The organism is Sphingobacterium sp. B16(2022) (assembly GCF_012030425.1).
Taxonomy (GTDB): Bacteria; Bacteroidota; Bacteroidia; order Sphingobacteriales; family Sphingobacteriaceae; genus Sphingobacterium; species Sphingobacterium anhuiense.
In genome coordinates, this window is the sequence record NZ_JAAUVN010000008.1 from 1 (window position 1) to 57,671 (window position 57,671).

At 35.4% G+C, this 57,671-nt stretch carries 47 protein-coding genes and 3 tRNA genes (1 of these 50 running past the window's edge); 29 read left to right on the forward strand and 21 right to left on the reverse strand.

Annotated elements, in window-relative coordinates:
* From HCX49_RS25485 to HCX49_RS24930, 7 genes are all read left to right on the forward strand, one after another.
* Nucleotides 1-190, forward strand: a 190-nt coding sequence (locus HCX49_RS25485; protein WP_206368718.1) for a hypothetical protein, incomplete at its 5' end; no start/stop codon positions are given.
* Nucleotides 191-1,021: 831 nt separating this feature from the next.
* Nucleotides 1,022-3,160, forward strand: coding sequence for a cytochrome-c oxidase, cbb3-type subunit I (ccoN, locus tag HCX49_RS24905; protein WP_168128458.1), 2,139 nt, complete (start codon nt 1,022-1,024; stop codon nt 3,158-3,160).
* An 11-nt stretch (nt 3,161-3,171) separates the two neighbouring features.
* Nucleotides 3,172-3,363 carry a hypothetical protein gene (locus tag HCX49_RS24910; protein WP_021188306.1) on the forward strand — a complete coding sequence of 64 codons (192 nt, stop codon included), beginning with the start codon at nt 3,172-3,174 and terminating at the stop codon, nt 3,361-3,363.
* Between the two features lie 2 nt (nt 3,364-3,365).
* Nucleotides 3,366-4,235, forward strand: a complete 870-nt coding sequence (locus HCX49_RS24915) for a cbb3-type cytochrome c oxidase N-terminal domain-containing protein (RefSeq protein WP_021188307.1) — start codon at nt 3,366-3,368, stop codon at nt 4,233-4,235.
* An 11-nt stretch (nt 4,236-4,246) separates the two neighbouring features.
* Nucleotides 4,247-5,629, forward strand: a complete 1,383-nt coding sequence (ccoG, locus tag HCX49_RS24920; RefSeq protein WP_031287216.1) for a cytochrome c oxidase accessory protein CcoG — start codon at nt 4,247-4,249, stop codon at nt 5,627-5,629.
* Between the two features lie 33 nt (nt 5,630-5,662).
* A complete protein-coding gene (locus tag HCX49_RS24925; RefSeq protein ID WP_168128459.1) occupies nt 5,663-6,085 on the forward strand; it encodes a FixH family protein in 423 nt (140 codons plus the stop codon).
* Nucleotide 6,086: 1 nt separating this feature from the next.
* Nucleotides 6,087-6,785 (forward strand): sulfite exporter TauE/SafE family protein, encoded by a 699-nt coding sequence (locus HCX49_RS24930; protein ID WP_132844106.1) that lies wholly within the window; start codon nt 6,087-6,089, stop codon nt 6,783-6,785.
* On the opposite strand, the gene HCX49_RS24935 is transcribed toward HCX49_RS24930, so the two are convergent.
* Genes HCX49_RS24935 through HCX49_RS24945 form a run of 3 tightly spaced genes read right to left on the reverse strand, consistent with a single transcriptional unit; the run spans nt 6,778 to nt 12,594 of the window.
* Nucleotides 6,778-8,232 (reverse strand): efflux transporter outer membrane subunit, encoded by a 1,455-nt coding sequence (locus tag HCX49_RS24935; RefSeq protein ID WP_168128460.1) that lies wholly within the window; start codon nt 8,230-8,232, stop codon nt 6,778-6,780. The genes HCX49_RS24930 and HCX49_RS24935 overlap by 8 nt on opposite strands.
* Before the next feature lie 10 nt (nt 8,233-8,242).
* Entirely contained in the window at nt 8,243-11,398 is a 3,156-nt protein-coding gene (locus HCX49_RS24940) for an efflux RND transporter permease subunit (protein ID WP_132772065.1), read from the reverse strand.
* 35 nt (nt 11,399-11,433) lie between these two features.
* Nucleotides 11,434-12,594: an efflux RND transporter periplasmic adaptor subunit gene (locus HCX49_RS24945; RefSeq protein ID WP_132772064.1), complete on the reverse strand. Its 1,161-nt coding sequence runs from the start codon at nt 12,592-12,594 to the stop codon at nt 11,434-11,436.
* Nucleotides 12,595-12,833: 239 nt separating this feature from the next.
* Here HCX49_RS24945 and cls point away from each other — a divergent pair, with 239 nt between their 5' ends.
* Together cls and HCX49_RS24955 are read left to right on the forward strand one after the other, a co-directional pair.
* Nucleotides 12,834-14,321 (forward strand): cardiolipin synthase, encoded by a 1,488-nt coding sequence (cls, locus tag HCX49_RS24950; protein WP_021188698.1) that lies wholly within the window; start codon nt 12,834-12,836, stop codon nt 14,319-14,321.
* 91 nt (nt 14,322-14,412) lie between these two features.
* On the forward strand, nt 14,413-17,139 hold the full coding sequence (locus HCX49_RS24955) for a carboxypeptidase regulatory-like domain-containing protein (RefSeq protein WP_168128461.1): 2,727 nt from the start codon (nt 14,413-14,415) through the stop codon (nt 17,137-17,139).
* A 57-nt stretch (nt 17,140-17,196) separates the two neighbouring features.
* Here HCX49_RS24955 and HCX49_RS24960 read toward each other — a convergent pair whose 3' ends face one another.
* Nucleotides 17,197-18,198 (reverse strand): YihY/virulence factor BrkB family protein, encoded by a 1,002-nt coding sequence (locus HCX49_RS24960; RefSeq protein ID WP_021188696.1) that lies wholly within the window; start codon nt 18,196-18,198, stop codon nt 17,197-17,199.
* A 69-nt stretch (nt 18,199-18,267) separates the two neighbouring features.
* A complete protein-coding gene (locus tag HCX49_RS24965; protein WP_168128462.1) occupies nt 18,268-20,034 on the reverse strand; it encodes an AMP-dependent synthetase/ligase in 1,767 nt (588 codons plus the stop codon).
* Between the two features lie 190 nt (nt 20,035-20,224).
* On the opposite strand from HCX49_RS24965, the gene HCX49_RS24970 reads away from it, so the two are divergent.
* Nucleotides 20,225-20,725 (forward strand): hypothetical protein, encoded by a 501-nt coding sequence (locus tag HCX49_RS24970; protein WP_132844099.1) that lies wholly within the window; start codon nt 20,225-20,227, stop codon nt 20,723-20,725.
* A 56-nt stretch (nt 20,726-20,781) separates the two neighbouring features.
* Here HCX49_RS24970 and HCX49_RS24975 read toward each other — a convergent pair whose 3' ends face one another.
* The gene (locus HCX49_RS24975) at nt 20,782-22,515 is read right to left on the reverse strand and encodes a M61 family metallopeptidase (RefSeq protein ID WP_168128463.1); all 1,734 of its coding nucleotides are present in this window, start codon (nt 22,513-22,515) and stop codon (nt 20,782-20,784) included.
* Nucleotides 22,516-22,722: 207 nt separating this feature from the next.
* Between HCX49_RS24975 and HCX49_RS24980 the strand changes: the two genes are divergently transcribed.
* Both HCX49_RS24980 and HCX49_RS24985 read left to right on the forward strand, forming a co-directional pair.
* Nucleotides 22,723-23,589 (forward strand): N-acetylglucosamine kinase, encoded by an 867-nt coding sequence (locus tag HCX49_RS24980; RefSeq protein WP_132772058.1) that lies wholly within the window; start codon nt 22,723-22,725, stop codon nt 23,587-23,589.
* 9 nt (nt 23,590-23,598) lie between these two features.
* A complete protein-coding gene (locus tag HCX49_RS24985) occupies nt 23,599-24,117 on the forward strand; it encodes a glutathione peroxidase (protein ID WP_132772090.1) in 519 nt (172 codons plus the stop codon).
* Nucleotides 24,118-24,329: 212 nt separating this feature from the next.
* Here HCX49_RS24985 and HCX49_RS24990 read toward each other — a convergent pair whose 3' ends face one another.
* Complete coding sequence (locus HCX49_RS24990; RefSeq protein WP_168128464.1) at nt 24,330-24,914, reverse strand: thymidine kinase; 585 nt, start codon at nt 24,912-24,914, stop codon at nt 24,330-24,332.
* Nucleotides 24,915-25,153: 239 nt separating this feature from the next.
* Here HCX49_RS24990 and HCX49_RS24995 point away from each other — a divergent pair, with 239 nt between their 5' ends.
* Nucleotides 25,154-26,197 carry a hypothetical protein gene (locus tag HCX49_RS24995; protein WP_168128465.1) on the forward strand — a complete coding sequence of 348 codons (1,044 nt, stop codon included), beginning with the start codon at nt 25,154-25,156 and terminating at the stop codon, nt 26,195-26,197.
* Between the two features lie 31 nt (nt 26,198-26,228).
* Here the strand turns inward: HCX49_RS24995 and HCX49_RS25000 are convergent, their stop codons facing one another.
* Complete coding sequence (locus HCX49_RS25000; protein WP_168128466.1) at nt 26,229-26,855, reverse strand: hypothetical protein; 627 nt, start codon at nt 26,853-26,855, stop codon at nt 26,229-26,231.
* A gap of 125 nt (nt 26,856-26,980) precedes the next feature.
* On the opposite strand from HCX49_RS25000, the gene HCX49_RS25005 reads away from it, so the two are divergent.
* Together HCX49_RS25005 and HCX49_RS25010 are read left to right on the forward strand one after the other, a co-directional pair.
* On the forward strand, nt 26,981-27,286 hold the full coding sequence (locus HCX49_RS25005) for a YbaB/EbfC family nucleoid-associated protein (RefSeq protein ID WP_045756141.1): 306 nt from the start codon (nt 26,981-26,983) through the stop codon (nt 27,284-27,286).
* Between the two features lie 4 nt (nt 27,287-27,290).
* A complete protein-coding gene (locus HCX49_RS25010; RefSeq protein WP_132772054.1) occupies nt 27,291-27,974 on the forward strand; it encodes a metal-dependent hydrolase in 684 nt (227 codons plus the stop codon).
* 32 nt (nt 27,975-28,006) lie between these two features.
* Here HCX49_RS25010 and HCX49_RS25015 read toward each other — a convergent pair whose 3' ends face one another.
* The 3 genes from HCX49_RS25015 to HCX49_RS25025 form a co-directional block, all read right to left on the reverse strand.
* Complete coding sequence (locus HCX49_RS25015; protein WP_021188686.1) at nt 28,007-28,825, reverse strand: UDP-2,3-diacylglucosamine diphosphatase; 819 nt, start codon at nt 28,823-28,825, stop codon at nt 28,007-28,009.
* Between the two features lie 132 nt (nt 28,826-28,957).
* On the reverse strand, nt 28,958-29,812 hold the full coding sequence (locus HCX49_RS25020; RefSeq protein WP_021188685.1) for an N-acetylglucosamine kinase: 855 nt from the start codon (nt 29,810-29,812) through the stop codon (nt 28,958-28,960).
* A gap of 246 nt (nt 29,813-30,058) precedes the next feature.
* A complete protein-coding gene (locus HCX49_RS25025; RefSeq protein ID WP_132772053.1) occupies nt 30,059-31,786 on the reverse strand; it encodes an MFS transporter in 1,728 nt (575 codons plus the stop codon).
* Nucleotides 31,787-32,118: 332 nt separating this feature from the next.
* Here HCX49_RS25025 and rho point away from each other — a divergent pair, with 332 nt between their 5' ends.
* Nucleotides 32,119-33,600 (forward strand): transcription termination factor Rho, encoded by a 1,482-nt coding sequence (gene rho / locus HCX49_RS25030; protein WP_021188684.1) that lies wholly within the window; start codon nt 32,119-32,121, stop codon nt 33,598-33,600.
* 68 nt (nt 33,601-33,668) lie between these two features.
* Nucleotides 33,669-34,346, forward strand: a complete 678-nt coding sequence (locus HCX49_RS25035; protein ID WP_168128467.1) for a CDP-alcohol phosphatidyltransferase family protein — start codon at nt 33,669-33,671, stop codon at nt 34,344-34,346.
* 3 nt (nt 34,347-34,349) lie between these two features.
* Here the strand turns inward: HCX49_RS25035 and HCX49_RS25040 are convergent, their stop codons facing one another.
* Both HCX49_RS25040 and folK read right to left on the reverse strand, forming a co-directional pair.
* Entirely contained in the window at nt 34,350-34,697 is a 348-nt protein-coding gene (locus HCX49_RS25040) for an Hpt domain-containing protein (RefSeq protein ID WP_237682893.1), read from the reverse strand.
* The gene (folK, locus tag HCX49_RS25045) at nt 34,690-35,181 is read right to left on the reverse strand and encodes a 2-amino-4-hydroxy-6-hydroxymethyldihydropteridine diphosphokinase (protein ID WP_168128468.1); all 492 of its coding nucleotides are present in this window, start codon (nt 35,179-35,181) and stop codon (nt 34,690-34,692) included. The genes HCX49_RS25040 and folK overlap by 8 nt, the downstream gene beginning before the upstream one ends.
* A gap of 111 nt (nt 35,182-35,292) precedes the next feature.
* On the opposite strand from folK, the gene sppA reads away from it, so the two are divergent.
* Nucleotides 35,293-37,056: a signal peptide peptidase SppA gene (gene sppA / locus HCX49_RS25050; RefSeq protein WP_168128469.1), complete on the forward strand. Its 1,764-nt coding sequence runs from the start codon at nt 35,293-35,295 to the stop codon at nt 37,054-37,056.
* A gap of 114 nt (nt 37,057-37,170) precedes the next feature.
* Nucleotides 37,171-38,361 (forward strand): phosphoglycerate kinase, encoded by a 1,191-nt coding sequence (locus HCX49_RS25055; protein ID WP_021188681.1) that lies wholly within the window; start codon nt 37,171-37,173, stop codon nt 38,359-38,361.
* Nucleotides 38,362-38,421: 60 nt separating this feature from the next.
* Here the strand turns inward: HCX49_RS25055 and HCX49_RS25060 are convergent, their stop codons facing one another.
* Entirely contained in the window at nt 38,422-41,235 is a 2,814-nt protein-coding gene (locus HCX49_RS25060) for a DUF2268 domain-containing protein (RefSeq protein ID WP_168128470.1), read from the reverse strand.
* A 556-nt stretch (nt 41,236-41,791) separates the two neighbouring features.
* Here HCX49_RS25060 and mgtE point away from each other — a divergent pair.
* From mgtE to HCX49_RS25075, 3 genes are all read left to right on the forward strand, one after another.
* The gene (gene mgtE / locus HCX49_RS25065; RefSeq protein WP_132772046.1) at nt 41,792-43,174 is read left to right on the forward strand and encodes a magnesium transporter; all 1,383 of its coding nucleotides are present in this window, start codon (nt 41,792-41,794) and stop codon (nt 43,172-43,174) included.
* Between the two features lie 133 nt (nt 43,175-43,307).
* A tRNA-Asn gene (locus HCX49_RS25070) sits at nt 43,308-43,381 on the forward strand.
* 121 nt (nt 43,382-43,502) lie between these two features.
* Nucleotides 43,503-43,576, forward strand: a tRNA-Asn gene (locus tag HCX49_RS25075).
* Between the two features lie 39 nt (nt 43,577-43,615).
* On the opposite strand, the gene HCX49_RS25080 is transcribed toward HCX49_RS25075, so the two are convergent.
* Nucleotides 43,616-45,196 carry a S41 family peptidase gene (locus tag HCX49_RS25080; protein ID WP_168128471.1) on the reverse strand — a complete coding sequence of 527 codons (1,581 nt, stop codon included), beginning with the start codon at nt 45,194-45,196 and terminating at the stop codon, nt 43,616-43,618.
* Nucleotides 45,197-45,405: 209 nt separating this feature from the next.
* On the opposite strand from HCX49_RS25080, the gene HCX49_RS25085 reads away from it, so the two are divergent.
* Nucleotides 45,406-45,479: transfer RNA gene (locus HCX49_RS25085), tRNA-Asn, on the forward strand.
* A gap of 62 nt (nt 45,480-45,541) precedes the next feature.
* Nucleotides 45,542-46,456 carry a PfkB family carbohydrate kinase gene (locus HCX49_RS25090; protein ID WP_031288945.1) on the forward strand — a complete coding sequence of 305 codons (915 nt, stop codon included), beginning with the start codon at nt 45,542-45,544 and terminating at the stop codon, nt 46,454-46,456.
* Here the strand turns inward: HCX49_RS25090 and HCX49_RS25095 are convergent, their stop codons facing one another.
* The 3 genes from HCX49_RS25095 to murB all read right to left on the reverse strand — a co-directional run bounded on the left by HCX49_RS25095 (nt 46,457) and on the right by murB (nt 48,516).
* A complete protein-coding gene (locus HCX49_RS25095) occupies nt 46,457-46,702 on the reverse strand; it encodes a cytochrome b5 domain-containing protein (protein WP_021191075.1) in 246 nt (81 codons plus the stop codon). It abuts the gene before it with no gap.
* A gap of 20 nt (nt 46,703-46,722) precedes the next feature.
* A complete protein-coding gene (locus HCX49_RS25100) occupies nt 46,723-47,235 on the reverse strand; it encodes an RNA polymerase sigma factor (RefSeq protein WP_021191074.1) in 513 nt (170 codons plus the stop codon).
* A gap of 264 nt (nt 47,236-47,499) precedes the next feature.
* Complete coding sequence (gene murB, locus HCX49_RS25105; protein WP_168128472.1) at nt 47,500-48,516, reverse strand: UDP-N-acetylmuramate dehydrogenase; 1,017 nt, start codon at nt 48,514-48,516, stop codon at nt 47,500-47,502.
* Between the two features lie 104 nt (nt 48,517-48,620).
* Here murB and HCX49_RS25110 point away from each other — a divergent pair, with 104 nt between their 5' ends.
* Nucleotides 48,621-49,226 carry a TetR/AcrR family transcriptional regulator gene (locus HCX49_RS25110; RefSeq protein WP_021191073.1) on the forward strand — a complete coding sequence of 202 codons (606 nt, stop codon included), beginning with the start codon at nt 48,621-48,623 and terminating at the stop codon, nt 49,224-49,226.
* A gap of 1 nt (nt 49,227) precedes the next feature.
* Here the strand turns inward: HCX49_RS25110 and HCX49_RS25115 are convergent, their stop codons facing one another.
* The 3 genes from HCX49_RS25115 to HCX49_RS25125 form a co-directional block, all read right to left on the reverse strand.
* Nucleotides 49,228-50,208 (reverse strand): YpdA family putative bacillithiol disulfide reductase, encoded by a 981-nt coding sequence (locus HCX49_RS25115; RefSeq protein WP_132772041.1) that lies wholly within the window; start codon nt 50,206-50,208, stop codon nt 49,228-49,230.
* Between the two features lie 20 nt (nt 50,209-50,228).
* On the reverse strand, nt 50,229-52,424 hold the full coding sequence (locus tag HCX49_RS25120; RefSeq protein ID WP_206368720.1) for an FUSC family protein: 2,196 nt from the start codon (nt 52,422-52,424) through the stop codon (nt 50,229-50,231).
* A gap of 93 nt (nt 52,425-52,517) precedes the next feature.
* On the reverse strand, nt 52,518-52,928 hold the full coding sequence (locus tag HCX49_RS25125; RefSeq protein WP_132772040.1) for an organic hydroperoxide resistance protein: 411 nt from the start codon (nt 52,926-52,928) through the stop codon (nt 52,518-52,520).
* A gap of 195 nt (nt 52,929-53,123) precedes the next feature.
* Here HCX49_RS25125 and HCX49_RS25130 point away from each other — a divergent pair, with 195 nt between their 5' ends.
* The 4 genes from HCX49_RS25130 to HCX49_RS25145 form a co-directional block, all read left to right on the forward strand.
* Nucleotides 53,124-55,700 (forward strand): phosphoenolpyruvate carboxylase, encoded by a 2,577-nt coding sequence (locus HCX49_RS25130; protein WP_132772039.1) that lies wholly within the window; start codon nt 53,124-53,126, stop codon nt 55,698-55,700.
* A gap of 73 nt (nt 55,701-55,773) precedes the next feature.
* Nucleotides 55,774-56,325 (forward strand): hypothetical protein, encoded by a 552-nt coding sequence (locus tag HCX49_RS25135; protein ID WP_132772038.1) that lies wholly within the window; start codon nt 55,774-55,776, stop codon nt 56,323-56,325.
* Between the two features lie 16 nt (nt 56,326-56,341).
* Nucleotides 56,342-57,352, forward strand: coding sequence for a Gfo/Idh/MocA family oxidoreductase (locus HCX49_RS25140; protein ID WP_132772037.1), 1,011 nt, complete (start codon nt 56,342-56,344; stop codon nt 57,350-57,352).
* A gap of 174 nt (nt 57,353-57,526) precedes the next feature.
* Nucleotides 57,527-57,671: the start of an exopolyphosphatase gene (locus tag HCX49_RS25145; RefSeq protein WP_132772036.1), read on the forward strand. The gene runs 734 nt beyond the window's last position; 145 of the gene's 879 nt are visible here — the first part of the coding sequence; the start codon lies at nt 57,527-57,529; the stop codon falls past the right edge of the window.

Below are 57,671 nucleotides of genomic sequence, written 5' to 3' on the forward strand. Positions count from 1 at the left end.
CAGAGAAGTCAAGCCCGCCAGAGCCGATGGTATTGCCGTAACAGGTGGGAGAGTAGGTCGGTGCCTTTTTTTATACAGAAGCCTTTGCTATACAGCAGAGGCTTTTTTGTGTTTAGACCTTTTTTATGCTGAGAGCATAGCTATTCCTGTTCTTTCGGCAGCTTTATATGACACCGCACTTTTTCATTGATTATTGCATAAATATTATCTGTTGCTCAGTTATTGGATTTTTCATTTCTGCTATGGGCTATTAGCTGCTTTGTATTAGGTTCAGTACTTTTTGTCCATATTGACACTTGCTGGTCATGACATTGAGGCCCTAGTTTATAATAGTTGTACTCTTAAATCTAGTTTATCTCACGTTATAAGAATACTGGTATTAAACCATTTCTTCTTTTTTTATTATAGATCGGTAATCCTCGACGTCTACTTATATAAACACTTTCCTTACTTTACAAAATAGTGTACAGTATTTATATTAAATCGCTGTAAAAGATATTATATTTTTTAAAAATTTGGATATGGCCACTCATTCAGTTTGCTTATTTATCAATATTATTTTATTAAACTAATTGTTTGAAATAAGCAAAACTGGTCTGTAATTACTATTTCATTAATAAGAGAAGTGGTTTTGGCTTATCAGGCCTATCCTAATTATATCTTTGATATTTTCAGTGTTACTAATTATAGGTAAATATAAAGTAGTATTTGATGTGTTTTATAGTAAGGAGAAATTTTTGTTATGTGACCTAATGAAACAAGTATCTTGATGGTAGCCATTTTTTTGCCATAAACTCTTTATTATTAGTAATTTTTCGAAACAACTTCACCTATTTTTTATACTAAATAACCATACAAGCTGCATTACTATTTGTAAAAAGTAGTTGAAACTCATCATTTATGTTAAAACATTATTAATGTGATATAAATGTGTGACGAATGTTATTTTTTTTGGTTATCGCCATCATTCTAATGTCATAAAACAAGCTCTACTTTTGGTAAGGAAATCAATATTATAAGTATGCAGTTAGAGCAGTTTAATTATGACAATAAGATTGTCAGAAATTTCGGTATCGCTACCATTATTTGGGGGATAGTTGGTATGTCCATAGGACTACTTGTAGCTACTCAACTGGTGTGGCCTGCGATGAATTTTGGGATTCAATTTTCCACTTTTGGTCGGATCAGACCTGTACATACAAATGCAATAATCTTTGCATTTGTCGGAAATGCAATTTTTATGGGTGTTTATTATTCGCTACAACGTGTTTTAAGAGCGCGGATGTTCAGTGATATGCTCAGTAAAATTCATTTTTGGGGTTGGCAATTAGTGATTGTTGCGTCGGCAATTACATTACCACTTGGATTGACGACAAGCCATGAATATGCTGAGATGGAGTGGCCCATTGACCTTGGTATCACCTTAATTTGGGTGGTCTTTGGTATTAATATGTTTGGAACAATTATAAAACGTAGAGAGCGACATATGTATGTAGCAGTTTGGTTTTATATTGCAACGTTTGTTACCGTAGCAGTTCTCCATATTGTAAATTCTGTTCAATTACCGGTATCAGGTTGGAAAAGTTACTATGTTTACTCTGGTGTACAAGATGCTTTAGTACAATGGTGGTATGGTCATAATGCAGTTGCATTTTTCTTAACTACACCATTTTTAGGTATGATGTATTATTTCTTACCTAAAATGGCAAATCGCCCGGTATATTCTTATAAATTGAGTATTCTTCACTTCTGGTCATTGATCTTCATATATATCTGGGCTGGCCCGCATCACTTACTTTATACTGCTCTTCCAGGATGGGTTCAATCATTGGGTGTTGCATTTTCAATTATGTTAATTGCTCCAAGCTGGGGTGGTATGATCAATGGTCTGCTTACGCTACGTGGTGCATGGGATAAAGTACGAACAGAACCTGTATTGAAATTTATGGTTGTTGCCTTGACTTGTTATGGTATGGCGACATTTGAAGGATCAATGCTATCGCTGAAACAAGTAAACGCAATTGCCCATTTTACGGATTGGATAGTGGCTCACGTACACGTTGGTGCTCTAGGATGGAATGGCTTTATGACTTTCGCTATTCTTTATTGGTTGATTCCTCGCATTTATAGAACTGAATTGTACTCTAAAAAAATGGCATCTGCTCACTTTTGGATCGGTACATTAGGAATTTTATTTTATGCAATTCCGATGTATTGGGCAGCTGTTGTGCAAGGGTTAATGTGGAAAGAATTTACACCAGAAGGTGTTTTGAAATATCCTAACTTCCTTGCGACTACGTTGGAAATTATTCCAATGCATATGATGCGTGCTGTCGGTGGTGCTCTTTATTTAAGTGGTGCTATTTTGATGACATATAATTTGGTAAAAACAATGCGTCAAGGTAAGTTATTGGCTAATGAGCCCGCGCAAGCACCTGCATTATTGCCTGTAACGACCAATGAGCAATCTACACATAGACGTTTAGAACGTAAACCTATTATGTTTATGGTGCTGGCGTTAATTGCTATTTTGATCGGTGGAATCGTGGAAATGATTCCAACATTTACAATATCTTCTAATATTCCAACAATTGCAAGTGTTAAGCCATATACTGCATTGGAATTACAAGGACGTGATCTGTATATCCGTGAAGGCTGTGTGAATTGTCATACGCAATCGATACGTCCTTTCCGCTCGGAGACTGCACGCTACGGGGAATATAGTAAAGCCGGTGAATATGTGTATGATCATCCATTCTTATGGGGCTCTAAACGAACAGGTCCTGACTTGCATCGTATAGGCGGGAAGTATCCTAATAAGTGGCATTTTGACCATTTACTCGATCCTACAATAACATCTCCTGGTAGTATTATGCCTACGTATCCTTGGCTAATTGATCAAGAATTGGATAATTCTTTATTAACCGCAAAATTGGAAGCAATGAAAACATTGGGTGTCCCTTATACGGATAAGGACATTGCACAAGCACAGGCTTCTTTGGATAAGCAAGCGCAAGAGATTGCGGCGGATTTGAAAAAGAACCAAGTTCATGTTTTACCAAACCGTGAAATCATAGCCATGATTGCTTATCTACAGCGATTGGGTACGGATATTAAAGCTGAACCAAAAGCTAAGGAAATAGTTGATGAACTAAATTAAAATAGAAGATTATGTTCAAACAAATAACAAATTTAAATGGTAGCGAGCTGTATTTGATCGCTTCATTATGGATATTTTTAGTATTCTTCATTATCGTAGGAATTATGTTGTTCAGAATGAATAAAGAACATATTACCTATATGAAGGAGCTTCCATTTCAAGAGGATGATATTAACAAAGGTGAATCATCAGATAGTCTATAAATATGAGTTTATTTTTAAATACAACAGTTGTAAATGCAGAAACTTGGAGCATAAGTTCTGGTAATATATATCAGAATATTTTAATCATCGTACTCGTTGTAGTCATGCTTGCTTTATTGGCTTCGGCATTGATGGTGAACAAGGCGATGCGCTCAATTTTGCGTATCACGATGCCTGAGATTTTAAAAGAGGAGCAAGTTACTAAAATTAGAAAAAAAGAGTCACGTAAGGCTTCCTGGAATAAATTGCTAGGGCTACGTCCTATTTCGGAAGAGAAGGATTTAATCATTGATCACGAATATGACGGTATTAAGGAATTAGATAATCCAATTCCAATTTGGTTCAATGCTTTATTCTATTCGACAATGACTTTTGCGGTTGTTTATATCTTAATTTATCATGTTTTTGGCTGGGGTCTAAATCAAAATCAAGAATATGCTCAGGAGATGGAGAAGGCTGAAATCGCAAAACAAGAATACCTAGCGCAAGCGGCTAATTTGATCGATGAATCCAGTGTGGTATACGATGAATCAAAAGTTGCAGCCGGTCATGCTGTTTTTCAAGCAAATTGTGTTGCATGTCATGGTGGAGCTGGTGAAGGCGGAATAGGTCCTAATTTGGCTGATAGATTCTGGTTACATGGTGGGGAGATCAAGGATATTTTTAAAACGGTTAAGTATGGTGTTCCTGATAAGGGGATGGTGCCTTGGGAACAGACTTTGACTCCGGGACAGATTGCGGAGGTGAGTAGCTACATTATTTCGATCCGTGATACTAAGCCTGCAAATCCTAAAGAACCTCAAGGTACTGAGGTTACATATGCAACGGCTGATGCTAAAGCAACAACCGCCGATTCTACAAAAGTTCAATAAAAAAAGTATTTATGAAAGCAGTAGCAACAAATCTTCCTGACAACCAGAGTAATAAAACAAAACGAGCCTGGATATATGCAAAGAAACCTTCGGGGCAATTGTATGCAATAAGGCAATGGGTCGGGTATGGGTTGCTGCTGTTTTTATTCGGAGCTCCTTTTATTAAAATTGGAGGTGAGCCATTATTGATGTTTAATATTCTTGAGCGAAAATTCAGTATTTTGGGAAGTATTTTTTATCCTCAAGATTTGCACATTTTTGTTTTCGGAATGCTTATCGTGATGGTTTGTGTCGTTCTATTTACAGTTGTTTTTGGTCGCATCTGGTGTGGCTGGACTTGTCCACAGACAATTTTTATGGAACTGATATTTCGTAAAATAGAATACTGGATTGAGGGGGACTGGCAACAGCAGAGAAAATTGAATGAAGGACCTAATACGGATGATAAAAAGTTAAAAAAGGTATTAAAGCATAGTATATTTCTATTGATTTCATTTTTAATATCTAATATTTTTTTATCTTATATAATTGGTGTTGATGCACTTTATAAAATTGTAACCGACCCGATTGACCAACATTTAGGGGGGCTTTTAGCCATTACGATATTTACATTTGTTTTCTACGCAGTGTTTGCACATATCAGAGAAATAGTCTGTACAACAATATGTCCGTATGGACGGTTGCAAGGGGTATTGTTAGATGATCAAAGCATAACAGTTGCTTACGATCACCGCCGTGGTGAGCCACGGGGAAAACAGAAAAAAGATGTAGAACAAGTAAAAGGAGATTGTATTGATTGCCAGTTATGTGTCCATGTCTGCCCTACAGGGATAGATATTCGAAATGGTCTGCAGATGGAGTGTGTCAGCTGTACTGCTTGTGTTGATGCTTGTGATGCCGTGATGGACAAAATAGGTAAGCCGAAAAAACTTATTGGTTTTTATACCATGGGTGAGATTCAAGGAACTATAACCAAAAGAAGCAATACTCGAGCTATTGCGTATTCTGTTGTATTGGTTGCATTAGTTTCTGTCTTTGTTTCGCTTATATTGATGCGATCTGATGTAGGTGCAACTTTGTTAAGGGCCAAAGGAAGTTCTTATCAATTACGAGATGATCATACAATCAGTAATTTGTATTCATTGGAGTTAGTGAATAAAAGTAGTGCTGAAATGCCTTTTACACTCGTGCCTCAAGATGAAAAACTAAAAATACAAGTTGTAAATCCGATCAAATCGTTGACAAAAGGAGGATCGGCTTCTTTAAGCTTTTTTCTCATCATCAATAAAGATGATGTAAAACGCTATAAAGAAGATGTGAAAGTTGATGTATATTCGGGAGATCGAAAAATAGAAACCTTAAAAACGACCTTCATTGCTCCTCCGGGGATGTGATAAAGGAAGGGTTAAATTATAAAGAGATAAAGGATGAATTGGGGTACTAAAATATTTTTAAGCTTGGGTATATTTATGCTCTGTATCATAGGTGCTGGGATTTATATGATCAGTCATGATACAGATACATTAGAAGATACAGATTATTATGAGCAAGGTCTAAATTATGATCAGGTTTATAATAAGAAATCAAATGTTGCCAAGCATAAAGCTGAACCTGTTATTAAAATTAATCATGATACTTTGTATATTCAGTTTGCCACTGTTGCAAATAGCGGTAATCTGATCTTTAAACGTCCTTCGGATCGCAGTATCGATTTGCAGTTACCATTTGAAACAAATACAGGTGTATATCAGTTACCGATTTCTACTTTAAAAAAAGGAGCGTGGAATCTGGAAATTGTTTGGAAGAGTGAAGGTTTAGAGTTTTTGACAGATCAGCAACTGCATTTATAAGATGAGTTACCAATATTTTGCTTTTTTTATGGGTTTGTTTGGCAGTGTACACTGTGCGGTGATGTGTGGTCCTTTGCTTTTTGCTGTGCAGGGTAATCATGAACTGACCTGGAAAATAGCGTTCAATAAGATATTATATCAGATAGGGCGGATATTGACCTATGGTGTTTATGGTCTTGCGCTCGGTATGATTGGTAGAATTGCATCGATCCAGGGATGGCAAATGGGATTGAGCATTTTAACGGGATTGATACTACTTGTTATAGGTTTAGTGCAATTATTTAAATTTAAAAACCAGGATTTTATAAAATTGCAGACACGTTTGGTTCAACCGATAGCTAAACTTATGGGACGTTGGTTATACCGTCCAGGTGGAAGTTTTTTTGCGGGTGTATTGAATGGTATTTTACCTTGTGGCATGTTGTATATGGCCGCAGCTGCAGCAATGAATACAGAATCAAGTTTAACAAGTTTCTATTTTATGGTCATGTTCGGTTTGGGAACATTGCCACTGTTATTAATCTTCTCTTTTTTAGGCAACTTTATTCGGACATATTTTAAAATGAATTTTTCGAAATGGTTACCTTTTCTCTATATCTTAATGGGAATCTGGTTTCTGTTGCGTGGAGCAAATTTAGATATTCCTTATTTAAGTCCATTGCTCCATGTCGACGGAGCAATGAACTGTCATATTATTTAGTTTCTGCCCATCCACCTCCTAGGGATTTGTATAGTTCAACGAATGAATCCAGCTGGGATTGCTTTATGGAAACGAGGTTAAGTTCGGATGTCAAGGCATTGGATTGCGCTGTAATAACTTCGAGATAGGTTGCATATCCAGATTTAAACAATAAACTAGCATTTTTTACTGCCAAATGAGAATTTGCGACTCGGGCTTCTGCGAGTACCAATTGCTCTTTTAATTTCGCAAGTGATGTGAAGCTATTGGATACTTCGTTGACCGAACGTAATACTGTTTTCTGTAAGTTGATCTCTGCTTTTTCACGTTCTAATTTTGACACTTCAAAAGCTGTCTTTAGTTTTTTGTTTTTAAATATGGGAGTTGTAATATTTCCCAATGCGGAACCTAGCAATGATCCGGGAATATTAAACCAATTTTCAGGTAACATGGAGTTTAGACCCAGTGTACCTCCGAGCGTCAATGAAGGGTAGCGTAAAGCTTGATTAATATTAACTTGTGCATTTGATGCGATTAAACTTAATTCTGCTTCACGGATATCTGGTCTGTTGCGGATCAGATCTATAGGAGATCCCATTGAGATCTTAGATTCATCAATTAAATACTGTAGACTTTTGCCCCGTTCAATTTTATCGGGCATTCTACCGGTCAATTCTAAAAGTGAATTTTCTTGAATCTGTATTTCTTGTTCCAACTGCGGAACTAGTGATGCTGCGAGCAATCTTTGGGATTGCGTTTGCTGAATGGCTAATGAGGTGATTTCTCCGGCATCAAACTGTAATTGAATCATACGTAAAGTGCTATCATTGAGTTGTACATTACGTAAGGCCACTTCAATCTGAGCATCTAGCTTTAAAAGATTGAAATAACCCTTAGCAATATTTGCAATCAGACTAGTTTGAATCGCTTTTTTTGCTTCTGCAGTACCTAAATAGTTAGCGAGTGCTTCTTCTTTCTGGGCAGATATTTTACCCCAGATATCAATTTCCCAACTGAGGTTTAATTCCGTTAAATACTGAGATTGGGTTCTAAAAAGATTATTTTTTGCTTCTTTACCATTATAGATTTTGGAAGCAGGTCCTGCGTAATAATTTTTGGAACGCCATTCTTGGCCTACACCTGCAATCGTTGCATCCAATTCTGGCAGATAACCTGCTTTAGCCTGCGTTAATTGACGATTTGCGATTTGAATATTCAAGATAGCGCTACGCATATCATAGTTATTTGCCAATCCGGCATCAATTAGTTTTATCAGGCTTGAATCTCTAAAGAAATCGCGCCAATTGACATAGGCGAGTGTCCCTACACTATCTTGATAGGTCGAATCCGCACGGTATTGATCTGGAAGATTATATTTTGGAGCAGTATAGCGTTGTCCAACTTTACAGGAAGAGAACAGAAGTAAGATAGCCCCGAATAGGAAGATATGGCGATTGATAAGATTCATATATATCGGACTAATTTGATTTGAATTTAATTTTTAAACGTTCATCTAAGGTTTTGAAGATGATATAAAGTACTGGGATAATAAAGATCCCGAGCAATACACCGAAAAGCATACCACCAGCGGCACCAAAACTAATGGAATGATTTCCTTTTGCTGATGGTCCTGATGACCACATAAGGGGTATTAATCCTGCTACAAATGCAAATGACGTCATTAGGATAGGACGCAGACGTAATTTGGCTCCTGCAATAGCAGAGTCGTAAATGCTCAAACCTTTGTTTCTTTCCTGTACGGCAAATTCAATAATCAGAATGGCATTTTTGGCAAGCAACCCAATCAGCATGATGACACCAACCTGTACGTAAATGTTATTTTCTAATCCTACGAGTAAGATTGTGGCATAAACGCCTACTAACCCAACTGGAATGGATAACAGAACGGCCCAAGGTAAGATGTAGCTTTCATATTGTGCCGATAATAGGAAGTATACAAAAACAATACTCATGATGAAAATCAGTATGGTTTGGGAACCTGATTCCGATTCTTCTAAGCTCATACCTGTCCATTCATAACTATAGTTTCCAGGTAATTTTTCCAAAGCTAATTTCTCTATCGCCTTCATGGCATCACCTGTACTGTACCCTTCATTTGGATTGGCATTAATGGTAATTGCATTGTACAGATTATAACGAGTGATGGTTTCCGGTCCCACTACCTTTTTTAAGGTAAGTAATGTACTGATGGGGACCATCTCGTTGTTTTTGTTTCTGACAAAAATGGATTTAAAGGATTCGGGATCTGTTCGGTAATCGTAATCTGCCTGAATGTATACACGATATTGTCTGCCGAAACGACTAAAATCGCCGGCCTGTACACGGCCGTAGTAAGCTCGTATGGTAGACATCAAGGATTTAATATCGACTCCCAATGATTTTGCTTTAACAGCATCGATATCCACTTCATATTGTGGGAAGTTTGCTTTAAAGGAAGTGTATGCACTTTTAACTTCTGGTAATTGATTGATTTCATTGATGAAGTTGTCTGCAATACTGCTAAAATCCAAGATCTCTCCACCTAATTTATCTTCTAAAACCAGCTGTATACCTGCGAAATCCCCAAAACCTTGAACAGTGGGACGAGGAAAGACATTGAAAGTGGCTTCATTGATTACTGATAAGTCCTGACGGATCGAATCCATAAAGGCTTCAATATCTTTAATTTTTTCTCTTTTATCGTAGCTTTTTAGGTTAATGTAACCAACTGCATATGCAGGACTTGTACTTCCATCTAATGCATTAAATCCTGAGATGGTGGTCATTCCTGCAATATCTGGATTTCTTTTTTGAAGAATACTATCTGCTTGTTTTAAAACTTCTGTAGTTCTTGCTAGTGAAGCACCTGGTTGCATGGCCAGCGAATAGGTCACAAAACTATCGTCTTCCGTAGGGATAAAACTTTTGGGTGCTAAAAGTAATAAGGTAAATCCGATTGCTGAAATACCGATCAATCCTGTAATGGCAATCTTCTTATTTCGGATCAGATATTTAACACCGACAATGTAGCGTGAGGTTAAGCTATCAAATGAGGTGTTAAAGGCCGTGAAGAAGCGCTTTTTATATGCGGTAAATTTATTTTTTTCTTTCTGATCCGTCTGATCTTCATGTTCGGGTGCTTTTAGAATCAAGGCACATAAGGCCGGACTTAAAGTCAAGGCGGTTAGAGCAGAAATCAAAATTGCTGTTGCCAGGGTATAAGCAAATTGACGATAGAATATACCTGCTGGTCCCTCCATAAAACCGACCGGAATAAATACGGCCGCCATGACTAAGGTAATGGATACAATGGCTCCGGAGATCTCGGACATTGTAGAAAGCGTTGCCTCCCTGGCTTTCATACCTGTCTCATGCATTTTTAAGTGAATGGCTTCGACGACGACAATGGCATCATCAACAACAATACCTATCGATAGTACCAATGCAAACATGGTGAGCACATTGAGTGAGAAACCGAATAGATTGAGGAAGAAAAAGGTACCTATGAGGGAGACCGGAATTGCAATCGCTGGAATTATGGTTGATCTAAAATCCTGTAAAAAGATAAAAACAATAATAAATACCAAAATAAATGCTTCAAATAAAGTATGTTTTACTTGAGAGATCGATGCGTCAATCTGATCTCTTACAGAGTAGGAAACTTCATATTTAATGCCTTCTGGAAAAGTTTTGGATAACTCTTCCAATACTTTACGCACTTCGATATCAATATCGTGGGCATTGGAACCTGATGTCTGTGTGATATTTAAGGTTAATCCGGGTTTTCCATTTACTTTATTGTCCGAACCTAAGTTAGAAGAGCCAAACTCTATACGGGCTAAGTCTCGTAAATATAATACGGAACCATCTTCATTTGTTTTTATAACAATGTTTTCAAATTCCTCGGGTTGACTGAATCGTCCTTTATGCTTAATTACGGTTTCAAATACCTCATCGGATGTTTCACCAAATTTTCCGGGAGCAATTTCGAAATTCTGATCTTTAATGGCTGTTATGACATCGTCAGGAACTAGATTAAACAAAGCTAGCTTTTCAGGATTCAACCACATACGCATGGAGTAATCACGTGCTCCAACACGAGAAACTTGGGCAATGCCATCAACACGAAGTAATGGCCGGATGATATTGATTTGGGAATAGGCTTGAAGAAAAGTTTCATCAAACATACTTTCTTTGGAATCTGCAAAGAGGTTGATGGTCATGATTACCCCAGATTGACGAGGCATTACCGTTATACCGGCTTCATTGACTTCTGAAGGAATAGAACCTATTGCTTTCGATATTCTGGTTTGGACATTTACAGAAGCTATATCTGGATTAATACCTGTTTTAAAGAACACCTGAACAGATCCTGAGCCGGAATTACTGGCCGTTGAACGGATGTAAGTCATATCTTCTACACCATTTACGGCTTCTTCAATTGGAAGGAGAACAGATTTAGCAACGGTTTCTGCATTCGCGCCAGGGTAACTTAATGAAACGACCACAGACGGAGGAGCTATTTCTGGGAAACGGGATACAGGTAACATCTTTAGCCCCACAGCTCCTAATACTACTAAGAGCATGGAGACAACGGTAGCCAATACGGGTTTATTAACAAATGTTTTTAGCATTTATAGTGCGTTTAATTAAAAATTGGAAAAGTATTTTATTGGGTCTTGTTGATCGGAATGATGGTAGCTCCTTCCGAAATCTTGTCGAAACCGGACATTAAAATTCTGTCTCCTACAGCTAACCCTTCTGAGATAATATAGTTCGAATTGGATTTACCCTCAATTTTGATAGACCTGCGGTGAACCGTATTTTTGTTATCAACAACGTATACAAAGGTTTTATCTTGTAGCTCCGATGTTGATACTTGTGGGATTTGTATCACTCCTTTTTGCGTTTCCACAAATTTTAATGTACCGGTACTACCTGTACGTAATATATTGTCAGTATTTGGGAAAGTGGCACGTAAAGAAATTGCACCAGTGGTTCTATTTACTTGACCATTTACGGCATCAACTCTTCCTTTTTGACTGTAGGCTTCTCCGTCTGCAAGTACCAATGATACTTCTGGAAAAGCAAGTTTTCGGATTTTTCCATCCGATTTATAGGATTCATCTTGCTGGTCTTGTTTTGCTTGTTTCTTTGTGAAATATAAGAAATCGGATTCGCTCATCGAAAAATATACATAGACTTCTTGCACATCGGATAGTACGGTAAGAGACTGGGAATCATTTTTAGTCACTAAATTTCCTACGCGTTTGGGAATACGACCTATATAACCTGAAACAGGTGCTTTGATTGTTGTAAACTGTTTGTCAATATCGGCTGAACGTACCGCCGCGGATGCCTGCTGTAAGGATGCTTTTGCGACATCATATTCTGATTGCGCAGATTTTAAGCGTACTTCTGAAATGACCTCATTTTCTACTAAAGGACGGAGACGCTCTACTTCTAAACGTGCATTCTGTAATTTTGCTTTGGCTACATTTTCTGTCGCGACCATATTATTTAATATCTCATCATAGGCTGAGGCATTAATTTTAAATAATTTTTGATCAGCTTTCACAAAATCACCCTCATCGACATATATTTCTTCTAAAATCCCTTCAACTTGTGGGCGGATCTCAACATTGACTTTTCCTTCAATCGTACCAATATAATCTTTTATTGTATTCGCAGAACTTGTATCAATTGAGTATATTGGTAGTGCAATAGCGTTGTTTTTTTTGTCTAATTCTTTGGTTTTACCCGAGTTACAGCTAAAAAAGAGTACTCCGGTCGAGGCAAGGGCTAGGGTAAAAAGTGCGATTTTATTCATAAATATTATTTAGAGTTAATTGTTAATTAACTTTTGACTTTTAGATTATTATACATTAATACATAAATGTTGCCAATAAGTTCTGTATAGTATGATTTAACATTTGTTAACAAAATAAATTAATCAGATTTGACTTCATTTAGAGATACTTTATTTCCAAATGTATCTGATATGTTACAAATGTTAACGTTTGATAGGGCTATTTGTTACTTATAAGATTAAAATAAGTTGATTTTTATATGCAAAACTTCTTTAATGAGATTGAAATAGATTGGAACCAATTGTGGCAATGGCTATTAAATTGGTATTGGCTTCCCTTATTTGTGTTATATTTTGGGGTAATAAGTACAATACTGATTGAAAATAGGAATCCAACGAAGACGATTTCATGGGTAATGGTTATTGTATTTCTTCCAGGTATTGGATTGGTTCTATATTATCTATTCGGACAAAAATTTAGAAAAGTTAGGCGACTGCAACATATTAATCGCGAGCAGAACACAAAACTGTTAGCAGCATGGCAGGAAAGTTTAATACGAATGGACGAGCAACTGGAAACAATTCATGAAAAAATAGGAACTTTATCCCGCGTTTTTGACTATCTGAAAAACCAAAAATTATCTTTTTTCTCTTTAAATAATAGGGTCGAATTGTTTATCAATGGCGAGGAGAAATTTCCAGTTTTATTAAAAAGACTTCGAGAAGCAAAACATTCCATACACTTGGAATATTATATTTTTGAATTGGACAATATTGGTCGTCAGGTGCTTGAAATTTTGGAAGAAAAGGCAAAAGCGGGGGTAAAAGTGCGACTAATACTGGATAGTTTTGGTTCTCCTGATGTGATCAAATATTTAGTTAAAAATCCACCTGGTTATCCTTTTGTTGCATTTTTACCAGTCAATTTTACTTCTTTAGCAAATAGTAATTATCGAAATCACAGAAAGATTGTAGTGATTGATTGTCAATATGGTTTTGTGGGGGGAATTAATATTTCTGATCGATATATCAATACTCCGGATCAGATTGATTATTGGAGAGATACTGCAATGGCTGTAGAAGGAATAGCAGTTAATAATCTGCAGATCCAATTTTGGAACAGTTGGAATCAAACTGAAGGTGAACCCTTTTTATTGACTGATGAATATTTAAATTTTAGTGTACCGCACATTCCCGAGCGTGCCGCTGTTGCATTTTCTTCTAGTGATCCGGGCTCCCTTGGTCCTTTTAATATGGAAGCTATCATATTGGCGATCAATGATGCCAAGGAAAGCATTCAATTGTGTACGCCTTATTTTATACCGAGTGAGCAATTATCTACGGCTTTGGAGATAGCTGTTTCCTCTGGGGTAAGAGTGGAGCTGATGCTCCCAGAGAAAGCCGATTCTTATATTGTACAACATGCTTCTTTTTCCTTTTTGAAGCCTCTTTTGCAACGTGGTGTGCAGGTTTATCTGTATAAGAAAGGTTTTATCCATGCTAAGACAGTATGTATTGATGGTCAATTGGCTTTCGTAGGGACTGTAAACCTTGATATGCGGAGTTTCTACATCAATTATGAAATAGCAAGTATTGTTTCTGATGAGGCTTATTGTAAACGTCTTGAAAATCAATTTGAAATCGATAAGGAGGCGTCTGATCTGATTACTTTGTACATCTGGGCACATCGAAAAAAATGGAAAAGGGGTATTGATTCTTTATGCCGGCTTTTGGCACCTTTATTATAGCCTAAAAAATGTTAAAAACTTGTGATACTTCCGATATCTAATTAAAATTGAATATATTTATCTATTCTATTTTAATTACCAATAGTATTAGATGAAGTATATAAAATTATTGACGCTTACGATGGGGGTTTGTGGAGTAAAGCATGCCGTTGCCCAGACAACCGAAGCTACACTACCTATCAATACAATAGTCGAAAGAGTACAAAAGTTATTTCAAGTATTTCCTGTTGAAAAAGTGCATCTTCACTTTGATAAACCATATTATGCGGTAGGTGATACGTTGTGGTTTAACAGTTACTTATCACGCAATCTTGCGGAGTATGAACCGAGTAAGGTTACATATGTTGAGATTCTTAATAGCAGAGATTCGCTGATTCAAACGTTAAGGATTCCGTTGGATAAGGGAGTGGGAGATGGTTATCTTGTTTTGGATCCGCAGTACCTGGCGCAGGACAATTATCGATTTCGAGCGTACACGAAATGGATGAGTAACTTTTCATCGGATTATTTTTATAATAAAGTGGTTCCTATTGGAGATGCTATTAGTAAAAAACTAATCACTGATATTACATTTGTTAACAATGATCAGAATGCTGCTAAAAGTCAGGCTGTTATTCAATTTAGAGATGCTGTTGGTAAGCTATTGATTAATTCGAAAGTGAATTGGTCTATGATTTCTGGATGGGAAACCATTGCTGATGGCAAAGGTGAAACGGATAATATGGGTAAGGTCACTGTGAATTTAAGTGCTAAAGATAAAGAAATCCTGAAAAAGGCATATCTAGAAGTCTCACTTCAAGAGAATAAGAACGACAAGCCACTAAAGAGTACATTTTCCTTAAAAAATGCCTTGTGGGATGCCGATGTTCAATTCTTTCCTGAAGGGGGTGATCTATTAGCTGGAATCGCTAAAAACGTTGCTTTTAAGGCTGTTTCTGCAGATGGAAAAGGTATAGCTGTTAAAGGCCGTATCTTGGACGGTAAAGGAAAACAAGTCGCAGAATTTTCAGATTTAGGCTTAGGTATGGGTTTTTTTAGTCTTTTACCTCTCCCAAATGAAAAATATGTAGCCTCGATTACATTTGCTAATGGTCAGGAACGAAAGTTTAAATTGCCGGAAGTGGTTCAGAATAAAGCGAATGTTGTTTTTGTAAAACAAGATGAAACAAATCTGAATATGGCGATTGTGACGAGTGAAGAAGATTTTGCTAAAAATCCAAATCAATCGTTCTATGTGCTGGTACAATCAAACGGTCATCTCGTATATGCGGCACAGGCGAACTTGAAAAGTGCAACAGCATTGATTACTATTCCGAAGGAACGTCTTCCTAATGGTATTGCTCAAGTAACCTTGATGACCCCCGCAGGTAAGGTGATCAGTGAACGTCTTACTTTTGTTAAAAGTGAGAAACTACTGGATATCAATTTAGCGGTCAATAAGGAACAGTTTAAAGCGAAGGAAAAGGTTAATCTGAAACTTTCTGTACTTAATAACGGTAAAAAATACCCGGGTAGTTATTCCATTTCTGTTATTGATGAATCTAAAGTTCCTTATGATGATAATCAGGATTTATCAATTGTCAGTAATTTCTTGTTGACTTCTGATCTGAAGGGATATATTGAAAGTCCAAATACGTATTTTGATGAAAAGAATGTGAATCGCGATAAAGCATTGGATGCTTTATTAATGACACAAGGATTCCGTCGATTTGATTATCAAGACCTGGTGGCTGAGAAACTTCCTGTACTATCATTTATGCCTGAACAGGGAATTGAGATTGGTGGAACGTTAAGACTGAACACGGGTAGAACTGTGCCGAATGGGGGCTTACTCTTATCTATTCCTTCTAAGAGTATTCGTAAAGATACTTATACAGATGATAAAGGGCGTTTCCTATTTAAAGATCTTGTATTTACAGATTCTTCAAAAGTTACTGTTAATGCCCGGGGAAATGATAATTACCGCAGTATGGTGATTAATATGGATCAGACTTATTTTCCGGAGATTGATAAAAACAATGCTTATAAGAATAATTTTGTCATGAATATTGATCGGGCAATGGTTCCGTATCTAGAAAATAGCAAAAAGGAATATCGTAAATCTATTCTTTTGGATGAGGTCGCGGTTACTGGTGTGCAGAAAAAGGTGATCACCAACAGAGATTTTCCTTCCATTTCAGGATTGTCGATGCCTGAACATCGTATTGATGCAGAGCGTTTATCGGGATGTAATGTATTGACGATGTGTCTGAACACATTGTTGACTGGTATTACTTACGATTCGCAGACGCAGAAATACTATGTTACACGATCTTATAATAGTGGAAGTCGGGTGCCCGTTCAATTTTTCTTAAATGGAATGGCAATCGATGAACCAGGATTAAATAGTATTAATGTTCCGGATATTGAGGGAATTGAGATTTTCCTAAAGGATGACCTCGGAACTGTTTCCAGAATGTACCAGAATAATGGGGTTGTGTCTATCTATACGAAGAAAGTAGAGAAAAAACCTAGAATGTCATTGACGGAAATTGAAAAATTATTACCAAAATCAAATGTGATTGATCTGTTTCCTTTGGGTTATATAAAAGAAAGAAAGTTTTATGAGCCAAAATATGAAACACCAGAAAGTAAAGCTGTGAATGATTTGAGGACAACAATTTATTGGAATCCAAAAGTTAAGGTTACTGAAACGGGTGAGGCTGCTTTAGAATTCTATAATGCTGATGGAAATGGACAATATAAAGTCATTGTGGAAGGTATGGATGAAACAGGTAATGTGGGTCGAAAAGTGATTCGTTATAACGTTACTCCATAGGGAAGTAATCAATATTATTATAGAAGGGTGCATTTTGTTATAAAGTGCACCCTTTTTTTATTTTAGAACATGAAGAATTTCTCCTTCTTTGGAATCGGCTTCTTCGCCAACTTTTTTAATGCGTTCTGTTTGTTCGATAACAACAGCGAATGAGGAAGGTTCAATACCGCCACCTAATTTTTGAGCATAGAACTTGGTGAATTCAGCGCCAAAATATAAAATTGCTGCAGAGTAGTATATCCACAATAACATAACGATGATCGAACCTGCGGCGCCGTACAAACTTGCTGTAGAGGATAAAGTCAAGTATAGTGATATAAAATAGCGACCTAACATGAATAATAAAGCTGTGAAGATTGCTCCACCAAGTATATCTTTAAATTTCACCTTTGCATCTGGCAAAAATGAAAATATGAAGCCAAAGAGCGTCGTGATAATGATAAACGTGACACTGGTATTGATCCAGTCAATTAATGTAATCGGGATAAAAGGAAAATATTGTAGCACAAGATTTGTAACTGCTGCAATGACGCCATTGATCATTAATGAAGCGATAAGAAGGAAACCTAATGCAATAATAATCGAGAAGGAGATGAGCCTGTTAATGATTAATTTTAACCAGCCTTTTTTTGGTTTGGGTTTCACTTTCCAGATTTGATTAATAGAATCCTGAATGTCGACAAATATCGTTGTAGCACTAATAATAAGGGTTACAATACCAATAGTAATTCCTAAATTAGATTTATTTTCAAAGTTTATTTTTTCGATAAAGGATTGAATTTGTTTTGTAACATCTGCTCCGAATAAGACCATTAGCTCATCAAAAACTTCCTTCTGTCCAGTAGTTTCTTTACTCAAATGCTGTCCATAAAAGAAACCGATACACCAGATCACGATCATCAATAATGGACCAATAGAAAACACCGTGTAGTAGGCTAATGATGCACTTTTTTTCATGCAGTTGTCGTCCATAAAGCCATTAAAGGCATCATAAACTAATCTTAAAACTTGTTTCCAGTAGGTAGGGGTCAATAAATCTTTAAAGTATACTTCTTTCATAATATGATGGCGGATAAACAAATTTTATTTCAAAAATACCCTCTATTTTTTAGATAGAGGGTATTTTTTCTAATTTTCCTGATAGAGCTTCTCAATTTTCTCATCAAACTCTTTGAGAATGACTTTTCTTTTTAAGCTTAATTTTGGTGTTAACTGACCATCGTTGATGGTCCATTCTTTAGGAAGTAAGATAATTTTTTTGACTTTTTCCCAGTGACCGAATTCTGTAGATAACCTGTCGATTTCTTGATTATATTTTTCGATTACTTTTTGATTTGTAACGATCTCTTCTTTGGAACCTACAGGAATGCCTTTATGTTTCATCCATTTTTCGATTTCTTCAAAAGCGGGAACGATTAAAGCTGATGGAAATTTTCTATTTTCTCCCACGACCATAATTTGTGCAATGAGGGTAGATTCCATTAGTTTTGTTTCAATAGGCTGTGGTGCGATGTACTTGCCACCTGCTGTTTTGAACATTTCTTTTTTGCGGTCTGTAATTTTCAGAAATCCATCAGTCGATATTTCGCCAATATCGCCTGTTTTGAAGAATCCGTTTTCATCAAATGATTCTTTTGTTGCTTCATCATTTTTGTAATAGCCAGAGGTGACACTTGGTCCTTTTACTAAGATCTCTCCATCTTGAGCTATTTTTACTTCTAAATTTTTCAGAGGCCGACCAACTGTTCCGAATTTGATACCCGTGTCAAAAAATGTGTTGACTGCTATAACTGGAGATGTTTCGGTTAGACCATACCCTTCTAATACTTTCATATCAGAAGCCCAGAATACACGCGCTAATCTTTCCTGAAGAGCTGCACCACCAGAAACAATAATTTTTATGTTACCACCAAGGGCTTCTTTCCATTTTGAAAAGATTAATTTTCGAGCAATGGCTAATTGAAAATTGTACCAAGCGCTGTTTTTTGTTGGCTCTTGGTAACGAAGGCCAAGGTTTAATGCCCACATGAACAGTGATTTTTTGATTCCAGTTAAGTCTTTTCCTTTCGCAACGATTTTATCATATACTTTTTCGAGTACCCGCGGTACAGTGGTAAAAAGATCCGGTTTAACTTCGTTGATATCCACAACAACATTGTCCAGTGTTTCACAAAAATAGATCTCTATACCTTTTGAATAATACATGTATACAACCATCCGTTCAAAAATATGACATAAGGGTAAAAAGCTGATCGCTTTTTTAAAATCGGGTCTTATGAGATGGTAGCAGGCGAGTACATTACTTAAAATATTTTTATGGGATAAGTATACTCCTTTCGGTTTACCGGTGGTACCTGATGTGTAGATTAACGTGAGTAGATCATCTTCCTGTATAGCGTCATTGTAAGGCTTTAGATCTGTATCCAATGTGTCACCAATTTGATATAAGGATTCTAGATCTTTATGATGTTCAGTCTTCTCAAAAGTATAGAGCGGAATTGTTAATTGATGATCTTTTAATGCTGTGTCAACACGTGCAGCAAGCTCGGCATTACTGACGAATATCAATTTAGCTTCTGCATCATTGACAATATAGGATAGGTCCTGTGGAGCTAATGTAGGATACAGCGGTACAAGTGCAATACCCAATTGATTACAGGCAAAATCAATGATACTCCATTCAGGACGGTTTCCGGACATCAGCGCAACTCGATCTCCTTTTATTAAGCCGATACTTAGTAGCGCTCTGCTGAGACTATTTATTTTATCAATGAATTCACTGGTCAAGTAGGTTTTCCAACGACCATTTTTATCGCGTCCAGCAATAATCGTTTTATCGGAGAACTCGGATTTATAATTTGTGATGAGGTCAAAAATTCTACTTTGTTGTGCCATAATGAAATATTTAAAATATTTGCTTAATTGGTTTATTACTAAGTATTCAAATACAATCTAATATATGAAAAATGTTTTGATGTACATTTTTTATATTTAAAATTGTTAATAACAATTTAGTATTTGCGTCGTTTAATTATTGATATTAACTTTGAACGAATAAATTGAAAAACAAATAGGCACGTTAAATATGAAAAAATTATCTTGGATCTTTGGAGTGACAGTTGGCTTATTGGGCGTATCGAACGAAGCTTCCGCGCAATTAGATTCAAAAGGGGCAATTGGGGCTCGTTTTGGTTCTGCTCAGGGAATTACCTATAGACATACACTTTCAAATGACCGAGCTTTCGAAGGGCTTTTGAGCATTCAGAGCAACTCAAATTATAGACGTTTTAGAGTCGTTGGATTGTACGAATATTATAGGCCTATATCAGGTGGTTTTAATTGGTATTATGGATTTGGTGGTGGCCTGGGGTCTTATAAGGAAAAAGACAAAACGATTGATGGAAAACGTGTTGAATATGATTCGGAGCTGGCGCTTAGTATTGATGGAATTATAGGGATTGAATATAATATTCCTGAAACTCCTTTCCAGGTTTCTTTGGATGTTAAACCTTATTTTGATTTCTTGCAATCGAGTACTATTAAGCTTATAGATCCAATCGGTTTTTCATTTCGATATAAATTTTAGATATCCTCTAATATAAAAAAAGGTCACTTGATAAATCGAGTGACCTTTTTGCATTTTTATGATAACCAGAATTCTGCTAATTGTTTTTGCTTTTCCGATTGTTCTTTGAGGGGTTGTATACGGAATAATTTTTTATTGGCCGCCCGTATCTCAATTTTCAGTTCTTTTATAATACCATCTCTTGCTATTAAAATATCTAATATATCTCCTTCATTGCTATGCTGCATAAAATAGTCGTATTCTTTATCTTTGAGGTCGAGTCTGATGCCATTGATGGCTATTAATTCATCACGGACATTTAATCCTCCATCCCAAGCTCCCGAACCTCGTTCTACTGCAGTAACGGTTTGAATCCCATCATTTTTTTGATGACTTATTCCAATTCCTAAAGTTTTGCTTTCGGCATTAATGTCTATGATCTCATAACCTACTAGGTTGAAATATGCATTATAGTCAAGTTCACCATTTTCGTGTGCAGCTTTGAAGATATCGGAAACGGATATACCTGTAAATTCTTCTACGAGTCGCTGAAATTCATCTTCTTCAAAACCCCTGTTCTGATCTAAATAGAAATGGTTATATGCTTCTTTTAATACATGATCTAATTTTTTTGTTCCTTTTGAAGCTGCTATAATTTTTAAATCCAGCAACACCGTGAGCATAGCTCCTTTATTATAATAGGATATACTTGAATTAGGTGAATTTTCATCTTGTCTATAATATTTGATCCAGGCATCAAAGCTTGCTTCTGCGGCTGATTGTATGTGATGTCCAGGACGATTCAGTACTGTTGTGAAATCATTTGCTAGTAGATTCAGATATTCTAGTTCTGAGAAGAAACCACATCTTTTGATGATCAGGTTATCGTAGTATGAGGTAAAGCCCTCCATAATCCACAGCCCCGTGGTGTAATTTTCCTGATCATAGTTAAATGGTCCCAATGCTTTGGGACGAAGTCGTTTAACATTCCATAAATGGAAATACTCATGGGCAATTAGGCTGAGGTATGTCTTGTATGATCCTTCATTACTATATGCTGTCCTTGATGCTCCCAGTACGGTCGAATTGAGATGTTCTAATCCTCCCCCTCCGGATTGGTAGTTATGGGTAATGAAGACGTATCTTTTATTGGGGTTAGAACCCCAAATGCGGGTTTCTTCTTCGACTATTTTTTTGACATCGGCACTTAATCGTTCTTTGTCATAAGTACCACCACCTACCATGGCAAATTCATGCTCTACGTTGGAAGCTTGAATGGTCCAAATATCTTGATTACCGACTTCAAAGGGTGAATCGTAAAGAATATCAAAATCGGGTGCATAAAAAGTATGCGTATCGATTTGTTCAAGACCTGTTGAAATACTGCTCCAGTTTTCAGCGGGTCTGATGGTAACAGTTACTGGGCTGTCAATGTTGCCGTCTATATGTAAAAAGGTTGCAGTCGGTACTATAAAGGCATGCTCGTCATTAATAAAATTAGTACGTACGGATGTTTCAAAACCATAGATATGGTAGTTGATAACAATTGAGCTTTTATTTTTGGTAAATATACGCCAAGTATTTTTGCTTATTTTTTCATATTCTACTTGATCTTCAACAGAGAATCGTTCTACTTGTTTAGAATATTCGCGTACTAGGTAGGATCCTGGAGACCAAACGGGCATTTTAACATCAATAAAATCAGACTGAATTTCTTTGATGGACATTTTTACGGCTGCGTAATGTGCTTGAGGCTCACTAAAGGAAACATCAAAATGTATTTTTGACGTATAATTACTTTTTTCAATCATTTTAAAGCGTTAAATAACTGATAGCTATACCAGTTCAAAATTTATTTGTGGTATGCAAAAGTACAAGGTTATGAGGGTTATACAAAATTATTTGACGTAATGTTTTGTAATGGTAGGCCATTTTATTTTATGGCTACATCTTTGGTTAATTTAAACTTGAAAATTTTGTATATTTGATACGCTCGATGTAGCATAATCTTATAATTTATGATTTTAGTCGTTGATAGCGGTTCTTCTAAGTCAGACTGGAAATTAGAGCTTCCAGATAGTCCACCTTTGTCTTTTTCGACAAATGGGCTTAATCCTTTTTTTGTAAACGATAAAGAAATAACCCGAGTAATTAAAGAAATACCTGAGATAATACCTTATGCGAATGAAATAACGGAACTTTATTTCTATGGCGCAGGTTGTATATCTCCAGATCGTAGGGAAATGGTTTCCAATGCGCTGACTCCTTTGTTTGAAAATGCTTTTATTTCGGTTGAGAACGATCTTGTAGGTAGTGCTTTAGCGACTTGTGGTACTAATAAAGGGTATATTGCCACATTGGGTACTGGCTCTGATATTAGTTTTTTTGATGGACAGGAGGTGCAACCCTCTAACCATGGAAATGGATATGTGCTGGGAGATGAGGGATCGGGTGCCTGGTTTGGCAAAAAGTTAATTACATTGTTTCTTTATGGTCGATTGCCTAAGGATCTGTCAGAGAATTTTGCAGAGAATTATCGCATAACAAAGGAGATCGTTATTAAGAATGTGTATCAAAAGGAGAGACCGAATGCTTATTTGGCTTCATTTGCACCATTTTTATCTGCGAATATTACGCATCCGTTTATAGATGAAATTATTCGTTCGGGTTTCGAGGAATATGTACAGACTTGTGTATTAACTTATCAGAATTATCAGGATTACGAGTGTCACTTTGTGGGATCAATTGCTTATTATCTGGATCTGATATTACGTGATGTCTGTAATGGATATAATATTAAAATTGGAAAAATATTGAAATCACCGATCAATGAATTGTTTGATTTTGTGATAGAAAGAGAAAAAAGTTCACTTATTAATTTTTAAAATAACATGATGATTTTATCAACGATTATTGCTTGTTTTTCCATGATATTTGGAAATCCTAGCATTTACGATTATAGTTTTAAAAGTCTCGATGGTAAAGATGTTAAAATGTCGTCTTTTAAAGGGAAGAAAATTTTAATAGTCAATACAGCCTCAAAATGTGGCTTTACTAAACAGTATAAAGATCTGCAAGCATTGTATTCGGAGTATGGAAATGATTTGGTGATCATTGGGTTTCCGGCGAACAATTTTGGGAATCAAGAACCTGGTACGAATGGAGATATTCAGGAATTTTGCGAACAAAACTATGGTGTAGAGTTTTTAATGGCAGAGAAGGTTGAAGTAAAAGGTGATCAGATTGATCCTTTATTTAAATACCTGACTTCGCAAGATAATCCGGATTTCAAAGGTGATATCAAGTGGAACTTTGAAAAGTTTCTAATCGATGAGAACGGAAAGCTGGTTCATCGCTATCGTTCGGCAGTTAATCCACTTGCAGATGAAATTGTCAATTGGGTGAAGAAATAGAAATTGAGAAACCAGGAAGTAAATCTTCTTGGTTTTTTTTGTGAAATTAGATTGTAAAAAAGAAAGTCCACCTTGGGAGGGTGGACTTTAACTAACCAATTATAAACCTAAATTATGAAAAGTATTTTGTAGCTATTACTAGCTGTTATTATCTTGTTATTATAGTTATACAAAGGTAATGCCAAAATATGCCATCATATATTAAGTAAATGTTAATAATTTGTTAAATTATAGTAACATCTCCTGCATCTTGCTTCGTAAGCTTCTTTTTCACCCAAAAGGACTGTTTTTGTATCTGTAGAAGTCCTGAAAGAGTAATTTGCTGGCGCTCCGCATTGCATGCATACGGCATGTACTTTTGTTACATGTTCGGCAATTGCCATTATATGGGGTATAGGACCGAAAGGTTGTGCTTTAAAATCCATATCTAGACCTGCAACTATGACACGAATTCCTTTATTTGCCAAATTGACACATACCTCTGTCAAACCTTCATCAAAAAATTGCGCTTCATCTACACCGACAACCTGAGTATCATTGCTCAGTAATAAAATAGAAGAGGAGTGTTCAACAGGGGTAGATGGTATACTGTTGCTGTCGTGCGAAACAACTAAGCGATCATCATATCTTTTGTCTACTGCTGGTTTGAAAATTTCGACATGGAGTTTAGCATATTGTGCCCGTTTTAGTCTACGGATGAGTTCTTCGGTCTTACCGGAAAACATCGAACCGCATATCACTTCGATACTCCCGTATACTGGGCCCCTTTGTGTGAAATTATGTTCAGAAAAAAGCATTTAAATGAATTAAAATCAATAAATTGAATATTACTTTCAATCAGTATTAAATCTGATTTTTTAAATAAAATAATACTACTTATGTCCTGCTAATATCAGAATTTAATATTAAATTTGAGTCTATAAAAGCTACAATACTTAACAATAAAGTATAAATCAGTAAGTTGAAAATGAAGTTTTATTCCTTTTGTAAAATTTAGTGTTTTACTGGAATTACGAACAATGAAATGTATTAATTTATGGTTACGAAACAAAATTTATTTGATAAAATAGGAGATTTATTGCAGGAGTTGGAAGCGCAATATCTTGCGCTTTCAAAGGATGGCTTTGAAGATAAGAAAACTGATTTAGCTCTTTTTGAAGCTACCGCACAATATATTGCCGCTCAGATTGGTGTTTTAAAAGCACAGAATCTGTTGGGTATAGCTCAGAAAATTGAAAGAGCTGATGAACCTGCGGCTCCAAAAGTAGTGCATGACCGGATAGAAGAGGAGAAAGTTTCTTTTAATAACTACTTTACACCTCCTTCCAATTTGTTTCAAAGTGTTCCTGAAAAGAAAGAAGAACAACCTAATGTGGTAACTGAGGTGGTAGATCAAACAGCTGATATCAGTTTGAATACATCACAGAAAGAAGTTGCCCCTGTCGAAGATTTAAATTTGAAAGAAGAGCCTGCCAAAGAAGAACTTACTCAAGAGGAGGTCATTCCTGAAGCAGAGAAAGTGACTTTTGACAACAGTATCCCTGAGCCTGTGTCTGCTACTACTCAAGAGGATAAACCACGAGATCGTGTAACTCCAACATATGAAAAAGAGGAGGCAAAGCCTCAACAGGTAGCTGTTAATCCGGTGGAACAAGAGAAGCTAGTTGTTAATGAAGTTATTGAAGAATCAAAACAAATCTTGATTGAAGAAGAGATTCGTCCAGATGTGGAGCAAGAGACTCCTTCAAGACCGTTAACGTTAAATGAAATTATTTCACAACAGAAAAAAGCTGGTGTACAAAACCGGGTTTATGAGATGAACAATGCCTCCGGAAATTCGGGGCAGGTTAAAGATATCAAATCGATCATTAATTTGAATGATAAGCTACTGTTTATTAAGGATCTCTTTAATGGGTATAGTTTAGCTTATAGTGAAGCTGTTGAATTATTGAACAGATGTAACGATTATGCGGAAGCGGATGCTTTTCTGCAAACGAATTATGCGGTTAAAAATAGATGGGTTGAAAAACCACAATCGGTTGAAAAGCTGTATTTATTGATTCGTAAAAGATTTGCATAAAAAAAAAGCTGACTTCAAGTCAGCTTTTTTTTTATTGTAATTGAAACTGTATCCAGGTATTTCCCTCTAAGCCGTAAAAAAAATATTTGGGCTGCAGTATTTCCGCTAATGTTTCTAATTCTAAGCAATAGTCAGCTCCCGGAGTTTTTCCAAATTCCTCCTTATTGATTAAAAAAACTTGATTTAGCTTAACGGCATTACTATCAGACCAGTTTGTGTCAGATAATAGTGCGGGAATTTGTGCTATTGTTAATTCTTCTGAATTGATAATAATAACTTTATCTGCTTCCGAAATGGTGTAAGTAGGTATACCACCTGCTATTTTAATACACTCTTGTAAATAGTCACTGGTATTGATTACGGCAGGGTTGAGGCCATCTAAAAGAATTACTTTAGGGCGATCGCTTGCTACAATAAATTTCAATTTATGAATGATGATATGAACTTCATCATCCAAAATTTCTAAAAGCTCTGCGGTTTTTTCATCCTTATTTAATAGTCTTCCTATAGACTCTGTATAATTTATAATATCATGACTCGTGACCAAATTACTGGATAGGGTATAGATTTGCTCTAAAATATCCGTTGGCAACTGCGTTTTGTCTACTTCATATTGATTCAGAATAGCTTCAACTAAAATTTCTTGATTGCTTTGCATGATGCAAATTTACAAATGATGATTTGATTTGCGAATTAAATTGAAAGGTTATTTTGTCATCTATGATTTGAATTCAAATGTGTAAATTGCATTATATTTAGAATTGTTCATTTAGATCATATATTATGTTTGATAAATTATTCCAAGCGCAACAAAAAGCACAAGAAATTAAACAAAGATTAGATAATATTTCTGTTTTTGGAGAAGCTGAAGGTGGATTGATAAAAGTAGTTGCAACTGCTAATAAAGAAATTAAAGAAATTACAATTGATCCGATCTTCTTGAGTAATGCGGATAAAGAGGAACTGGAAGAATTGCTTGTCGTGGCTTTAAATAAAGCGATGGTCCAAGCTGAAAATGTGAGTCAATCTGAGATGTCTGCTGCTAGTCAAGATATGCTTGGTGGTTTAGGAGGCCTATTTAATCAATAGTTTTATGAAAGCGACATATTACGGACAATCTTGTGTTATGTTCAATTTTGATGGACACGAGGTATTAATGGATCCTTTTATCACTTATAATCCCTTGGCAAAGGGTGTAGACGTTAATGCTCTATTACCAGAATATATTTTTTTAAGTCACGGTCATCAGGATCACGTGGCAGATATGGCACAGATTCAAAAAAATAGCCAAGCAACTGTTGCAGCTATTGTAGAGACTGCAGCATGGGTTAGGAAACAAGGAGTTCCGGATGAAAAAGTAATTGAGTTCAATTTAGGAGGTACTATTGTCACTTCTTTTGGGACTGTGAAGATGGTATATGCTATGCATACAAATAGCACTCCTGACGGACAATATGGTGGATTTCCTGTTGGTTTCATTCTGCATTCTGGTAACAAGAAAATTTATTTTGCAGGAGATACAGCGCTTACAATGGAAATGAAGCTTTTGGCAGATCTTGAATTGGATTGGGCATTTTTACCTATCGGTGGACATTATACCATGGATGTTGATGATGCGGTAAAGGCGGCAGAATTTATTAATTGTGATAAAATAGTGGGTGTGCATTACGATACATTTCCCCCTATTACCATTGATAAAGTTAATGCTTCTGAAAAATTCGCAAATTATGGTAAGACACTATACTTACCTGCAATTGGTGAATCAATTGAATTATAACAAATAAGGGGGATGCAAATCCCCCTTATTTGTTATATCGTTACCAGATTTTTTAGATCTTCTAAGGTGAATAGTGGTGTTTCTGTCAGCTTGTTTTTGAGAATGGATTCTTTATAATCTTCGTAATGAAATAATCGCCATTCGCCGTTATGATATTCTAAACTGCTTAAGTTTTCAACCCAATCACCTGAGTTCATGTAAGTCACTGTTCCTTTCCGGGTAATGACTTCTTTGATTTGTGGTTGATGGATGTGTCCACAAATCACATAGTCGTAATTTTTTTCAATAGCTAGTTCAGTGGCTGTTTCTTCAAAATCAGAAATGTATTTGACAGCTTTTTTAACACTGTTTTTTATTTTTTTTGATAATGAATATTTCTCACGCCCCATTTTAAGCAAGATCCAATTGATAATATGGTTTAATTGGATCAGTTTATCGTATCCCCAACCGCCTAATTTTGCTAACCATTTTGAATGATGGATGGAGGCATCAAATACGTCACCATGGAATATCCATGCTTTCTTATTGTTAAGGGATAGTAAGAGTTTGTTGGTTAATTTGATATTGCCAAGTTTTAAATCTGCAAATTTTCGGAGCATTTCATCATGATTACCGGTGATGTAATGCACTTCGGTGCCATTGGCGCTGAGATCGATTATTTTTTTGATAACATGTAAATGCTCGGATGGGAAATAGCTTTTTTTGAATTGCCAAATATCGATTATATCGCCATTTAAAATCAGCATTTTTGGTGCGATCGACTCTAAATAATAGAGTAACTCTTTTGCGTGACTTCCATGTGTTCCGAGATGAATGTCTGATAATACTACGATATCGAGATTTCTTTTCATAACTTCCGTTTTTCAAAAGACGCATTTTATTATGATCTGTATATAAATGCTTTGTTATGAAATTATTAAAAATATAAAGGGTGAAGATACGATCTTCACCCTTTATATTTTTAATACTAAAATAGCTTGAAACTATTTTGACGCTCTATTGATGTGGAATTGAACTAAATCATCGATAGGGGAACGTAATATTTTGCCAACTTTCATGCCGTACTGTACTGCTTTTTCCTCCAAAACATTACGGAAATTATAGCCTACAGAACCGATACAGTTGAATGTATATTCTTGGTAGTTTGGATATTTACTAACTAAGTTTTTGAAAAATGCTTCGAAAGCATCATCTACAATAGCACGTGTATATTCAATATTCACATTGTTGTCGTAAACAAATTTGCTGAAACTTGCGCAGAAACGGTTCGCTAATGGCTTTGTGTAAACGGTATCCATGATTTCATCTGGAGTGATCTTGTAGGTGTCGTAAAATACTTTACGAACATCTTGAGGCATTAAATCACGGATGTAATCTGTTAATAATTTTTTACCGATATAACTTCCGCTACCTTCATCACCTAAGATGTAAGCACATGAGTCGATGTTATAGGTAATGTCATTTCCATCATAAATACAAGAATTGGTACCCGTTCCTAGAATGGCTGCAAAACCTGATTCAGTACCTAATAAAGCTCTTGCGGCAGCTAATAAATCGTGACCAACCTCAACTTGAGCTTGTTGGAAAACTTCTTGGATAGCTTTAATAACGATTTCTGCTTTTTCTTTATTATGAACGCCTGCACCGTAATAGTTAACCTCTTTAATTTCATCAAAAGGTAAATCATTTGGTAAGCCTTTTCTTAAAGAGTTAACGATGTATTCGCTATCTACAAAATATGGGTTATACCCTTCTGTATTGAAGTAAATTTTTTTGTTTGAATCATCCAACAAACACCAGTTTGTTTTCGTTGACCCGCCGTCAGCAATAATAATCATTATTGAGTAGTTTTAATTGAGTTTTTTCGTTTTAAAATTGGATCATTTGAATCCGATTTTCGAAAATACATTTTTTTATTTATAATTTATGTATGATCAAAGCACTAAAATGAAAAATTATTTCATTTACTTTATAGCAATTTGAAAAAAAAGGCCTTAAAATTGTATTTAAGGCCTTTTTTTTAAGATGCTATTAAATTGATTTAATAGTGTATTTTTTACAATTAGTTAGCTTTATCAATAAGCTTAATGTGATCCCTCTGCTTCGACATCATCAATATTAATTCCTTGTTTTTTGAGTACTGATTTTACTGCTATTGCAAAGAATACAATGTAGGCAAAACCTAACAATGGAAGTAGGTAAGAGTTGTGGATACCTATGATATCAGCTAATTTTCCTTGGATAGGGGGAATAACACCACCGCCTAAGATCATCATGACTAAGAATGCTGATCCTTGTGCTGTATATTTTCCAAGTCCTACGATTGAAAGGCTGAAGATTGATGACCACATGATGGAACAAGCTAATCCTCCTGCTAAGAAAGAGTAAATAGCTACTGTACCTGAAGATAATAAACCAACAGTCATAGCGATAATTCCGAATAGACCGAAAACGATTAATGTTCTAGCAGGTTTTTCTTTACTTAGGTAAAATGCTCCGATTTGTATAAGTATACAAACAACATAATAGTATAGGTGTGACATTTCAAAGCCCGCCATTGCATTAACGCCGATAATAATAGAAAATGCGACAAGTGGAACAATGATAAGTAATATGTTTTTAGTTGTTTTAGTTAGGTTGAACGCTGTAATCGCTCCAGCCCAACGACCAATCATCATACTACCCCAATACATAGAAACGTAAGGCGTAATTTGCGATGATTGTAGGCTTCCAAATTCTTTTAATGTAAGTAGTTCGCCTAAGTTACTTCCTATGGCTACTTCAACTCCAACGTATAAAAATAGGGCAATCATACCCAATACTAATTGAGGGTATCTCATAGCTCCCCATCCTTCTGGGTTTTTCTGCGCTTTTACATTTGCAAAAATCAATCCACCAACAACAACAATCAGTGCACCTGCTAACCACAGCATACGTTGTATTTCAAGTGGGTGAGCAATCTCTTTAATCTGAAGTTTTAATTGCTCAATACTTGCTGGATCAACTAAAGATTTTAATTGCGCCTGTAATTGATCTACCTGAATTGCTACTTCACTTTTGTAACTTAAAAATACAGGAGCGAACATGGCAAAAAGCAAGATGGTCATGATAACCAGAGTATTAAGGGCTTTATTAGCTTTTTCCATGGGTTCATTGCTTATTCCTGCAGGCACCTTTTTACTGAAGTAAAACAAACTTGCTGCTAGTAGGAACAATAAACCAACACCTATATATAGGAAAACGACTTTGTCTAAAGGTAAATTAGCAATTTCGGAATCGGATATTTTCTCAAATGTTCCGAATAACGCAAAACCGATAACTAAGGGTCCTATTGTTGTTCCGAAAGAATTGATACCACCGCCTAAATTGACACGTGAAGCACCAGTTTTGGGATCTCCTAATAAAACTGCAAATGGATTTGCAGCGGTCTGTTGTAATGAAAAACCTAAGGCAACGGTGAAAAGTCCAAGTAACATACCGATGTATACATTTACTTCTACTGCCACGATCATTGCTCCCGCACCTAATGCTGAGAATAATAGACCATAGACAATACTTTTTTTATAGCCCCATTTACCAACTAAATCTTTTCCTGAAAATGTGCTGAAAATAAAAAGTAATAATGCACCAAGATAATAAGCGGTGTAAAATGCAAAATCAATCAATTGTGACTGAAATTGGTCTAAGTGAAAGTAGTTTTTACAAAAGGGAATAAATACGCTATTTCCTGCTGCAATAAAACCCCAAAAGAAAAATACAATTATTAATGTATATAAGGCGGGATAATTTGTTTTAATGAGTTTATTTTCCATCTAAATCGTTTGCTTTGTTTTTTTTGCACCGCTAACTTACAAAAAAATATATCATATTTAAATATAATATTGTTGTTAATAACTACGTTTGATTTTTTAGTAAAACGTTTTAACAAGATATGATTTGTTATAAGTATGTTTTTTTTTACAAATAATTTTGAATTGTCAGATTTGTTTTTTTTCTTTGTGCAGGTTCTCATAATTTATTCCGCTTCAGGTATAGAAGAAATCACTTAGTTCTTAAATCCCTTTGTTTGTTAATCAAAATGATTAATGGAGTGTAATAAATTTCATTTTAAAATAAAATCCTAATATATCATAATAAAAATTTAATGGATATTAATGAATTAAATGCAAAACTCGTGTCTGAATTACGCGAAATTGCAAAATTAATAGGTATCGGTGACGCTGATAAGCTTAGAAAGCAAGAGTTAATTGAAAAAATAATCAGCACTGGTGATGAGTCCGAAAATACTTCTGAAAAAAAGGAAGAAAATCATGATGAGTCAACGGAGAGACCTCGAAAAAGAATAAGAACCGCAAAAGCGTCTGAGCCGGTTACTATCCGTAAAAAAGAAAATGAAGAAACAGATTCAGCTAGCGAAGTAGCAATCTCAGAATCTGAAGAAAATATAAAAGCAGCTCCCGCAATTAAGTCAGCACCTCCAAAAGTAGAAACAGCTTCATCAAATGCAGATTTTGACAATGTTATTGTCAATGAAGGTGTGTTGGAAATTATGCCTGATGGATATGGTTTTTTACGTTCTTCTGACTATAATTATCTTACATCTCCAGATGATATTTACGTTTCTCAGTCGCAAATCAAATTATTTGGTTTGAAAACTGGTGATACAGTCAGGGGTAGCATTAGACCTCCAAAAGAAGGTGAGAAATATTTTCCATTGGTACGTGTAGAAGCGATCAATGGTCAAAATCCTGCTGAAATTCGTGACCGAGTTCCTTTTGATTTCTTAACGCCATTATTCCCTAATGAACGTTTGAATTTGGATTTGGGTACAAGCAACTATTCGACTCGTATCATGGATTTGTTCACTCCTATAGGTAAAGGACAACGTGGTCTTATTGTAGCTCAACCTAAAACAGGTAAAACCAATTTGTTGAAAGAGGTTGCAAATGCTATCGCTAAAAACCATCCTGAAGTTTATTTGATTATCTTATTAATCGATGAGAGACCTGAGGAGGTGACAGATATGGCAAGAAGTGTACGTGCTGAAGTGGTTTCATCTACTTTTGATGAACCTGCAGAGCGTCATGTAAAAATTGCAAATATTGTTTTAGAGAAAGCAAAACGTATGGTCGAGTGTGGTCATGATGTCGTGATCTTGCTAGATTCAATTACACGTTTGGCTCGTGCTTATAATACAGTTGCCCCTGCATCTGGTAAAATATTATCAGGTGGTGTGGATGCAAATGCTTTACATAAACCAAAACGTTTCTTCGGTGCTGCCCGTAATATCGAGCACGGAGGTTCTTTAACTATTTTAGCAACAGCTCTTACAGAGACTGGTTCTAAAATGGATGAGGTTATTTTTGAAGAGTTTAAAGGTACTGGTAACATGGAGTTACAGTTGGATCGTAAATTGGCGAACAAACGTATTTTCCCTGCTATCGATTTGACAGCTTCAAGTACGCGTCGTGATGATTTATTAATGGATAAAGAATCGATTCGTCGTCTTTGGATATTACGTAATCACTTGGCGGATATGAATTCTAATGAGGCAATGGAGTTTTTATTAGCGCAAATGCGTGGTACTAAGTCTAATGAAGAGTTTTTGATTAGCATGAATGGGTAATTCCATTTGATTTTAATAATTTAGCCATCATTTATAAAAAATGATGGCTTTTTATTTATATTGAAAATATGAAAAAACATATTCCTAATACCATAACCTGTTTGAATCTATTTAGTGGATGTATCGGGGTGTTAATGGCACTTAAAGGTGATTATATGACAACAGCTTATTGTGTATTGGCTTCTGGTATATTTGATTTCTTCGATGGTATGGTAGCACGGCTTTTACATGTCAAATCCAACATCGGTAAGGAATTAGATTCACTGGCTGATATGGTTAGTTTTGGTTTCTTGCCAGGTGCTATCCTTTATATGTTATTGTCTGAGGTTTTTATTGAGCAACCCTTGTTTGCTTATTTAGGTTTTGTGGTAACCGTGTTTTCAGCGCTTCGATTGGCAAAATTTAATCTGGATGAACGCCAAACGACTGATTTTATAGGGTTAAATACACCTATGAATACTTTTTATGTCTTATCACTGCCTTTTATTGCTGAAAAATATCCAGATATTATATTAAATCCCTTCTTTCTCTTGATCAGCACTGCACTAACAAGTTTTTTATTGGTAAGTGAGATTAGATTGTTTTCTATGAAGCTATCGTCATTGGCTTTGTCTGAAAATAAATATAAATTTATTTTTGTGATTTTAGCGGTTGTCTTATTTGCTATTTTTCAATTCGTGGCATTGCCAATTATTTTATTAAGCTATATCTTGCTTTCACTGTTACATTTTCAACGTTTGAAATAAAGATTAAATCGATTTTTCATACTGCTCTAATTCTGTAAATAATTCATCGAATTGTATTTTTAATAGGGAGCATTCCGATTCAATGTGATTGATGTCAGCGGTTTCTTTTGCTAATGATTCTATAAGCTGCAGTTGCTCTTTTAAATGTGGTGCTCCAATGTATTCCATAGTAGGTTTGATATGGTGTGCCGCATTATTAATCTCTTGATAGTCTTTCGCTGTTATTGCTGCTGTTAATTTTTCAAAATCTAAAGGAGTTTGTGTTCGGTAAAGGGCGATAAACTCTTTTATCATGTCCTCATTATTAAACATACTTTGCTTGATAATATCTGGTTTTATGTGTTTATACATTTTTTTTGTAGATGTTTACGTCTAAGGGATCTGTGCATATTGCTAAGAGTTCCTTATTACTCTTTTTTAAAATCGGGTGTATATATTCTGGAGCGATCTGGACTAATGGTATTAGTGTAAATTTACGATCCTGTATATAGGGATGTGGAATTTGGAGGTTAGGCAAGTTAATCTGCTCATTTTCGTAATATAAAATGTCAATATCGATCACACGTGCTCCCCATTTTTCTGAACGAACTCTCCCTAATTGATTTTCTATACTTTGACAGATTTCAAGCGCCTCTATTGGGTTAAGAAATGTTTTGACTTCAATTACTTGGTTTAAGAAATTGGGTTGATCTTCTACCCCCCAAGCTTCGGTTTCGACAATAGCTGAAACTTTTGCAATGTTGCCCAAGGAATCCTCCAGAGCGCTTAATGCGCTGTTTAATTGCATTAAACGATCACCCAGGTTTGCTCCTAATAAAATGTAGATGCTTTTCACCTTATAAATATAGAATTTTAGTTAATTAAATAAAAGATTTAAAAATTTATTTGTAACATTTGTACTAAATTGGCAACTAATAAATCAATTGAACTTTAGATTATTCATTTTATGAAATCATTTTTTAAGTATGTACTTGCTACTGTCACGGGAATTGTGATATCATCGGTAGTTTTATTTATTATAATGTTAGGTATTATCGGCGCGTTAGTAACTTCTGCATCTTCGGAAAAAGAAGTAATGGTTAAGGATAATTCAATATTGTATCTTTCTTTTAATCATGAGATTACAGAGCGTTCCATAGATAATCCTTTTGGTTCCTTGGATATTCCTGGTTATAATTTGAAAAATCTTGGTCTTGATGATATTCTGTTGAGAATAAGAACAGCTAAAGAAGATAGTAAGATTAAAGGGATCTTTATGGATGCAAGTACAATTGCTACTGGATTTGCTAGTCTTAAAGAGATTAGAGATGCTTTGTTAGACTTTAAGTCATCGGGTAAATTTATTGTGGCTTACAACGAGGGTTATTCTCAAAAAGCTTATTATGTCGCTAGTGTTGCAGATAAGGTGTATGTGAATCCAGAAGGAACTGTTGATTTTAAAGGATTGGCAAGCTCCACCATGTTTATGAAAGATGCTTTTGATAAATTTGGTGTGGATATGCAGGTTGTAAAAGTGGGAACTTTTAAAAGTGCTGTTGAACCTTATTTCTTAAACCAAATGAGTGAGGCGAACCGTTTACAGGTTAATTCTTATTTGGGAAGTATCTATGATTCATTTATTCAGGAAATTTCAACTTCAAGAAAAATGTCTGCCGACTCATTAAGGAGTATAGCTACAGATTATTTGGTTCGTAACGCTGATGATGCTGTAAGGTATAAATTGGCTGATGCTAAATTGTATAAAGATGAGCTGATTTTAGAATTAAAGAAAAGATTGAACGTAGCAACAAAAGATGATCTCTCTGTTGTATCCCTAATTGACTATAAATCGAAGATGCCGAGTGGTTCTGAATCTAATCAGGTTGCTGTTTTGTATGCTGAAGGTGCTATTGTAGGAGGAGAGGGGACTAAAGGTGAGATTGGATCCGATAAAATTTCACGTGAGCTACGTTTGTTAAGACAAGATGATAATGTGAAAGCAGTTGTTTTCCGTGTTAATTCTCCTGGAGGTTCTGCTTTAGCATCTGATGTTATATGGAGAGAGGTTGAGTTGACAAAGCAAGTAAAACCGATCATAGTTTCTATGGGGGATTATGCGGCTTCGGGCGGTTACTATATTTCGGCGGCAGCAGATTCAATCTTTGCTGAGAATAATACGATTACAGGTTCAATCGGGGTGTTTGGGGTTATTCCAAATTTTAAGAATTTATTGAATAATAAAATAGGTGTTCATTTTGATGGTGTGAAAACTGGTAAATTCTCTGATTTAGGTATGGTTCCGGATCGTCCTTTAACTGCTGAAGAACGCGATATCATCCAGATGGAGGTTAATCGTGTTTATCAAACGTTTATGAAGCGTGTGTCTGATGGTCGTAAAATAACGGTTGCTCAGGTTGATACTATTGGTCAAGGCCGTGTGTGGACTGGTAAACAGGCTGTAGAGATTGGATTGGTAGATCGTATAGGTGGTATTGATGATGCTATTAAAGCAGCAGCAAAGAAAGCAAAAATAGGACAATATGCAGTTAAGCAATATCCTGCCAAAGAGGATGCAATTTCAACTTTTTTAAATTCGTCTAAGGAAAAGGTTCAAATATGGATGGCACAACAGCAAATGGGAGAATTCTATAATTACTTTGATGTGATCAAAAAAGTTTCTGGACAATCTGGTATTATGGCGAAATTGCCGTATTCGATTGAAATACATTAATTATTTTTCATTTTATCAAAAAAAGCCTTTTATTATTCGGATAGTAAAAGGCTTTTTTTATATTTAGCTGTCCATTTGAATAGGTGGGTAAATACTTCATAATAAATAATAGAGATGAAAACAGTTGACAACTTAAACTTCGCTGACAAAAAAGCGCTAATACGTGTAGATTTTAATGTTCCTTTGGATGACAATTTTAATATTACAGATGATAATAGAATTCAAGGTGCGACACCCACGATTAAAAAAATATTAAATGATGGTGGATCTGTTATCTTGATGTCACACTTAGGTAGACCAAAAGATGGGCCTACAGATAAATATTCACTAAAGCACATTGTTTCACATTTATCTGGAGTGTTAGGGGTTGATGTTCAGTTTGCTGCTGATTGTATTGGTGAAGATGCGGTTGAAAAAGCAAAAAATTTGAAACCAGGTCAAGTTTTACTTTTGGAGAATCTTCGTTTTTACAAAGAGGAAGAAAAAGGTGATGTTGCATTTGCAGAGAAATTATCAAAATTGGGTGATGTGTATGTCAATGATGCTTTTGGTACAGCTCACCGTGCTCATGCTTCTACTGCTGTTATTGCTCAATTTTTCCCTGATGCGAAATATTTTGGGTATCTAATGGCTGCAGAAATTGGTAATGCAGAAAAAGTGTTGAATAAGGCTGAACGTCCATTTACTGCTATCATGGGAGGGGCGAAGGTTTCTGATAAATTAGAATTAATCGAAGCTTTATTGGATCGTGTTGATAACCTGATTATAGGCGGAGGTATGGCTTATACTTTTATTAAAGCTCGTGGTGGAGAGATCGGTAAGTCATTAGTTGAGTTAGATAAGTTGGACTTGGCAACAGAATTGGTTAAGAAAGCAGCGGCAAAAGGCGTTAACCTGGTATTACCGACTGATGCTCAAATTGCGGATAAATTTTCAAATGATGCAACTGTTTATGATGGACCAAATGATCAGATCCCTGCGGAATTGGAAGGATTGGATATTGGTAAAGAATCTGGAGAAGCGTTTGCAAAAATAATTGAATCGTCTAAAACTATTCTTTGGAATGGTCCTATGGGGGTTTTTGAATTTGATACCTTTGCTAAAGGTACAAAAGCTGTTGCCGATGCGGTGGTCAATGCAACTGAAAAAGGTGCATTTTCATTGATCGGTGGTGGTGATTCTGCAGCTGCAGTTTCTAAATTTGGAATGACTGAACAGGTAAGTTATGTATCCACTGGTGGCGGTGCTTTGTTAGAATATATGGAAGGTAAAGTTTTACCTGGCGTAAAGGCTATCGAAGGGTAATAACTTTGAAATATAAAACAGGAAAAGGCATCGTTAGATGCCTTTTCCTGTTTTAAGATTTTAGTAGGTATAATTTAAACTAACGGTTGGTACAACTCTTTGTGTAGCGGTAACATCGTTGATATAAGTGAGTTTAAGAGCGGCTTCAAAATTGGGTAATGGGTATCTGAAAGCATTAAAATCTGCTGATACAGAAAGACCGAAAGTTTTTGGACTCATGTCGGACTGGTGATGGATATTTTGATAGTCGGCAAATACCCCTCCCTTAATTCGTTTGATGTACGTTATGCCTCCAACTGCCCAATCTGGATAGCTGATCGGGAATCTGTAGTTTAGTAATAAGGTGTTTTTAATTTTCTCGTACTTATAGTACCCGTAGCCGCTAATTGTTGGTATATCGTTGCTGTATTGATAGCGGCCTGATGCTTTTTGATAACTAAATCTAATTTGAAATCCATGATTACTGACAAATCCAGGAATATAGAATCCACTTCGAATGGAGAAAAGATTTCCTTCTTGATCTTCGAATGGAAGGTGGCGATAAGTCATACTAAAGTTTTGTCCCCATCGAGGTGTGATATCCATTTTTGACATCATGGCGTTTCTATTCCAATAAATTTGATAAGTTAACGGGAACAATACCTTTGAGTCGAAGTTTTTAAGGTTTTTAATACTTGTGTTGTATCGTTGAAGGTATGATGTCGCAAAATTGAAACCTAAGCTATAGACATAATTGCTTTTATAGTAAGCCAATGGAATGGAGATCTGACCACTTATATCATGCTCTCTCCAATCGAAATTGATCGTGCTATCAGATTTACTATTGATTTTTGCTGTTCCTATCTGTCCTTTGTTTTCATATTTAAGTGTGAATTTGGGAAAATATTTATTGTAATTTAAGGTTGCAGAGTAAATAGATTTTTTAATATCGGTATCGTATTCGTAACCGAGTACAAATTGTGTTGTATTTAGAATATTGTTGGAAAGCCAGAATACACCTGGTTTGAAGTTGTCTAAGCTTTCGAAATTGGTGTTGCTAAGGGAAAGGCTGTGAAAATTAAATGTTCTAGATAGGCCTTTATAAGGACTTACATTGTAATCTGAAACACTTTCTGTGATGCTATCAATTTTGTTTTTTAAATTGTTACTAATAGTTTTTATGCTATATGAGTTCTTAAGAACTGTATCGGTGTCATTAAATGTTATTTTGGATATTTTATATCCATTGTACTGGTAATTATTAAAGAGAATTTCTTTTTTATTGACATCATAAGAGGGGTTGAAAGCTCCGAAAGTGGTATTTGTAAGCTTCGTTAATGCTTTTGATAGTTTATTATATTGATATAAATTATCGACACCTGAATATTGTGCTTTAAACAGAAAAAGTTGATCGTTTATGTATTGCGGTCTTTCAAATTGTTCATTGCTCCAGTCCTGAAGAAAAGTAATTTGGGAGGATTCTAATTCGATTTCTACTAAGTTTGTGCCTTTGTTTGAAATAGCAATAGCTACTATTTTTGAGCCCTCTTCATTAAATGAAGGCTGTTGAAGATAAATATCGGAAGCTATCGGAATTCTTTTTAATATTTTTTTGGTTTTAATATCGAGCAATAGAATTGCTGTCTGATTACTTAAATCCACTTCAATTGTCAGTATTTCTGCTTTGGATGGGTGTAGTATGGGATAGAAATAGCGACTTTTAAAACTAATCTGCTCTCGCTTTTTTGTTTCTAAATGGTAAAGGTTGATTACATTGTAGGATCTTTTGGTGTATCGGATATCTCTTTTAACTTCATCCCATACAATCATATTATTTCTGAAATCATAGTTTGGGACGATTTGATTTCCCAATTTTAACAATGATTCTATTTTATTGTTGTTATCTATTTTAACAATTTCAGCTGTTTTTTCTGGGGTCTGTAAAATAGATAGGGTGCTATTGTCGTGATTGTTTTTAGGCAATAACCAATCCTGGTAGTTTTTACTGGATGTTGGTTCAATTATCGGGTAGGATATCGTTGGTCTTTCATGTTCTTCTTTTTTCCATTTAATATTCAGATCATCCATCGTATGTGCAAATAGACTCGTATTATTAAATCCAGTTGTTTTTTTTAGCGACCGACTAAAATTGTAGGGCATCAATATATTTTTGTTGATGTTTTGATACAGTTCGGGTTCAAAGTTCTCCTTTACGTTTTGTTTTAAATAATTGGTCATGAAATAACCAATGGTATAATAGCTCGGTATTTTATCACGATAAGAACCTAATAAATATTTCTCGAATTTATATTTTTTATCAGTTCTTTCATTAGCTTTTAGCGTCATTTCAAAAGAGGGGAGTCGACCTCTTCCTCCTTTGGAATAAAATGTTTCTGCCCAGACTGCATCACCTTCAAAATACCAGGAAGGCAACGTTAGACCGTATATAGCAAGGGCAAGCTGTTCTAAGAACGGTGCCTTTAATTTTCCGGTCAATTTATCAAATTGAGCAACGTGTCTAAGTTCGTGCAATGCTAGATTGGAGAGCCATTCCTGATTATCTGGCTCAGGGGTTGGACTGCTGTACAGCTCCGATTTGCGTGGAGCGAGTTGGACAAAACCATTAGGACGAAGTTCGGTGTTTTGAAGAATTAAAGAAATTTTACGCGGTTTTACTTGTAAGTCTTTATGATTTATTTTTAAATACTGTGTAATTTGACTGGCAAGCGTTGAAGCCTTTTTTTTCATTTCGACCGGAAAGATCAGTTTAAATTCTTTAGTGTCAATCTGATGCCATTTTTGCGATGGAGGTGCCTGACTGTCTTCAAAGATTTGGCAAATACCTTTATGAAAAGTTAAAATCGATAGTATGAAGGAGAGTAGGTAGATTTTCATGTACTTAAGTTGCTGTTGCTAATTATTTTAGATCGATGGTTGTTTTTTTAACTTTCGAATAACTATATAGCTTGATCGTTAGGTGTTTATGTTTTGTAATTCGTTTAAATGTATTCAATAATTTGCAAATTAAATATAGGTTTTTTATTTCAATTTACTGAGTTACTTGTTCTTTATGTTGTAATGAATTGATAGTTAGTGTTGTTGTTATTTTCTTTGATTTAGATTGTCTTATTTGGAGATTTTATGAATTGGATTTAAGAAAAATAAGATCTAACTTTTTATAGATGACTGTTTTTCAGAAGGTTGTTTTTGTAGATTATTGTTGGAGACACTATCATTTATTTTTCTATAGATTAGGTGTATCGATTATGATCACGATCTTTATTTTATGATCTAATACTGCATTAGAATATGTTTTTTATTGTTTTATTACCTATTGAAAATTTCTATTTTCAATAGGTAATAAATAAATTCTTATATTATTTTTAAAAAGACGATTTTTGCATAAAATTTTAAATACACCGATGTAGCATATTAGTAAAGAAAGGGAATTATGGAAGAATTGGAAATGCAGGTAGAACAAATCGAACAGTTCATTGAGTCGAAGGATAATGAGGGGTTACAAGCATATTTAAATGAGCTAAATATTTCGGATGTAGAGGCGTTGATCGATGAGCTACCCGAATATGGCCACATATTCATCGAAACATTAAATTTGAACCGTGCGGTTAATGTATTTCGTATTTTAGATTTCCCTACGCAAGAGCGTATTTTTAAGAAGCTTTCAGGTGCAAAAATTAGTGAATTAATTAATGAGATGCCTCCGGATGACCGGACATCATTTTTCAGTGAACTGAAGGATGGTGATGTCGTAAAACAATTGATTATTTTACTGCCACCTCAGGATCGTAAAGAAGCTCTTTCTTTATTAGGTTATCCTGAAGATAGTGTGGGGCGTCTGATGACCCCAGACTATATCACTGTAAAACCACATTGGAATATCATCCGAATTCTTGAGCATATTCGCCGTTATGGTAAAAATTCGGAAACAATTGATGTGTTATATGTCATTGATGCCGCAGGTAAATTAATAGATGATATTCGTATTAAAGATGTGTTAATGGCAGATCCAAATGTTGTTGTTGGTGATCTTATTGACAATAGGCTTATTTCTCTACATGCGAATGACCCACAAGAAGAGGCTGTGAATATTTTCCGGATGAATAATCGAGTTGCTTTACCTGTTGTTGATGAGCAGGGAATAATGTTAGGTATTGTTACGATCGATGATATTCTTTGGGTGGCAAATGAAGAGTATACGGAGGATATGCAACGATTTGGGGGAACTGAAGCTTTAGATGAACCATATTTGGATGTGTCGATTGTTAATTTAGTTAAAAAACGTTCTGGGTGGTTAGTGGTCTTATTTTTCGGTCAACTGTTAACTGCGACAGTCATTGAGCATTTTGAACATCAATTGGCGAGTGCTATCATGCTCTTCGCATTGATGCCACTGATCATATCGAGCGGTGGTAACAGTGGCTCACAAGCATCTACCTTGATCATTCAAGCCATGGCATTGGGAGAGATTACGATAGGGGACTGGTGGCGTGTTATGAAGAGGGAGATCGTTTCTGGTTTTCTGCTTGGTTTAATATTAGGTATTTTAGGTTTCATCAGAATTATGACTTTTCAGGGTTTTTCTGATGCTTATGGTGAACATTGGGTTTTAGTGGGGCTTGTGGTTGGCTTTTCTTTAGTAGGAGTAGTGCTGTGGGGATCCTTAATGGGATCTATGCTTCCTTTTATTTTAAGAAAGCTTGGTGCTGATCCTGCTAGCTCTTCAGCTCCATTTGTATCGACTTTGGTTGATGTGACCGGCCTATTAATTTACTTCACATTTGCTGTTTTACTCTTGAAGGGTGTTTTGATCTAAATGAGATGAAAATTATTCTTGTTGGAAGCGAGGGAGTTGCAAAAAATGTTTTTAAAAGATTTGTAAGATTGCAATAATCTTCCGATAATTGCATCACCGAAACGGAAATGACGCTTCGGAAAATTAACCGGATTCCTGAATAGCTCAGCTGGTTAGAGCATCTGACTGTTAATCAGAGGGTCGCTGGTTCGAGCCCAGCTTCAGGAGCAAAACGATTTTAGATAGTAAAATCGTGATTCAATCGAAAGTCTAGATTGAATGTATTTAAGAGATAAGAATGCAAATTCTTAAATAACCAAAGAGCTATAGTGATATACTCTTGAATGATTCCTGAATAGCTCAGCTGGTTAGAGCATCTGACTGTTAATCAGAGGGTCGCTGGTTCGAGCCCAGCTTCAGGAGCAAATGAAAGCCTTTCCAGTTTGGAAAGGCTTTTTGCGTTTAGTGTGATTTGATTCTGTTTTCAATCATTCCTTTAAATTGAGGAGGAGAGAGCGCTTTTAATTTTTGAAGTTGGTTTGAACCCGATGCTTTACCGGAGAGCATAGATGTACTATTCGAAAAGTTTCCTGTTACGATGTAATCATATGCGGCTTTAAACGATTGTTCATTTAAATTGCCGAAAGGGTAGTAGGCGTCATCGTTACTTGATTTGTTAACGGATATACCGTTATAATAATCGCTTTCATTTGATGCATTTCGTGATTCAAACATACTGAAATAGACATCATAACCGCCGATTGTCAAGGGGAAAAAACCAATTGGTTTTCCATAGGTTTTTGCTCCCACGATTTTTACGTTTAGATGTGGTTTAAATATATTGATCAATAACTCACTTGCTGAGGCTGTATTTTCTGTTACAATAAATACAAGGGTATTGATATTTATATTACCTGTAGGGTTGAATTTGAATGTATTCCCCGAAATACTGTAATCTAAATCGGTGTATCTGACCTTAACTTTCTCGCCTTTACTGTCTGTCGTTTCAAGGCTCAAGTTCTTTAAATATTTTGTTTTATTGTTTTGCATGGTGCTGTTGAAGTTTTCAGTAAACATAACTTTCCCATTTAATGAATTTGGAGCTATTTTATTGGCAAGAAATTCGGCAGTATTGATATACCCACCTCCGTTGTAGCGCAAATCAATTATGAGATCTGTAATACCGGCGTGCTGAAATTTATTAAAGGTTGCCGTTAAATCGGCTTGGGTGTGGCTTAGTTTGGAGAAGGAATTGAAAACAAAATAGCCAACCTTTTTTGTTTTATCTAAATATATGCTGTCTTTAATGACTGATTTTGTTTGATATCTTATTTTGTTCAAAGTTATCTCAAATGGGGTACCGCTACTTTTTTTTCCTTTAATAATTGCAGATTGGCTTTCAAAAAGCGCGTTGCTTAAGGAGGGTACTTCATGATTGAAATTGGTGCCATACTTAACTCCATTGATTTCGGTGATGATATCTCCACGTTGTAATCCCGAAATTGCAGCTGGTGATCCAGGATAAGTCAATTGAACTAGGATCTTGTAATTCTGCTCGACCCCGTATAGACCTATCTTCAGACCTAAATCGTCTCCATTTCCTTCTAAATCGAGGTTTGACAATTCATTTTTTTTAATGAATGATTTACTTCCATCGTAGCTTTCTTTGTCGATGTAACTGTATTTTGTATCGTTATTATCGATTTCATTGTATTCATAGGGTTTTCCAGTAGCAGGGTTTGTACCATATCTAGTAATATTGAATAGTACTTTATTCAAGCTATTGAATTCGACGCTTCCTTTGCTAAATTGTCTCGAATTAAATACTTCATAAGTGGGTAATTGGTCGTTCCAGAAATAAATGTCCTGTGCATAGTAGAATAGTGAGTCAGCTAATCGATCTACGCGACTGACTTTTTTTTCAGATTCTGGTTCTACAACATTCTCCTTTGGCTTTTCTTCCTCTAGATTTTTTTTACTGCAACTGAACAGCATAGGAGCAAATAAAAGCAATGTGATTGTTTTTAAAAGTGGTTTATTCATGAAAATCGGTTATGTAAGAAATTTATAGTGATGGTTAAGCTATGTAATTGCCTTGTTTTCAATCGCTACAATTTGATAATCTAAATATGATGAATATTTAGATGAAAAAAAAGTAAAAAATCTTTAAAAAAGATTTGGAAATACGTTGGATTTAGCTATTTTTGTGGCATCAAAAGAGAAAGATATATAGTCATCTTTCTTATGAAGATTCCTGAATAGCTCAGCTGGTTAGAGCATCTGACTGTTAATCAGAGGGTCGCTGGTTCGAGCCCAGCTTCAGGAGCGTTAGGTGAAACCGGCTTTATAGCCGGTTTTTTTTTGTTTACAGTTATTTATTTATATACTATGAGTTTAGTAGTAATGGGCACGGTAGCATTCGACGCTATCGAAACGCCTTTTGGTAAAACAGATAAAATTGTTGGCGGAGCAGGTACTTTTGCAGCTCTTTCTGCGTCTTTTTTATATGACCAGGTGAAATTAGTAGGTGTAATCGGTGAAGATTTTGGTGATGATAACTTAAATATCATTACGAGTAAAGGTGTAAATGTAGAGGGGATTCAGATTATTGAAGGTGGAAAATCATTTTTCTGGGCAGGTAAGTATCATAATGATATGAATAGCCGTGATACAATCACTACAGAATTGAATGTATTAGCTGACTTTGATCCGATTATTCCTGAGAGCTACCAGGATTGTGAGTTCTTGCTATTAGGCAATGCTACTCCTCAGATTCAGATGACTACTTTAAATCGTCTAAAGAACAAACCTAAATTGGTTGTTTTGGATACCATGAACTTCTGGATGGATATCGCGATGGATGATTTGAAAGCGGTGTTGAAGCATGTTGATGTTTTGACAATCAACGATGGTGAAGCGCGTCAATTATCTGGTGAATATTCGTTGGTGAAAGCTGCCGCAACTATTCTTGAGATGGGACCTAAATATTTGATTATTAAAAAAGGTGAGCATGGTGCATTATTGTTTGGTGAAGGACAAATTTTCTCTGCACCAGCATTACCACTGGCAGAAGTATTTGATCCAACAGGTGCTGGTGATGCATTTGCTGGTGGCTTTATAGGATATCTGGCGAAGGTAAAAACGATTAACTTTACCAATATGAAAAATGCGGTTATCTATGGATCGGCGTTAGCATCATTCTGTGTTGAGAAATTCGGTACGGAGCGTTTGCAAACGTTAACGCAAGACGAGATTGAAGCTCGATTAAAAGCCTTTGTTGCTTTATCTAAATTTGATATTTAATTATCCGATCTTTCCTATTATAGGAAATTTTTTAAATACTTGATCTGAGTGAGGAGCTTCTGAAAGCTCCTCAGTTAGGTCTTGACCTGCCCAATGTTCGTAATGTTTTCCGGACCTCCATAATCGACTTTCTGTAACATCATATATAATGCCCTGAAAAGCAACCCATATTTCAGGCTTATCTTGCCCATTTCGTAAAGCAAGTTTTGATTTAGAATATACCGTTAACTCCTCATGATTGTCCATAGGACGAAGTTATAAAAAACTTAGTCGATAAGTTTATATGTGGATAATGATTTCTTCATTACTTTGCGGGCGATATGTATCCGGGTTTTTACAGTACCAATTGGGATTGCTAAATATTCTGAAATTTCATGGTATTTATAGCCTTCGAAATACATGCTGAATGGAACGTAGTAGTCTTCTGATAATTTTGAAAGCGCATCATGGATGTCTTCCATGACAAATTTGTTTTCACCTTGATTTTTTGATGCTGATAAGATCAAGTTTGCATTTGAAATTTCTTCTTCTTTTGTTATGAAAGAATTCGTTTTAACAATTCTGCGGTAATTGTTAATGAATGTATTTTTCATAATAGTATATAACCATCCTTTAAGATTGGTTCCTTCTCTGAAGTTGTTGAAATATGTAACAGCCTTAAGCAGAGTGTCCTGCACTAAATCGTTAGCATCTTCGTTGTCATTTGTAAACTTCTTTGCATAGTGTTTTAGAGAGTCTGACTGCTCTACCACTAACGAGTTGAATTCATACTTAGTCATATCACTGAATTTTTATTCACTTTAAAATGAATGGTTTACAAAACACTGAGTGAGAAATTGAAATGTTGATTCCTCAGCGATTTTAATACGGTTCAGTTGACTAATCGCAAATAGTATGCTAATTATTGAGAATTGATATAAATTTAATAAATATTTAACAGGAAGTTTCGTCTATAGAAATGTTATTTTGTGTAAAACGCCTAGCCAGAAGCTTTAAATGACCATTTTTATAAAGCTATTTTTAAAATATTTTTTTATTAAAAATCAAAAAATATTTACTTCACGTTCTAACTTTACATTGAATTTTTGATCAACATCGTTTATTATTTTAGACGATAATTCAAAAATTTCAGTTCCGCTTGCAGATTGTACATTTATTAGTACAAGTGCTTGATTTTTCCATACACCTGCCTGGCCGATTACTTTCCCTTTCCATCCGCATTGCTCTATTAACCAGCCTGCAGCTAACTTTACACCACCATCGGGCATGTTGTAACTGACTATATCTGGATAGAGTTCTTTTAATCCCTGATATTTATTTAATGAAATAATCGGGTTTTTAAAAAAGCTTCCAGCATTGCCTACCGTACTTGGATCAGGTAATTTTTCAACTCGAATAAAGGATACCACTTCTGCAATATCTTTTATGGTAGGATCACTTATATTTCTTTTTTTTAGTTCGGCACTTATGGCTCCATAAGAGGTATTTATTGATGGAGAAGAATTAACTTTGTAAGTAACCTCTGTAATTATATATCTTCCTTTTTGTTCTGATTTGAAAATACTATCCCGGTAAGAAAATTTGCAATCTTCATTATAGAATATTCTAAACACTCCTTCTAATGTGTCGAAAGCAATACAACTGTAAAAAATGTCCATAAGCTCGGTGCCGTATGCGCCTATGTTTTGAACTGGAGAAGCGCCCACTGTTCCAGGAATTAGAGCCATGTTTTCTAAACCACTATAATTGTTATTGACACAGAACCAAACGAGTTCATTCCATATTTCACCACCTGCAGCGGTGATAAAGATGTCGTTCTGATGCGGTTTTGCTGTAATCCCCTTAATGTTGATTTTAATGATATAACCTGCGTATGGTTGGGTAAATAAAATATTGCTTCCACTTCCCAATGTCAAGAAATCTTTTTCAAATATTCCGGCTTCATAAACGCTTAATAACTGAGTGGGTTCTGTTATTTCAATGAAATGTGAAGCAACTTCAGTAATGCCGAATGTGTTATATTTTTTTAAAGAGATATCTGACTGTATATTTATACCCATTGTTGACTAGTTTTTTCAAAAATTCAAAAAAATAAATTATCTTTATATAATAGTTAGTAAAGATAGTACAAAGCAGTTATTATGTGTAATTAATTTTTGAATTGATGGCAAATGCAGATTTAAAGAGGACAAGGATTTTAGAGGCAGCAACGCGTAGATTTGCTCATTTTGGTATGGCCAAAACAACCATGTCCGAAATTGCAACTGATCTGAACTTTTCAAAAGCACTTCTTTATTATTATTTTCCAGATAAGAATAGTCTTTATTCTGCTGTATTCGAGTATGTGATTGATAAGATGGTGCAGGATATTAGAGAGAAGATCAACACCTGTGATGATTTTGAAGAAATCATGATGTATACCATCGATAAAAGAGTTGAACTAATTAATCAATATTATAATCTTTTTGAATATACGATCAATATGGTCAAAGAACTTCCTGAAGAACTGGAACGCGTTTTCAAAGAATCTTATGTAAGGGAGGTTGATCTTTTTGCTGAAATATTAGAAATAGGTGTTGAAACTGATAAAATCGAGGTAGAGGATGTTGAAGAGACTGCCCGCATTTTATTATATTCTTTGTTTGGAATGAGAATGGGAATATTGAAAGATATGAAGAATATGCTGTTTCCGACCAAGGATGAATTTGATGTGATATTAAGTTTGCAGAAGAAGATGATGCAAATATTTTTGAGAGGTTTAAGAAAGTAAATTATTCTCTCATTTCTTTCTTCTTGATATCAGCTAAAATTTGTTTTGCGTGTATTCGTGAATTTTCAATGAACCATAAATGAGTATTTAAACCTCCGCAGACCACTCCTGCAAGATACAACCCATCAATATTTGTTTCCATACTATCAGGATCATGTTCAGGAAGACAGGGTGATTCGGAGGGAATATGAATACCGATTTTTTTAAGAAAGTTGAAATTTGGCTGATATCCTGTCAGGGCCAAAACAAAATCATTTTCTAGTATGATATCGCCTGTTGGGGTATGGACGTGCGCGTGCGAATCTGTGATCTCTTTTAATTTGCTATTATATAGTACACGTATTTCGCCGGAGGCGATTCTGTTTTCAATATCTGGTTTGACCCAATATTTTACTCTTGGACTAATTTCTTTCCCGCGAATCACGAGCGTAACGTCTGCGCCTTTTCTATAAGTCTCAAGTGCGGCATCAATTGATGAATTGCTTGCTCCAACTACAATTACTTTTTGATTGGCATAATAGTGCGGATCCTGATAATAATGTTTTACTTTTTCTAATTCCTCACCTGGAATATTAAGTAGCGTGGGGATGTCGTAAAACCCGGTAGCAATGATGACATTTTTCGAACTGTAGGTATTTTTTATCGTATTGATTTTGAAAAGATGGTGATCTTTTGTTATTTCAGTTACTTCTTCGAATAGTCGGGTATTGAGCTTAAATTTCTGCTGGATGCGGCGATAATATTCTAATGCTTCTGCTCTTTTTGGTTTAGGTAATGTGGTTACAAATGGGATGTCGCCAATTTCTAAGCGGTCGGAAGAGGAAAAGAAAGTCATATTTTGCGGATAATTATATAACGAGTTCACCAAACATCCTTTCTCCAGGATCAGGTATGTCTTGTCATTTAAAGATGCTTCTAAAGCACAGGCCAGTCCAATTGGTCCTCCGCCTACAATGATGATATCGTAATAATTATCGTGCATAGTTGCTTGTTGTATGAAAATTAATGCATTTTATTGTTTAACATGGGGTCGATCTCAGCGCTTGTTTTTTCTTTTAATTGCTGTACCAATTTAGCTACGTCTGCAACAATTTTAGTAATAAATTGAAGTTGTTCGGTCATTAAAGTACTGTTTTCATCGGCCGTTTCATCAACTGATATTTGATTTTCTGGTATTTGAAAATCTACAGGTATAAATTGATTTTCTTCATTGGGGTTGGCCAATGCTTTGATAGCCGTTTCTAAGGAACTTAATATTTTACGGATCAATTTAATATGTTCTTTTGTTATTGTGTGGTTGACTCTTGAGGATGTAACCTGATTATGTAGGGTTACTGCAAATGAGGCTAAAACATGGTTAAAAATAACAAACTTGTTTACATCTTTTGTGTATTTCTGTTTATTTTTTGGTTCCGTCAACATGCGTTGAAAGGTTGATCCCATATTGGCTGTTTCAACGTAAAGTTTTTTCCTTACCAGTTTGTATTCTGTAATAGTGGGCTCATTTCCTGCGATTTCTTTTAAAGTTAGTGCTATATAGTGATAGCTTGCGATAAGTAGTTTTTGCATGGAGAATTTGACCTGCGTCGCTTCCCAATTTGGGAAAATGACATAACTGGACAAAAATGCTATCATGCCACCTATGAAAGTATCTAAAATACGCTCTTTTGTTACCTCCATGGTATTTGTACTTACAAAACTTAGCATAATGAGTACATAGGGCGTCATAAAAATAACAGCAACGATATAATTGACCCGAAAAAGACTGTATGCACTTAGGAAGAAAAAAATAAGCAAAACAAAGCGAATCGTTTCATCGTGAACTACGAATAAAATAAGAGCGCCAATAAGACCGCCGATTACGGTTCCCATGAGACGCTGTATATTTCTTGATTTTGTTAAGCCAAAACCAGGTTTTAAAATCACCATAATTGTCAACAGTATCCAAAAGATATTTTCAGTTATATGAAATGATTTGGCTACAAAATAAGAAACAGACATGACAATAGCCATGCGTAATGCGTGTCTAAAATAAGTGGATTCTAGGGTTAAATTTTCTCTTATTTTTTTAAAATCAATGATCGAAGGTTCTATAAATTTTTTTGCTTCGTCAATTTCCATTTTATTAACTTCTGTAGATTTTAAATGGGAATAGCTGTAGATATCATTGATATGTCTGATGATATCTCGGACATTGATTAAAATCTTCCTTAAGGCAATCGTACTGTATTGAAGCTCTTTTTCAACAGTATCAATTTTTTTATGTAATAAATTGATCTCTTGATCAAAGTTATACATAGGTTTCGGCATTCTGTTGGCATTGAGTTGATATGCAATGTGATCGAGCTCATTCGTCAGTTTTAAAATGATATGTTTGAATTCGTTCAAAATACCGGTATGACCAAATTTTTCACTGACGGTGTTATAGTCATAATGTGTTGCCATACTTTGTTCAAAAAGGTCAATGATATCATTGAAGACAAAGGTTAGATAGCGGCCCGTTTTCGTGGTATCTTTTATGGATCGCTTACTTTGAAAAAGTAAGTTTCTTACATTTTCTTGATGATCATTTACTTCTACTTGTTTTTCGATAAGTTTAAGGTAATTCTTATCATTATCTACATTGATATCATAAAAATTAGCCTTTAATCTGAGGTAATCGGCAACATGACGAATGGATTCTGCGAGTTCCTGCTGTGTTAATCTGTATGGACGAATCTGCGTGATGGATAGGCTGATGATGATATACCAGAGGCATCCGATACTATAGTAAAATAGATATGATAGGGCACTAAATAGGGTAAATGGCGTATCGACATGTATCAACATCATTAGCATACACATTAATCCTACATTCGCAGCTCGGGCATTGAAAACTGCAAACATTGCGAAGATAAAACATAATGCCGCAATGAGTATGGTCAATAAATAGATATTAGCGTTTACGGAAACAGTAAGTATAAAGGTAATGATGGTTAATATACCTGCAAAATACATTCCGGTACGGCGATGGGAAGGGGCACCGGGCGTGTCTGATAATCCGACCAATAAGGCTCCTAATGACACATATGTACCATTTATGAATTGACCCATGGCGGCAAAAATAATGACAGGAACTATGCATCCAATGGTTATCCTAATACCATCTGCGAAATATTGGCTATAAAAAAAACTCTTTATCTCTTGTGTCTGCTTCATAATATCGAATACAAACAAATATACAAGATTGAATAGGAAAAGCTATGCTTTTTATTGTAAAAGCATAGCCTGTTAATATTTAAATATAAGAATCTAAATTCCAGTTATTTTGGTTTCTATATTTCCTTTGGTTGCCTTAGAATAAGGGCATACACGATGTGCTTTTTCGGCAAGCTTTTGAGATTCTGATGCACTTAATGTGGGAATGTGCAAATCAATTTCAGCTGAGATAAAAAATGCATTGTTTTCTTCATTAAATGAAGCTCTTACGGTTACGGTAGCATCTTTCATGTCGACATGATCTTTTTCTCCTACTGCAGCTACGGCACCTAAAAAGCATGAACTCCATGCTGCTGCAAATAATTGCTCAGGGTTGGTGGCATTACCTTCACCTCCCATTGCTGTTGGTTTTTTAACGATTAAATCAATTATTCCATCTGAAGATTTCACTTCGCCATTACGTCCGCCTGTTGCCGTAACTTCTGCTGTATATAGTTTTCCCATTTCGCTATTTGTTGAATGATGTAAAATAATATAACAAATGGCAAAAGGTTTTTGTTCTTAATAATATTGTAATATTACAATGTTATTATTATCTATTTTTCATTTAAATGATTATTTGAATATTAATTTTATATATTTGAATGTTTGATCTTATTCAAACATTCTCCATTAACGACAATTTGTTTTTTCTATAATATGAAATTGAGTACAAAAGAAGCCGTTTTTCAAAACGAAGTTTTGACGCGATTTGAACTTTTTAAAAGTCTATTTTTAACACTGCCCTTCCAGCAAGTGAAGGATACTGGTACCTTGTTACCTTTTTTTGCCCAACATTGTGAGAAGGGTGTTGAGAAACATCAAACTCCAGAGGAAATTATCAATTCTTTCTTTGTGCAGCATGAGCTTTATTCGGATGAACAAACTCAGGTCGATCTATTATTTCGATTTGTGCAATATATAGAAAGACAGGTGGTTCTTTTTGATGCTATTGAAGATTCTTCATTTAAAGCGATCGGCAAGACTGATCAATCTTCACAGCTTGGGTCTTTAATTAAATCTTCTGAAATAAATCCGGAATTAAAGCGTAAGATAGTTGGTAAATTGAAAGATTTTTCGGTTCGTCTTGTGTTAACGGCTCATCCAACTCAGTTTTATCCTGGGACTGTTCTATCGATTATCAATGATTTAATTGGAGCGATTAAGGAGAATGATATTCACAATATTCATTTATTATTGCAACAGTTAGGTAAAACACCATTTATTAATAACAATAAGCCAACTCCAGTTGATGAAGCTATTAGTTTAGCTTGGTTTTTGGAAAATGTTTTTTACAAGGTTGCTTCTGAAATCCAGACATATATTGATGATGAGCTAGGTATAGAGACGGAAGAGGTTAGGCAATTGATTGAACTGGGTTTCTGGCCGGGGGGAGATCGTGACGGTAACCCTAATGTAAGTGCTGAAAGTACTAAAAAGGTAGCGACACTTTTAAGAACAATCTTATTTCGCTGTTATTATAGGGATTTTAGAGTTGTAAAACGTCGCATTACATTTAGAGGGGTTGAAAAATATATGGATAATCTGCAGGAACTGTTTTATGAAAATAGTTTTAACCCTGTTGAGAATCCTGTTGATGAAACAGCACAGATTGTTGAAAATCTAAAAGCTATTCAAGTTGTGCTTAAAGAGGACCATAATAATCTTTTTGTTGAGATTGTTGACGATTTGTTACGCAAAGTAATGACCTTCGGTTGTTTCTTTACCACGCTTGATATTCGTCAGGACAGTAGTATTCTGACTCAAACTTTTGAATATATCATTAAGAAATATCCAGAAGAAACTGGTATTTCAGCTGATTTCTCATCGTTATCTGAAGTAGATAAACAGACTGCTATTGATTTTAAAGAGTTAGATCTAGCGTTTGATGAAGAGGCTACCGCATTGGAAGTTGATACTTTACAAGTTATTCGTTTACTGAAAGATATTCAAAAATCAGGATCTGAGCGTGCTGCACAGCGATTTATCATCAGTAATTGTCAGCAAGCGAGCGATATTTTGGGATTACGACAGTTATTTCTCTGGTCTGGCTGGAAGAAAGATACTTTAACTATTGATTTTGTACCTCTATTTGAAACTGTTGATGATTTGACGCGTGCTGCTGATGTGATGAAATCACTTTATACGAATAAGGAGTATGCAAAGCATCTTAAATTGAGAGGGAATAAGCAAACAATTATGCTTGGTTATTCTGACAGTACTAAAGATGGTGGTTATTTGATGGCTAACTGGTCTATTTATAGTGCTAAAATTGAATTAACCGCTATTGCTCGAGAATATGATGTGGATCTCGTATTTTTTGATGGTCGTGGTGGTCCGCCTGCGAGAGGTGGGGGTAAAACGCAACGTTTCTATGCATCAATGGGTGAAGAAATTGCTAATGATCATATTCAGTTAACTATTCAGGGACAAACTATAAGTAGTCAATACGGTTCTTTAGATACAGCACGATTTAATATCGAACAATTACTTCATGCTGGGATTATTTCAGATCTTAAACAAAGGTCGGGTGATACTTTAACGCCGCATCAGAAAGGTATTGTGGATAAATTGGCAGATCTCAGCTATAATAAGTTTATGGATTTACGTAAGAATCCTTTATTCTTAAGCTATTTAGAAAATTTATCACCTTTAAAAGCGCTTTCCTCTATCAATATCAGTAGTCGTCCAGTTAAAAGAAATTCGGATAAGGAGCTGAAGCTTAAAGACCTTCGTGCTATCAGTTTCGTAACTGCCTGGAGTCAATTGAAACAAAATATACCAGGTTTTTATGGTGTCGGTACAGCATTGAAATGGGCGGAACAAAATAATCTTTGGAAAGATGTTCAACAGTTATATTTATCTTCTGGTTTTTTTCAGACTTTAATTGATAACTGTATGATGTCCATGACCAAATCGAACTTTGACATTACTTCTTATATGCAATATGATGAGAAATATGGTGAGTTTTGGAAGATGTTGCATGCCGAGTTTTTAATTACCAAAGAGTATTTATTAAAATTGAGCAATACATCGAAATTAATGGAAAATTACCCTATTGATCGTGAATCTATATTGGCACGTGAGAATATTGTGTTGCCATTATTAATTATTCAACACTATGCTATCAAGGTAATCAATGAGGGTAAATTGGATGAAAAGAAGCGAGAAGCTTATGCTAAATTAATTGCCAGAACAATTTATGGGGTTGTTAATGCCGGTAGAAATGTGGCATAAAGTTCAACTCTTTTTTAATTAGAGTTTTGAACCCCGTTTATTTTATTATTTTTGTGCTGTTAATATAATTGATATGAAATTTAATAAGTTATTTGTAGCGGTAGCAGTTTGTGGAAGTTCTTTATTAGCTTCTTGTAACTACCAAACAGGTTTGGATAACCAATATAAAAATTCGCGTGCTTCTTTGGCTGATGGTGATGCTTATGCCATGTTTAAGTTTGTGGGTGAGCAAGGGAACTATTTGATGAATTTGGCGAAATTTGCTGAGTCAAAATCTACTTCTGCAGAGACGAAAGCTTTATCTGCAAAAATTCAAGAGTCGTATAGTACTATTCTTCCGCAGTTGGATTCATTAGCATTGAGCCTTCATGTTAATGATGCGATGAGAGGTGTTCCTGCTTTTCAAGCTCCGGTTGCTTTAGGTGCGGACAGTACTGCAGCATTTAATGATAAAGCTTATACTCATCTTGTTGCTGAGATTCAAGCTGAAGTAAATAAAAAATTGACGAAAGAGTCTCACAATACAAATGCTGCTGTTAATCACTTTTCACATGAGAGCTTAGAAAAACTTCAAGAGGTTTATAAACTTGCTGGTGGTAAAGTAGATGAGCATGCACATCACTAAATAAAATCTTATTTTAATGACTGTAAATAAAATAATTACAGGTGTTTTGTCGTATGGAATGTCCGGAAGGGTATTCCATACGCCATTTATAGCCAATAATGATCGCTTTGAATTGCGGGCAGTTGTAGAGCGATCAACTAAAAAAGCACAATTAGATTATCCTTCGATTATCAGTTATGATAGTGTTGAGGAGCTTCTCGCAGATGATGCAATTGAACTTGTCATTATCAATACACCAAACGATACCCATGTTTCTTTAGCTAAGCAAGCTTTGCTGGCAGGAAAACATGTTCTGATTGAAAAGCCTTTTGCGCCTACGGTATTAGAAGCAAAGGAATTATTTGATTTGGGACGAAAGGTTGGAAAGTTTGTATTACCTTATCATAACAGAAGATTTGATTCGGATTTTAATTCGCTAAAATCTGTTTTGGAATGTGGTAAAGTTGGTGAAACTGTTGAACTTCATTTACGATTTGATCGTTATCGTGCTGAGATTGGACAAAAGGTCTTTAAAGAAACTAAGCGTCCTGCCGCAGGAATTTTGTTTGATCTGGGATCTCACTTACTGGACCAGGTGATCTCTTTATTTGGCAAGCCATTAACTGCTGTCAAAAGAACATCTATACATCGTAAAGATTCTGAGGTTGATGATTTTGCTACACTTCTATTGACTTTTGATCATGGTCTTACCGTATTTATCACGGTCAGTATGTTGGTCTTAGAATCACAGTACAGCTTTCTGCTCCATGGTACACAAGGAACCTTTGTTAAGGATCGTACGGACGTGCAAGAGAATCAACTGATTGATGGTATTAGTCCTATTGATGAGCATTATGGAGAAGAGAATGAACATGCCGAAGGATTGCTTACTTACTTAGAGCAAGGTAATATGGTCTCAGAACGATTAAAAGCTTTAAAAGGTAATTATATGCTGTTGTTTGATGCTGTTTACGATCAAATAAGAAACGATAAGGCTTATTTTGTTACGGAAGAACAGATTTATTGGCAATTGGAAATTTTGGAATAACCGACTTAGTGTTAAATTATTATCTTGTTCATAATTATTTAACACTAATTTCACTTCGTCTTCATTTATTATTTATATTTTCGAAACAATTAAAGAAGGCTTATTGTGAAGGAGTATTTTATCCATTCTCAGTAAGAAATCAATTTCATTTTTATTTACTTTAAATGTATTAATGTGAGGTATGCTGCGATAGATATCGGCTCCAATGCGGTTAGACTTTTAATTGCTGATATTGTTCAAGAAAAAGAAGGTTTTTCTTTTAAAAAGAATACCCTACTAAGGGTGCCGTTGCGTCTTGGTGATGACGCTTTCATCCATC

Excerpts from the sequence above, each read along its gene's own strand:
- ccoN (WP_168128458.1), top strand. The coding sequence starts at position 1,022 with ATGCAGTTAGAGCAGTTTAATTATGACAATAAGATTGTCAGAAATTTC.
- HCX49_RS24910 (WP_021188306.1), top strand. The coding sequence starts at position 3,172 with ATGTTCAAACAAATAACAAATTTAAATGGTAGCGAGCTGTATTTGATC.
- HCX49_RS24915 (WP_021188307.1), top strand. The coding sequence starts at position 3,366 with ATGAGTTTATTTTTAAATACAACAGTTGTAAATGCAGAAACTTGGAGC.
- ccoG (WP_031287216.1), top strand. The coding sequence starts at position 4,247 with ATGAAAGCAGTAGCAACAAATCTTCCTGACAACCAGAGTAATAAAACA.
- HCX49_RS24925 (WP_168128459.1), top strand. The coding sequence starts at position 5,663 with ATGAATTGGGGTACTAAAATATTTTTAAGCTTGGGTATATTTATGCTC.
- HCX49_RS24930 (WP_132844106.1), top strand. The coding sequence starts at position 6,087 with ATGAGTTACCAATATTTTGCTTTTTTTATGGGTTTGTTTGGCAGTGTA.
- HCX49_RS24935 (WP_168128460.1), bottom strand. The coding sequence starts at position 8,232 with ATGAATCTTATCAATCGCCATATCTTCCTATTCGGGGCTATCTTACTT.
- HCX49_RS24940 (WP_132772065.1), bottom strand. The coding sequence starts at position 11,398 with ATGCTAAAAACATTTGTTAATAAACCCGTATTGGCTACCGTTGTCTCC.
- HCX49_RS24945 (WP_132772064.1), bottom strand. The coding sequence starts at position 12,594 with ATGAATAAAATCGCACTTTTTACCCTAGCCCTTGCCTCGACCGGAGTA.
- cls (WP_021188698.1), top strand. The coding sequence starts at position 12,834 with ATGCAAAACTTCTTTAATGAGATTGAAATAGATTGGAACCAATTGTGG.
- HCX49_RS24955 (WP_168128461.1), top strand. The coding sequence starts at position 14,413 with ATGAAGTATATAAAATTATTGACGCTTACGATGGGGGTTTGTGGAGTA.
- HCX49_RS24960 (WP_021188696.1), bottom strand. The coding sequence starts at position 18,198 with ATGAAAGAAGTATACTTTAAAGATTTATTGACCCCTACCTACTGGAAA.
- HCX49_RS24965 (WP_168128462.1), bottom strand. The coding sequence starts at position 20,034 with ATGGCACAACAAAGTAGAATTTTTGACCTCATCACAAATTATAAATCC.
- HCX49_RS24970 (WP_132844099.1), top strand. The coding sequence starts at position 20,225 with ATGAAAAAATTATCTTGGATCTTTGGAGTGACAGTTGGCTTATTGGGC.
- HCX49_RS24975 (WP_168128463.1), bottom strand. The coding sequence starts at position 22,515 with ATGATTGAAAAAAGTAATTATACGTCAAAAATACATTTTGATGTTTCC.
- HCX49_RS24980 (WP_132772058.1), top strand. The coding sequence starts at position 22,723 with ATGATTTTAGTCGTTGATAGCGGTTCTTCTAAGTCAGACTGGAAATTA.
- HCX49_RS24985 (WP_132772090.1), top strand. The coding sequence starts at position 23,599 with ATGATTTTATCAACGATTATTGCTTGTTTTTCCATGATATTTGGAAAT.
- HCX49_RS24990 (WP_168128464.1), bottom strand. The coding sequence starts at position 24,914 with ATGCTTTTTTCTGAACATAATTTCACACAAAGGGGCCCAGTATACGGG.
- HCX49_RS24995 (WP_168128465.1), top strand. The coding sequence starts at position 25,154 with ATGGTTACGAAACAAAATTTATTTGATAAAATAGGAGATTTATTGCAG.
- HCX49_RS25000 (WP_168128466.1), bottom strand. The coding sequence starts at position 26,855 with ATGCAAAGCAATCAAGAAATTTTAGTTGAAGCTATTCTGAATCAATAT.
- HCX49_RS25005 (WP_045756141.1), top strand. The coding sequence starts at position 26,981 with ATGTTTGATAAATTATTCCAAGCGCAACAAAAAGCACAAGAAATTAAA.
- HCX49_RS25010 (WP_132772054.1), top strand. The coding sequence starts at position 27,291 with ATGAAAGCGACATATTACGGACAATCTTGTGTTATGTTCAATTTTGAT.
- HCX49_RS25015 (WP_021188686.1), bottom strand. The coding sequence starts at position 28,825 with ATGAAAAGAAATCTCGATATCGTAGTATTATCAGACATTCATCTCGGA.
- HCX49_RS25020 (WP_021188685.1), bottom strand. The coding sequence starts at position 29,812 with ATGATTATTATTGCTGACGGCGGGTCAACGAAAACAAACTGGTGTTTG.
- HCX49_RS25025 (WP_132772053.1), bottom strand. The coding sequence starts at position 31,786 with ATGGAAAATAAACTCATTAAAACAAATTATCCCGCCTTATATACATTA.
- rho (WP_021188684.1), top strand. The coding sequence starts at position 32,119 with ATGGATATTAATGAATTAAATGCAAAACTCGTGTCTGAATTACGCGAA.
- HCX49_RS25035 (WP_168128467.1), top strand. The coding sequence starts at position 33,669 with ATGAAAAAACATATTCCTAATACCATAACCTGTTTGAATCTATTTAGT.
- HCX49_RS25040 (WP_237682893.1), bottom strand. The coding sequence starts at position 34,697 with ATGTATAAACACATAAAACCAGATATTATCAAGCAAAGTATGTTTAAT.
- sppA (WP_168128469.1), top strand. The coding sequence starts at position 35,293 with ATGAAATCATTTTTTAAGTATGTACTTGCTACTGTCACGGGAATTGTG.
- HCX49_RS25055 (WP_021188681.1), top strand. The coding sequence starts at position 37,171 with ATGAAAACAGTTGACAACTTAAACTTCGCTGACAAAAAAGCGCTAATA.
- HCX49_RS25060 (WP_168128470.1), bottom strand. The coding sequence starts at position 41,235 with ATGAAAATCTACCTACTCTCCTTCATACTATCGATTTTAACTTTTCAT.
- mgtE (WP_132772046.1), top strand. The coding sequence starts at position 41,792 with ATGGAAGAATTGGAAATGCAGGTAGAACAAATCGAACAGTTCATTGAG.
- HCX49_RS25080 (WP_168128471.1), bottom strand. The coding sequence starts at position 45,196 with ATGAATAAACCACTTTTAAAAACAATCACATTGCTTTTATTTGCTCCT.
- HCX49_RS25090 (WP_031288945.1), top strand. The coding sequence starts at position 45,542 with ATGAGTTTAGTAGTAATGGGCACGGTAGCATTCGACGCTATCGAAACG.
- HCX49_RS25095 (WP_021191075.1), bottom strand. The coding sequence starts at position 46,702 with ATGGACAATCATGAGGAGTTAACGGTATATTCTAAATCAAAACTTGCT.
- HCX49_RS25100 (WP_021191074.1), bottom strand. The coding sequence starts at position 47,235 with ATGACTAAGTATGAATTCAACTCGTTAGTGGTAGAGCAGTCAGACTCT.
- murB (WP_168128472.1), bottom strand. The coding sequence starts at position 48,516 with ATGGGTATAAATATACAGTCAGATATCTCTTTAAAAAAATATAACACA.
- HCX49_RS25110 (WP_021191073.1), top strand. The coding sequence starts at position 48,621 with ATGGCAAATGCAGATTTAAAGAGGACAAGGATTTTAGAGGCAGCAACG.
- HCX49_RS25115 (WP_132772041.1), bottom strand. The coding sequence starts at position 50,208 with ATGCACGATAATTATTACGATATCATCATTGTAGGCGGAGGACCAATT.
- HCX49_RS25120 (WP_206368720.1), bottom strand. The coding sequence starts at position 52,424 with ATGAAGCAGACACAAGAGATAAAGAGTTTTTTTTATAGCCAATATTTC.
- HCX49_RS25125 (WP_132772040.1), bottom strand. The coding sequence starts at position 52,928 with ATGGGAAAACTATATACAGCAGAAGTTACGGCAACAGGCGGACGTAAT.
- HCX49_RS25130 (WP_132772039.1), top strand. The coding sequence starts at position 53,124 with ATGAAATTGAGTACAAAAGAAGCCGTTTTTCAAAACGAAGTTTTGACG.
- HCX49_RS25135 (WP_132772038.1), top strand. The coding sequence starts at position 55,774 with ATGAAATTTAATAAGTTATTTGTAGCGGTAGCAGTTTGTGGAAGTTCT.
- HCX49_RS25140 (WP_132772037.1), top strand. The coding sequence starts at position 56,342 with ATGACTGTAAATAAAATAATTACAGGTGTTTTGTCGTATGGAATGTCC.